Origin of the sequence: Enterobacter sp. CCUG 70166 (assembly GCF_020224095.1) — a bacterium.
GTDB lineage: Bacteria > Pseudomonadota > Gammaproteobacteria > Enterobacterales > Enterobacteriaceae > Enterobacter > Enterobacter intestinihominis.
This window is the reverse complement of the sequence record NZ_NRIQ01000026.1, coordinates 56918-114588: the sequence shown is the minus strand read 5'-3', so window position 1 is coordinate 114588 and position 57671 is coordinate 56918. Positions and strand designations below refer to the sequence as shown.

The following is a 57671-nucleotide window of genomic DNA, read 5'->3' as shown; positions in this document are numbered from 1 at the left end:
CCGCTACATCATTGATATGGCGACTTTGACGGGCGCAGTGGTGAAAGCGCTGGGGTATGAGCTGAGCGGGCTGATGACCCAGGATGAACCGCTGCGCGCCGCGTTGACGCAGGCAGGTAAACGGAGCGGTGACGAGGTGTGGTCTCTGCCGCTGGACGCACGGCTGAAAAAGCAGACCGACAGCGCGATTGCCGATCTGTGCAATACGCCGACTAACAATGCGGCGATAAGCGCCTCGGCGGCGTGGCTGCTGCATCACTTCTGTCCGCCGGCGATCCCATGGGCACATCTGGATATCAGCGGGACGGCGCTGTGGCGTGAGAACGGCAGAAGCATGGCGTCGGGAAGACCGATTCCGCTGCTGGTTGAGCACCTGATGGGGGATCTTTAGCCCGGTGGCGCTGCGCTTACCGGGCCTACGGGTGCCATATGTAGGCCGGGTAAGGCGCAGCCGCCACCCGGCATAACTACAGCTTAAGAATATCTTTCACAAACGGAATGGTCAGCTTGCGCTGGGCGGTGATGGAGGCACGATCGAGCTGATCGAGCGTATCAAAGAGCGTGCGCATCTCCCGATCCAGACGCTTGAGCAGGAAGCGCCCTACGTCTTCCGGCAGTTCAAATCCGCGCAGTCTGGCGCGCAACTGAAGTGCCTGGAGTTTGTCTTCATCCGACAGCGGTTGCAGCTTGTAGATTTGCCCCCAGTCCAGACGAGACGCCAGATCCGGCAGCCCCAGATTGAGCTGACGCGGCGGACGATCGCCGGTGATCAGCAGCCGGGTTTTGCCCGACTCCAGAATGCGGTTGTAGAGGTTAAAGATCGCCATTTCCCACGGCTCGTCTCCCGCCACGCATTCAATATTATCGATGCAGACCAGGGAGAGATGTTCCATGCCCTCCAGCACTTCAGGCACAAACCAGGTGCGTTTATCCAGCGGCACATAGCCTACCGCGTCACCGCGCGCCGAAAGTTCCGCACAGGCGGCATGCAGCAGGTGGCTGCGTCCCGCGCCTTCGCGTGACCAGATATAGATGTATCCGCTGTGTTCCTGGCGCAGCACGTTTTGCAGTGCAGCCAGTAAAGAGGGGTTATCACCCGGCCAGAAACTCGCGAAAGTTTCGTCGTCAGGGAGATAAAGTGGCAGAGAGAGCTGTGCCGGTCCGTTCAGAAATACCTCAACCAGAGATCTTACATAAAATCGGAATGGAGTTTAACACGGAACCAGCAAGGAGAGAACCGGGCGGATCGTCCGCCCGGTTAAAGGATCAATGTGGTGCTTTTTCGCTATCGTCAGCGTCCAGGATTTCTTCTTCCGGACGAATGACCGAGATCAGCTTGAAAATCAGGCTCAGGCCCACGCCGACGATGGTCGCCAGCGCCATACCCTTCAGCTCTGCCGCGCCGATGTGCACCTTCGCGCCGCTTACGCCGATGATCAGGATAACGGAGGTCAGGATCAGGTTCTGCGCCTTGCTGTAATCCACTTTGGATTCAATCAGCACGCGAATACCGGACGCACCGATCACCCCATAAAGCAGCAGGGAAACGCCGCCCATCACCGGAACCGGGATAATCTGGATCGCCGCCGCCAGTTTGCCGACGCAGGAGAGCAGAATAGCGATGATCGCCGCGCCGCCGATAACCCAGGTGCTGTAGACGCGGGTGATCGCCATTACGCCGATGTTCTCTCCGTAAGTGGTGTTAGGCGTGGAGCCGAAGAAACCGGAGATGATGGTGGAGAAACCGTTGGCAAACATGGAGCGATGCAGGCCCGGGTCGCGGATCAGGTCACGCTTCACGATGTTCGCCGTCACCACCAGGTGGCCAACGTGCTCAGCAATCACCACCAGTGCAGCAGGCAGAATGGTGAAGATAGCAAACCATTCGAAGCGTGGGGTGTAGAAGGTCGGCAGCGCGAACCAGTGTGCCTCGGCAATCGGTGTGGTATCCACAACGCCCATCACGAAGGAGAGCGCGTAACCCGCCAGCACGCCGATCAGGATCGGGATAATCGCCATAAAGCCGCGGAACAGGACGGAACCGAAAACCGTCACGCCCAGCGTCACCAGCGAAATAATAATGGTTTTAGAATCCGGTGACTGACCGTCCGCAGGCAGCAGGCCAGCCATGTTAGCCGCCACACCCGCCAGTTCCAGGCCGATGACGGCAACGATTGCCCCCATTGCCGCAGGCGGGAACATCACGTCCAGCCAGCCGGTACCCGCTTTCTTCACGATGAAGGAGACCAGGCAGAACAGCACGCCGCACATGATAAAGCCGCCCAGCGCGACCTCGTAACCCAGCGGCAGCAACAGCAGTACCGGGGAGATAAACGCGAAGCTCGACCCGAGATAGGCCGGGATTTTGCCTTTACAGATGAAGAGGTAAAGCAGCGTACCGATGCCGTTAAACAGCAGCACGGTAGCCGGGTTAATGTGAAACAGGATTGGCACCAGCACGGTTGCGCCAAACATGGCGAACAGGTGCTGCAAACTAAGCGGGATTGTCTGTAAAAGCGGCGGTCTTTCACTCACCCCGATAGCACGGCGCGTCATAGTGTTTTCCTCTGAGTGTCATTGTTGGTTTTTATTCAAAAAAAAGCCGACTATCAAAGTCGGCTTCTTTATCGTTATTCGATTATTTAGTCCCAAAAATCTTATCGCCGGCATCGCCGAGCCCCGGGATGATGTACCCGTGCTCGTTCAGTCCCTGGTCGACAGACGCGGTATAGAGTTCAACGTCCGGGTGCGCTTTTTCCAGCGCCGCGATACCTTCCGGCGCCGCGACCAGTACCAGCACTTTGATGCTGCTGCAGCCTGCTTGTTTCAGCAGGTCAATGGTGGCGATCATCGAACCACCGGTCGCCAGCATCGGGTCAACTACCAGCGCCATACGCTCATCAATGTTAGAGACCAGCTTCTGGAAGTATGGGACCGGCTCAAGCGTCTCTTCGTTACGGTAGATACCCACCACGCTGATACGCGCGCTTGGGACGTGCTCCAGCACGCCTTCCATCATGCCCAGACCCGCACGCAGGATTGGCACCACGGTAATTTTTTTACCTTTGATCTGCTCAACCTGTACCGGGCCGTTCCAGCCTTCGATGGTCACTTTTTCCGTTTCCAGATCAGAGGTCGCTTCGTAGGTCAGCAGGCTACCCACTTCAGAAGCCAGTTCGCGAAAACGCTTCGTGCTGATGTCATGCTCACGCATCAGGCCCAACTTGTGTTTAACGAGTGGGTGTTTCACTTCCACAATCTTCATTCTCTTTCTCCTCTGAGGTGGCATCCGCAAAAAAATCGCGGGATTATACCGCTTTTTTCGGATTGCGCCATACCCATGTTGCTTGATGTACATCAATCAAAAACAAAAAAGCCGGAGGCTGGGCTCCGGTTTGGGTGCGGGTTCTTGCCCGGTGGCGCTGCGCTTACGCGGGCCTACGTGTAGTGTAGGTCGGGTAAGCGTTAGCGCCACCCGACAATTACAGGTTATCGCCGTTGCTCGCAATCACCTGCTTATACCAGTCGAACGATTTCTTCTTGCTGCGGTTCAGCGTGCCGTTACCTTCGTTATCTTTATCGACAAAGATAAAACCGTAGCGTTTCTTCATCTCGCCAGTGCCGGCAGAGACCAGGTCGATACAGCCCCACGGGGTATAGCCCATCAGATCCACGCCGTCTTCCACCACCGCTTTTTTCATCTCGCGGATGTGGGCGGAAAGGTAGTCGATGCGGTACTGGTCGTTCACCGTGCCGTCGCTCTCCAGCACGTCGATCGCGCCAAAGCCGTTTTCCACAATAAACAGCGGCAGCTGATAGTGATCCCAGAACCAGTTCAGAGAGTAGCGCAGCCCGACAGGATCGATCTGCCAGCCCCAGTCCGATTTCTGCACGTACGGGTTAGAAACCAGGCTCTTGCTCTCGTCATAATCCAGCGTCGGATTATCCGCCGTCGCTTTGGTGGCGAACGACATGTAGTAGCTGAACCCGATGTAATCCACGCAGCCTTGCGTCAGCGCCACTTTATCTTCTTCGGTGATATCCAGCGCGAAGCCGCGACGTTCAAAGTAGTTGAGCAGATGCTGCGGATACTTGCCGCGCACGTGAACGTCGGTGAACCAGTAGCGGCGATGCATGGCGTTCATCGCCATCATCATGTCGTCCGGGGCACAGGTCAGCGGATAGATGGGGCACATGGCAATCATGCAGCCGATGTGCAGTGATGGGTTGATCTTGCGCCCCGCTTTCACCGCCAGGGCGCTGGCCACCAGCTCATAGTGCGCCGCCTGGAACATCACCGGCTCGCGATCTTCTCCCGGGGCATATTTCAGCCCGGAGTTGGTAAACGGCGCAAAGTCTTCATGAAAGTTGGCCTGGTTATTGATCTCGTTAAAGGTCATCCAGTACTTCACTTTATGCTGATAGCGCTCAAAAACGACCTTCGCGAAGCGGACAAAGAAGTCGATCAGCTTACGGTTACGCCAGCCGCCGTATTCCGTTACCAGGTGGAAAGGCATCTCGAAGTGGGAAAGCGTGATCACCGGCTCGATGCCGTGCTTCAGGCACTCGTCGAAAAGATCGTCATAGAATTTGAGTCCCGCTTCGTTCGGCTCCAGCTCGTCGCCTTTCGGGAAGATACGCGTCCAGGCAATGGAGGTGCGGAAGCATTTGAACCCCATCTCGGCAAAGAGTTTGATGTCTTCTTTATAGCGGTGGTAAAAGTCGATGGCTTCGTGGTTTGGGTAATTTTTCCCCTCCTGCACGCCGTTGGTGATTTCACGCGGTACCCCGTGGGCGCCTGCCGTCATGACATCGGCAACGCTCACGCCCTTGCCGCCCTCTTTCCAGCCGCCTTCAAGCTGGTGCGCCGCAACGGCCCCACCCCACAGAAAACCTGCTTTAAATCCTGACATTCGCTTTCCCTCATTCTGCGTTATTTTCTGCAAAAACAGTTACAGAAACCGGTTTCATTTTGATGATGTGCAAAGGGGATAGCCGTTGCAAGCAGATCGCCGAAACCGGTTTCATTTTCGTGAACGGAGTCAAGTTTGTTGCCCTGGACAGTCCGCATAGAAAAAAAGATCCCCGCGCGGAGAATAGGCTCGCAAACGTTTGCCTGGACTGTTAGAATTGCGCCGATTTTTCTTACTAGCTATGCAATCGCGTGGGGATTTAAGCCGTGACCAACAAAACTTCTCTCAGCTACAAAGATGCCGGTGTTGATATTGACGCAGGTAATGCGCTGGTTGACCGAATCAAAGGTGTGGTGAAAAAAACCCGCCGCCCGGAAGTGATGGGTGGCCTGGGTGGATTCGGCGCACTGTGCGCGCTGCCGCAAAAATATCGTGAACCTGTGCTGGTCTCGGGTACGGATGGTGTCGGTACAAAACTGCGCCTGGCGATGGATCTTAAGCGTCACGATACGATTGGTATTGATCTGGTGGCGATGTGCGTCAACGACCTGGTGGTACAGGGCGCTGAGCCGCTGTTCTTCCTGGATTACTACGCGACCGGCAAGCTGGATGTGGATACCGCAGCCAGCGTCATTAACGGTATCGCCGAAGGCTGTCTGCAATCCGGCTGTGCGCTGGTCGGCGGTGAAACCGCTGAAATGCCTGGCATGTATCACGGAGAAGATTATGACGTCGCAGGCTTCTGCGTCGGCGTGGTAGAAAAATCAGAAATTATCGACGGCAGCAAAGTGGCTGACGGCGATGTGCTGGTTGCGCTGGCCTCCAGCGGTCCGCACTCCAACGGCTACTCTCTGGTGCGTAAGATCCTCGAAGTGAGCGGTTGCGACCCGCTGACCACCGAGCTGGACGGCAAACCGCTGGCCGATCACCTGCTGGCCCCGACCCGCATCTACGTGAAAAACGTGCTGGAGCTGATTGAGAACGTTGACGTGCACGCCATCGCTCACCTTACCGGCGGCGGCTTCTGGGAAAACATTCCGCGCGTGCTGCCGGACAATACCCAGGCGGTGATCGACGCCTCCTCATGGCAGTGGCCGTCCGTCTTCAACTGGCTGCAAACCGCAGGCAACGTGAGCGAGCATGAAATGTACCGCACCTTTAACTGCGGCGTGGGCATGGTTATCGCCCTGCCCGCCAGCGAAGCGGATAAAGCGGTTAAGCTGCTGACAGAAAAAGGTGAAAACGCGTGGAAAATCGGTACGATTAAAGCTTCCGATTCCGAACAGCGTGTGGTCATTGAATGAAAAACATCGTGGTGCTCATTTCCGGCAACGGAAGCAATTTGCAGGCAATCATAGACGCCTGCAAACAGAAGAAAATCAATGGCACCATTCGGGCAGTATTCAGCAACAAGGCCGATGCGTTCGGCCTTGAGCGCGCGCGGGAAGCGAACATTCCTGCGCACGCGCTGGAAGCCAGCCAGTTCGCCGGGCGTGAAGCCTTTGACCGTGAGCTGGTGCAGGAGATTGACGCCTACGCGCCTGACGTGGTGGTGCTGGCAGGCTACATGCGTATCCTGAGCCCGGCCTTCGTCGCGCATTACAACGGACGTTTGCTGAATATCCACCCTTCTCTTCTGCCGAAATATCCTGGCCTGCATACCCATCGACAGGTGCTGGAGAACGGCGATGAGGAGCATGGTACCTCCGTGCATTTCGTTACCGACGAGCTGGACGGCGGTCCGGTCATTTTGCAGGCAAAAGTACCGGTCTTTGACGGTGACAACGAAGACGACGTGACGGAACGTGTACAGGCTCAGGAACACGCCATTTATCCGCTGGTGGTAAGCTGGTTTGTTGACGGCCGTCTTGAGATGCGCGACGGTGCCGCCTGGCTGGACGGCGTGAAGTTGCCCCCGCAGGGTCATGCGGCTGAAGAGTAGTTTGTTCTGTCGGGTGGCGCTGCGCTTACCCGACCTACATATTGCATTACCCGATATTCCCTTCTCCAACCCCCTAAAATCCCCAACAAAAAAAATAACTGTCATACTTTTCTGGCACTGTTGGACATATCGTGGAAATGCTCGCCATAATAAGGACGAGACGGATTTACCACGTCCTGTGATTGAACTGGAGTGTGAGCTGTAATGGGTCAGGAAAAGTTATATATCGAGAAAGAGCTAAGCTGGTTAGCATTCAACGAACGTGTACTTCAGGAAGCGGCCGATAAAAGCAACCCGCTGATTGAGCGTATGCGTTTTTTAGGCATCTATTCCAACAATCTGGATGAGTTCTACAAGGTTCGCTTCGCCGAACTGAAACGCCGAATCATCATCAGCGAAGAACAGGGCTTAAACTCCCACTCGCGGCATCTGCTTGGAAAAATCCAGTCTCGCGTCATGAAAGCCGATCAGGAATTTGATGGCCTCTATAACGAGCTGCTGCTGGAAATGGCACGCAACCAAATCTTCCTGATCAACGAACGCCAGCTCTCCGCGAATCAGCAAAACTGGCTGCGCCACTATTTCAAACACTATCTGCGCCAGCATATCACCCCGATTCTGATCAACCGTGAAACCGATCTGGTGCAGTTCCTGAAAGATGATTACACCTATCTGGCGGTAGAAATCATTCGTGGTGAGACCATTAACTACGCGCTGCTGGAAATACCGTCTGATAAAGTCCCGCGCTTTGTAAATCTGCCGCCGGAAACCCCGCGCCGACGTAAGCCGATGATCCTGCTGGATAACATTCTGCGCTACTGTCTGGACGATATCTTCAAAGGTTTCTTCGATTACGACGCGCTCAACGCCTACTCGATGAAGATGACCCGTGATGCCGAGTACGATCTGGTGCATGAGATGGAGGCCAGCCTGATGGAACTGATGTCTTCCAGCCTCAAGCAGCGCCTGACGGCAGAGCCGGTGCGTTTTGTCTATCAGCGCGATATGCCGGACGCGATGGTGGAGATGCTGCGCGATAAGCTGACCATCTCCCGCTACGACTCCATAATCCCCGGTGGGCGTTACCACAACTTTAAAGATTTCATTGGCTTCCCGAACGTCGGCAAAGCCAATCTGGTAAACAAACCGCTGCCGCGCCTGCGCCATATCTGGTTCGATAAATTCCGCAACGGGTTCGATGCCATCCGCGAGCGGGATGTGCTGCTCTACTATCCGTATCACACCTTTGAACACGTGCTGGAATTGCTGCGTCAGGCCTCGTTCGATCCGAACGTGCTGGCGATTAAGATCAACATTTATCGCGTGGCGAAAGATTCCCGCATCATCGATGCGATGATCCACGCAGCGCACAACGGCAAGAAAGTGACCGTGGTGGTTGAGCTCCAGGCTCGCTTCGACGAAGAGGCCAACATCCACTGGGCGCGCCGACTGACGGAAGCGGGCGTGCACGTCATCTTCTCCGCGCCGGGGCTGAAAATTCACGCCAAGTTGTTCCTGATCTCCCGTAAAGAGGGCGACGATGTGGTGCGCTACGCCCATATCGGTACCGGGAACTTTAACGAGAAAACCGCGCGTATTTACACCGACTATTCGCTGCTGACTGCCGATGCCCGCATCACCAACGAAGTGCGTCGGGTGTTCAACTTCATTGAGAACCCGTACCGCCCGGTGAGCTTCGATTATCTGCTGGTGTCACCGCAGAACTCACGGCGCCTGCTGTACGATATGATCGACAAAGAGATTGCCAATGCGCAGAACGGGTTGTCGTCCGGCATCACGCTGAAGCTCAACAATCTGGTGGACAAAGGCCTGGTGGATCGCCTGTATGCGGCCTCCAGCTCCGGCGTTCCGGTAAATCTGCTCATTCGCGGCATGTGCTCGCTCATTCCGGAACTGGAAGGCATCAGCGACAACATCCGCGTGATCAGCATTGTGGATCGCTATCTTGAACACGATCGCGTCTATATTTTCGATAACGCCGGTGATAAGCGCGTATACCTCTCGTCCGCCGACTGGATGACGCGTAACATTGATTACCGTATTGAAGTGGCGGCACCGCTGCTGGATCCTCGCCTGAAGCAGCGTATCCTGGACATTATCGAGATCCTGTTCAGCGATACGGTGAAAGCACGTTATATCGACAAAGAACTCAGTAATCGCTATGTACCGCGCGGCAATCGCCGTAAAGTGCGGTCGCAGCTGGCGATTTACGATTACATCAAATCACTTGAGCAACCCGATTAACCTATGCCAATAAACGATAATACCCCACGCCCGCAGGAGTTCGCTGCGGTCGATCTTGGCTCAAACAGTTTCCATATGGTCATCGCCCGCGAGGTGGATGGCGCGATGCAGATCATCGGTCGTCTGAAGCAGCGCGTGCATCTGGCCGATGGGCTCGACGCGCGTAACATGCTGAGCGAAGAGGCAATGGAGCGCGGGCTTAACTGCCTGTCGCTGTTCGCAGAACGTCTGCAAGGCTTTTCGCCGTCCAGCGTTTGCATCGTCGGGACGCATACGCTACGCCAGGCGCTGAACGCGCCGGAATTTCTTAAGCGCGCGGAAAAGGTTATCCCCTACCCGATTGAGATCATCTCTGGTAACGAAGAAGCGCGCCTGATTTTTATGGGCGTGGAGCATACGCAGCCGGAAAAAGGCCGCAAGCTGGTGATTGATATCGGCGGAGGCTCAACCGAACTGGTGATTGGCGAAGATTTCGAGCCGCGTCTGGTTGAAAGCCGCCGTATGGGCTGCGTCAGCTTCGCGCAAATGTATTTTCCGGGCGGCGTCATCACCCGCGAAAACTTCCAGCGCGCGCGCATGGCCGCCGTGCAAAAACTGGAAAATCTGGCCTGGCAGTATCGTATTCAGGGCTGGAACGTGGCGCTGGGCGCATCGGGGTCGATTAAAGCGGCCCATGAAGTGCTGCTGGCGATGGGTGAAAAGGACGGGTTTATTACGCCTGAGCGCCTGGTGAAACTCACCGAAGAGGTGCTTAAGCACAAGAGCTTCGACGCCCTGAGTCTGCCGGGCTTGTCCGACGAGCGTAAAGCGGTGTTCGTACCGGGGCTGGCGATCCTCTGCGGCGTGTTTGACGCGCTGGCGATCAAAGAGCTGCGCCTCTCTGACGGCGCCCTGCGCGAAGGTGTGCTGTATGAGATGGAAGGCCGTTTCCGTCATCAGGATATTCGCAGCCGCACCGCGCAGAGCCTTGCCAACCAGTACAATATCGACCGCGAACAGGCGAAACGGGTGCTGGAAACCACGGTTCAGATGTACGAGCAGTGGAAGGAGCAGAATCCAAAGCTGGCGCATCCGCAGCTGGCCGCGCTGTTAAAATGGGCCGCGATGCTGCATGAGGTGGGGCTGAACATTAACCACAGCGGAATGCATCGCCATTCAGCCTATATTCTGCAAAATAGCGATCTGCCTGGCTTCAACCAGGAGCAGCAAACCATGATGGCGACGCTGGTGCGCTATCACCGCAAAGCCATCAAGCTCGACGATCTGCCGCGCTTTACGCTATTTAAGAAAAAGCAGTTCCTGCCACTCATTCAGCTTCTGCGCCTGGGCGTGCTGCTCAATAATCAGCGACAGGCGACCACCACGCCGCCGACGTTGAAGCTTAAAACGGATGACTATCACTGGACGCTGAGCTTCCCGCACGACTGGTTTAGCCAGAACGCGCTGGTGCTGCTGGATCTGGAAAAAGAGCAGCAGTACTGGGAAGCGGTCACCGGCTGGCTGTTGAAGATTGAAGAAGAGAGTTCTGAGGCGGCAGCGTAACGGCTAAGGCGCTCTCCTGAGAAGGCTGTGTTTCGAGCAACGTATCAAGCTCAACTGGCAATCCAATCAAGTAGCCCTGCACATAATCGATACCTAGCGCGTGCACCGCGCTACGTATCTCTTCTGTTTCCACACATTCTGCCACCACCAGCATTTTCTTCATCCGGGCCAGATGGCAAATGGATGCCACGATCTGGTAATCCAGACTGTTGCTGACAATATTGCGAATAAAGCCGCCGTCGATTTTGAGAATGTCGGCGTCCACGCTTTTTAACCGCGCATAGCTGGCGTAGCCGGTGCCAAAATCATCAATGGCGATCCGTATTCCCATTTTTTGCAATTGCCTGAGGGTGGATGCCGCCAGATCCGCATGACCAAAGGCGCTACTTTCGGTCACTTCAAAGATCAGCTGCCATGCTTCAACGGCATATCTGGCTAACAGGCGGCTCACTTCAAGCGGGAACTGCGCCCGGTAGACGGTAGAAGGTGCGAGGTTGATGGCAAAGCGCTGGCCCGGCAAACGCTGGCGGTGCTGTGCCAGGAAACTCAACGTACGCTCCAGTACCCATAAATCGACACGCGACGATAAACCAAACTCCTGTGCTATGGGCAGGAACTGCTCGGGAAAGATCAGCGCCCCGTTATCATCACGCATTCGCAGCAGCACTTCGTGGTAATGATCGCCGCGCAGGCCGCGAACGGGCTGAACTAACAGGCTAAAAGCGTTCTGCTCCAGCGCTGTCTGCAAACGGCTCATCATCGCCACCTTATCTTTCAGGCTACGCTGCAAGTGAACAGCCCCGCGCTGCTGAAGATTTTCCGGGTGATTCGTTGAGAGGGAGAGGTCAGCCACGATGCCCAGTTCCCCCAGCACCAGATAGAGGTGATTGACGGGTGAGCGTACATAGCAGTAGCTCACGCCAACCTGAGGCTGCACCGGCATACCATCCCAGATAAAAACAAATTGCTTAATATGCTCGTCCAGCGTCTCAATGCGCTGTTGATGCGACTCCGCCTCCAGACGCACCGCCATGTCATATCCGGTGAGGTGATAGACTTGCTCTTTTGGCTGAAGGGTGCCATTTATCCATTGCGCCAGCTGCTGTTTATACTGGATCCGTAGCAGTACGCCGTAATTGCGTCCCAGTACCTCCAGCTCGGGCACGCGCAGTAAACAGAGCGCTGACCACGGATGACTGGCCAGCTCGCGCGACAGCGCCCGCAGGTTGGGCATATGCACCACCGGATCGAGAAAAGCCTGACTGCGGGAGCGAATATTGATGGTCCGCTGGCGTGTCGCCAGCATCGACATGTACGTCACAACGAAGGAAAAGACCAGATAGCTGGATGAGGTGATCGCCAGCTGAATGCCATAACCCCCCTGCACCGGAATGTAGTGATAAAAAAAGTGAATCGACACCAGCAGGACCGGCGTCCAGATGATTGACATCAGCTTGTAGCCAAAGCGCATCGCCCCCCAGAGCATCACGGGCATCAGCAGTGACAAAGTGTAGTTGGTGCTGAAAATGGAACTGTTTTCATTCATGGGCAGCAGCAGCATAGCCAGCAACCCTCCCAGAGCTAAAAACCACACCACAAACTCAACGGCCGTCACCTTTTTGTCTATTTGCGTGCGGAGCTGGGACATCAGTCCCTTGAAATAGCGCGGATGACGTATCAGGCGGATCAGCAGGTAGCTTAGCGGCACACCCGTCAGCCCGCTCACCAGCAGCCCCTGATAGTTAATAAGGGTCCGAATATTGAGGGGATTCAATCCTGCAAGGCTCTGGCGGCTCTCATAGACCCCGAGATAAACCGCAAACTGAAATAGCACCAGAAAAAGCGTTGCCGGGCAAAACACCTGCCAGAAGATACGTTGCCCCATCAGGCGTATGTCACCGTAAGCGGTCATATTGCGTCGGGGCGCAAACACGCGGTAACCGCCCCAGCTGAGCACCAGGGGGACGATAAAATGTAGAATGCCGGTCACGGTTTCAAACAGCCCAACGGACGGGTAATAACGTAAAAACAGCGACACCACCACTCCGGGAAGGGCTTCCAGGCCAAAGAACAACATCAGCGTCAGCAGAAAGGAGAGCGGGAGATAATAGAGCGCAACGATACCGTCGCCCAGCTGCGTTAAGGTATTAGCCACACTAAGCACCGGGAGTAACACGACGGGTAATATAAGAGGAAGTGCCCACCAGCGGTCTTTATTTTGCTTCAGGATGTGGTGAATATTCATAGATGCTCGTTTACAACCCTTGCGCTCCAGAGGGTAAATGAAGACAGGCATCCAACCTGACGTACACGATGCCCGGAAAATTCCTGGCAAGCACAGTGGAGGTGGGATTTTAAATATCAACGACGAGATGCCGTTGACCTAAATCAAATTAATTTATCTGAATAAACATTTCTTACGTTTTATTTGAATATTTTTCCTGTAATTATCAATGCGATAAATAAAAGCGTTGTTTTTAATAACATAAATTAATGTAAGCATTGACGGTATTTTACATTTCGCTGAATTGACCCCGACTTGCGGCTGTGCCTTAATAGCCGTATCGCCCAAAAGGGTATACTCAGGAAAAGAAAGTGAGTCAGGCTACGCGTATGCGAAAACGACATCGATTTAACACCCGGATGACCCGCATCATACTGCTCATCAGTTTCCTGTTTTTCTTTGGCCGCTTTGTTTATTCCTCCATTGGCGCCTGGTATCACCATCAGGACAAAATTCAGTCGCAGCAATCAGGCCTCGTAGTGGATTCGCCCGAGCGCTAAAGCGTGTTCGCTCCAGGCAGACAAACTGTATCGCACTGTATCCCGAGCGCTACGCTGACAAACCGGTACAAAACGCCCGCAAAAGCAAACATCCCCGATACATAAAAATGGTCTTCTGTGTCCCTCGCCATAATAAACTGATGAGGAGAGCCACAGATGATTCGTCGATATTTCCTGCTTCCTGTATTTGCGCTGACGTCCTTTGCTGGCGCACTGGCCGCACCGTTGGATGGCCTGAGCGCCGCTGATGTTAATGGCCCGGCCGCCGTAGCACCGCAGGAAAAACCCCAGCCGCCAGCAAAACTGATCGTCGACCCACCGCTGGCGGGACCGCTGAGTAAAGGTGCGGTCTTTATTCAGTACCGCGTCGAAAACCTGCGCATTGAACCTGTATTTGGACCCGACGCGCTGAAAGTCACTCCGCGTATCGGCCATATTCACGTAGTGGTGGATGACGCGCCCTGGCACTGGGCTGATACCAGCGGCGAGCCGGTGATCCTGGTCGGGCTGCCCGCCGGGAAACACAAAGTAACCATCATCGTTGCCGACCCGACGCATAAGCCCATCGACCATAAAACCGTTGAATTCACCGTACCGCCCCACGCGGCGGTTCATCACTTTTAAGGAGCCTGTTATGAAAGCATTGTCTGTATTAACAGCGGCGCTGCTGGCGGTTTCCACCAACGCGCTGGCAGAGACGAAAGCCAGCGTGGTGCTGGTGCACGGGGCGTTTGCCGACGGGAGCAGTTGGAATAAGGTGATCACCCGGCTGCAAAAACACCATACCGAGGTCATTGCGGTACAACTTCCGCTCACGTCTCTGAAAGATGATGTCGCCGCCACGCAGCGTGCTATTGCCCGGGCTCATGGGGATGTGGTGCTGGTCGGTCACTCCTGGGGCGGGACGGTAATCAGCGAGGCGGGAAACAATGCCCGCTGAAGTCACTGGTTTACGTTGCAGCTTTTGCGCCGGATTCCGGCCAGTCGACGGCAGAACTGGCAAATAGCTTCCCTGCTCCGCCAGGGAGCGCCAGCCTCGCTAAAACGGCAGAGGGGTATTTATATCTGCCGACAAAAGCGGTCAGCGAGAATTTTGCCCCTGACGTGAAGGACGTTGAGCGCAGCGTTATTGCCGCGACGCAGAGCCCCATTAAGGCCAATGCGTTTGGGGAGAAAGTCGCGCATGCCGCCTGGCATGACAAACCGAGCTGGTATGTGGTCAGCAAAAATGACCGGATGATCAATCCTGAGCTTGAGCGCGCAATGGCGAACAAAATCAACGCCAACACCACGGAGGTTGCGGCAAGCCATGTATCGATGGTCAGCCAGCCGGACGTTGTTACCCGTACGATTGAACAGGCGTTATCGGGTCAACAGTGATAAAAAAAGCCCGCATGATGAACGGTTCGACTTCGGGCCACGCCATCCTACGGGCTTTATGTACTTCCGGCTCCTGTAACGGGGTTATGTGCGGTTTTGTCACAAACGCGCCTTCGCCCTCACTGAACCATCAGAAGCTATACGTCACCTTCAAACTTCCCACAGGAGACGTTTTTCGCTGAACAATGGGGCTATCGCCCGCCTCTCCCGTCAGCTGCGTAACGCCAGCTGCGGCAAGCAGGCTCCAGCGGGAGGTGAGCTTATGGGTCCAGTCCAGGTTCAGCGAATAGGCGTATATGCCCGATCCGGCATCATGTCGGGCAAATCCCGATGCGGCCGACTGGGCGGCGCTGACCCCGTAGTACGTTTGCATGTACTTGCTGGATCCCCAGCTGCCGGTCAGCGCCAGCGTCACCGAGTTTTCAGGAGAGGTGTAGAGCGGGCTGGCAATGCCGAAGTGCACAGCCTCACCGTTGTCTCTTTCCGAAACCGGGACCTCAGCCTGCAGCTGCACGTTAAGCCAGTCAGTTACCCTGTACCCCAGCCCCGGCACAACGACGGCTGAGCCTTTGATGTCACCCATCCCCCGCAGGTAGTCGCTGCCGGAGGCGATTGAATCGCTGCTTACGTCGCGATCCTTACGTCCTGCGCGATAGCTCAGCGCAGCGCTGTAATCCAGGTTGCCAACGCGGTTGCCGTAGCCGAGCCCGCGGGTGGTACTGATAAAGAACCCATTTGCCATCGCGTAATCAACCACCTGAGCCGCAGTAACGCGGCTCTTATCCGAACCGGAATAGCGTGGCGCAACATCCACGCCGCCCCCCAGGGTTAACACGTTGTCCTGGCGCTGCCCGGCCGCCAGCGCCGGGGTAGCCAGTAACGCCAGGACGGCCCCCGACAGGATGCTTTTCACGCTGCGACCGATGAGTGAACGGGGGAACCTGTGACGCAGTTTGCAGTTTCTCATTAAAGAAGCCCTTTTGGATTCAGATGGTTACGATTCAGGCGGTGTTAAACGCCAGCGCGCTCATTCTGAATACCCTCCCTAAGGTTCTTATGAGCCGAAAATGAAGAAACGCTGAAGCACGTGCTGGTTCTGTAAAGCTGAATGATTTCCTGATACCGTTTTTTTCTTAAGCTGTTCTTCATCCACTGCTGATACCGTTACCTTTGTGAAAATTCTACTAATTGAAGACGACCTGGATCTCGGCAACGGCGTACGTTTCGCCCTTGCAGATCAAGGATTTGATGTCATATGGGTACGCCGGAAAGAGGATGCGCTGCATCAGCTTGAGCTCTGCGTGCCGGAGCTTATCCTGCTCGACCTGGGGCTGCCCGATGGCGATGGCATGAGCCTGATGACGCGTCTGCGTCAGCAGCTCCGGGGGATCCCCGTCATTATCCTGACGGCGCGAGGCACGCTGCAGGACCGCCTGTGCGGGCTGGACGCGGGCGCGGACGACTATCTGGTCAAACCTTTTGTTCTCGCCGAGCTGCTGGCACGCGTGAGAGCCCTTGCGCGACGCAGTTACGGTTTTGAAAATGAGGCAATAGCAATTCGCGGTTTGTCGCTTCATATTCCGACGCGTCGCGTAACGGTGAGCGCACGCCACGTTGAGCTGACGGCAAGCGAATATGCGCTGCTTGAAACGTTAATGCTGCGCGCCGATCGCGTGCTTACGCGGCGGTATCTGGAAGAGAGGATATTCGGCACGAAAGAAAATCTCAGCAACGCGCTCGACGTGCATATGGGTAACCTGCGGCGAAAAATTGGCGATGGCTTTGTGCGAACGGTGCGGGGCGTAGGGTACGTCATTGATACCGTACCGGTTCAGAAGGCGGCAGGTTGATGCGTAATTTTTGGTACCGCCTCAGGCTCCCTACGCTGGTCAGGCGAATGCTGGTCGCCCAGATGCTGCTGCTTACGTTGCTCTGGTGTTTCTTTTTAACCTTCATTTTGCTGGAGGACCTGCGCAGCCCTCCAATACTCACGGGCAGTGAGACTTACGAAACCCTCTTTTCCCTGGTTGAGAGCATGGAGGATAGGCCGCAGGCGCGTAATGAGGTGCTGGCCGCGTTCAGCAAGGCGCTGCGGGAGGGGTATGGCGGCGGTGAAGATCCGGAACTCGCTATCAACCTGATCGTTCGCAAGCATAATGAGATTATTTTTTCTTCGCGTGGCGCGCCAACGGAGGTGAAAAATAGCCGCCTGGGGGAAATGCAGCGCGTCCGGACCGGAGACCACACCTGGACGAGCCGCACGCTCAAATCTGCGCGCTCCGACGTGGAGGTCACCCTTTTCACCCCGGCCGGCAGCTGGAATTTCTTTATCTACCTGAACTCGCGCGGCTATTACGTCATGCCGCTGCTGGTATGCATCCCTTTTCTTCTGTTTCCCGCGTGGCTGTCAATCCGCATCGCGATGCGCCCCTGGAACAGGGTAGTGAATGAAATTTCATTGCGCACGCCAGACGATCTCTCTCCCTTAAAAGCCGTTCCCAGGCACAGGGAGCTGCGCCAGACGGTGGACGCGATTAATGACTTTCTCGCCAGGGTGCGGGAAAGCGCCGAAAGGGAAAGGGTGTTTATTGCCGATGCCGCGCACGAGCTGCGTACGCCGCTGGCCGCGATGCGAATCAACGTCGAGGCGCTTCAGTCCTCGGTCATCAGCGAAAGCCAGCAGGAGCTGCTTGCAGGCATTGTTCGCAGCAATAGCCGTGCTGCTCGTCTCGTCAATCAGCTTCTGCTGATGAAGCACAGCGAAGCGCACATCGACACGGAAATGGAGCCAGTGCCGCTGACAACGCTTATTCAGGAGCGAATGGCCGCACTGGAGCCGCTGGCATCGGCACGCGGGATTGAGTTTGAATTCTTCGCCGACGATGAAATCCATGTCGCAGGCATTCGGGAACGTCTGGTGTCGCTGATCGACAATTTAATTGAGAATGCCGTGAAGTACAGCCCTGAGGGTGGACGCATTGAGGTACAACTGCAATCGCGTGATACGTCCGCTCAGCTGCGCGTCTCAGACGCGGGCCCCGGTATCCCGGTTGAACTGCGGGAGCGCGTGTTCGACAGATTTTTCCGCGATCCTAATCAGACCCAAAGCGGGAGTGGACTGGGGCTTGCCATCGTCAAAGCCGTTACACAGCAACACAACGGCAGGGTCAATCTGAGTACGTCAGCCGAAGGTGGTCTTATGGTGACCGTTGATTTCCCGAATCCGGCGTTCGCATGAACGTAAACCCGGCGCTACACGTCCTGACATGTGTCAGCGCAGCGTTACTTCACGTATGCCGCAGATTGCTTCAATAAAATTACCGTATTTGTTATATTGTTACTTACTGATTATTCACCTCTGCGGTGCCAAAAAGAACAAGATTCACCGCAACCCAGGACAGAAAAATGTTAGATTACCGCTTCCCGACAGCTTTGCAGATGGTTCTCAGCGTAGCGATGGCGGAGCAATCGGGTGAACGTTCGACGAGTGCAATCCTGGCTTACGGCCTGGAAGCGAATCCGAGCTTTATCCGCAAATTAATGGTTCCTCTCGCCCGGGACGGCATTATCGTCTCCACGCTTGGCCGCAACGGCTCTATTCACCTTGGCCGCCCGGCTGAAGAGATCACCCTGCGTGATATCTACCTTTCCGTCACTGAAGATAAAAAGCTGTGGGCGTCCCGTCCTGACGTCCCGGCCCGCTGTGTGGTCAGCGCCAACGCCTGCTGGTACTTCAAATCAATCGCTGATGAAGCGGAGCAGGCTTCGTTAGCGGTTTTAGCGCGCCATACCGTCGCCAGCGCGCTGGAAGAGGTGAAAAAAGCCGATACCAGCGGGTGCGATCCGGTGCCGGAACTCTGTACGCAGCATAAAAAAGCGCCTTAATCCTGACGGATTGCGAAAAAAAAGCCGCCTTCACAATGAAGGCGGCTTTTTGTTATCTGCTACGTCCTACGCAGGCAACACCTCTCTTTCCGCTTTGCCGCGCGTCACGAACTTACGCAGCGTCACGTAAAAGACCGGCGTCAGGAACAGACCAAACAGCGTCACGCCCAGCATCCCGGAGAAGACGGTGATCCCGGTGACGCCGCGGACTTCTGCCCCTGCCCCGTGACCAAGGATCAGTGGAATGGTCCCGGCAATAAAGGCGATAGAGGTCATTACAATCGGGCGTAAACGCAGGCGGCACGCCTCCAGCGCAGCCTCCATGATGCCTTTGCCCTGAATTTCCAGCTCGCGGGCAAACTCCACGATAAGTATCGCGTTTTTACAGGCCAGCCCCATCAGCACGACCAGCCCCACCTGCACGAAGACGTTGTTATCGCCCCCGGTCAGCCAGACGCCGAACAGCGCGGAGAGCATCGTCATCGGCACGATAAGGATCACCGCCAGCGGCAGCGTCCAGCTTTCATACAGCGCCGCCAGCACCAGGAACGCCAGCAGCACCGCGACCGGGAAGACGATCAGCGCCGTATTGCCCTGGGTGGCCTGCTGGAAACTCAGGTCCGTCCATTCAATATTCATCCCGTTCGGCAGGATCTGCTTAGACATGGCGTCCAGCTGCGTCATCGCCTGCGCGGAAGAGAGCACGCGCGGGTCAGCATCACCAATAAGATCCGCCGCCGGGTAACCATTATAGCGGATCACCGGGTCCGGCCCGTAGGTGGTCGTGATTTTCACCATACTGCCAATCGGCACCATTTCGCCCTGGTCATTGCGTGTGCGTAAATTCGCGATATCTTCCACGCTGTCGCGGAACTGCCCGTCGGCCTGTGCCATTACGCGCCAGGTCCGTCCAAACTGGTTAAAGTCGTTTACATATGACGAGCCCAGATAGGTTTGCAGCGTGCCGAAAAGATCGGTAAGCGATACGCCCTGCGCTTTCGCTTTATCACGGTCAACCTGCACATCCAGCTGCGGAACGTTAGCCTGGTAGGTTGAGATGGGGAAATGCATACCCGGCGTCTGCATAATCGCCCCGGACATGGTGTTCACCGCGTTTTGCAGCGCGCCATAGCCCAGACCAGCACGATCCTGAATATACAGGGAATAACCGGACCCTTGACCCAGCCCTAAAATCGGCGGCGGCAGAATCGAGAAGCCAAAGCCCTGCTGGATTTGAGCGATTTTCGCATTGATCTCCGCGTTAATTTCCGCCGCAGTATGTTTACGCTGGTCGAACGGCTTCAGGCCAAAGAAGACCGTCCCGGTGTTAGGCGTATTGGTGAACTGGAGCGCGTTCAGGCCAGGAAACGCGACCGCATAATCCACGCCTTCGGTATTCATCCCGATTTCGCTCATTTTGCGGATCACCGCATCGGTACGCGCCAGCGACGAGCCTTCCGGCATTTTCACGCCGCCGATCAGGTACAGCTTATCCTGCGTCGGAATAAACCCGCCGGGTACGACTTTAAACATCACACCCGCGGCACAAAGCAGCAGCAAATAAACCGCAAACACTGCACCGCGTCGGCCAAGCGTTTTCCCTACCAGTCCCTGATAGCCGGTCGAGCTGCGATGGAAAAAGCGGTTAAACGGACGGAAAATCCAGCCGAACAGACGATCGATAAGCCGGGTCGGGAAATCTTTCGGGGCACCATGCGGCTTCAACAGCAGCGCGGCCAGCGCCGGAGAAAGCGTCAGCGAGTTGATCGCAGAGATCACCGTGGAAATGGCTATCGTTACCGCAAACTGTTTGTAGAACTGGCCGGTCACGCCAGAGAGGAACGCCATCGGCACAAACACTGCACACAGCACCAGCGCAATGGCGATAATCGGCCCGGACACTTCACGCATCGCCTGATGCGCCGCCGCAAGGGGGGCGAGCCCCTCTTCGATATTTCGCTCGACGTTCTCCACCACCACGATGGCATCATCCACCACGATACCGATGGCCAGCACCAGCCCGAACAGGCTCAGGGTATTCAGCGAGAAGCCCAGCAGGTAAAGAATGCTGAAGGTACCCACGACCGATACCGGCACCGCGATCAGCGGGATGATCGACGCGCGCCAGGTTTGCAGGAACAGGATCACCACCAGCACGACCAGCACCACCGCTTCCAGCAGCGTTTGTACAACCGCACGGATCGAGTCGCGCACAAATACCGTTGGGTCGTAAGGTGCCGCCCACTTCATATCGTCCGGGAATCGCGTGGACAGTTCGTCCATTTTGGCGCGCACCGCGTTAGACAGATCGATGGCGTTTGCCCCCGGCGACTGGAAGATACCAATCCCGACCGCGTCTTTATTGTTCAGCTGGGAGCGCAGCGCATAGCTGCCGGAACCCATCTCGATACGCGCCACGTCGCGCAGGCGGACGACCGTACCGTCCTGCGTTGTTTTCAGGACAATATTGCCAAACTCTTCTTCGGTATGCAGACGGCCCTGGGCGTTAATGGAGATCAGGAAATCGCTCTCTTTCGGCAGCGGCTCGGCGCCAAGCTGCCCGGCGGAGACCTGTACGTTTTGCTCCTGCATCGCCGTCACCACGTCCGAGGCCGTCAGTCCGCGCGCCGCCACCTTGTTTGGATCCAGCCAGACGCGCATCGCGTATTCACCCGAGCCGAAAATCTGGATCTGACCCACGCCGGGCAGACGCGCCAGCTCGTCCTTCACCTTCAGCGTGGCGTAGTTACGCATATACAGTGAATCGTACTTACCGCCAGGCGAAAAGAGATGCACCACCAGCGTCAGCGTTGGCGACTGTTTCTGAGTCGTAATGCCCAGACGCCGAACGTCTTCCGGCAGACGCGCCTCGGCCTGTGCGACGCGGTTTTGCACCTGTACCTGCGCCTGATCCGGGTCGGTACCCGGACGGAAGGTGACGGTAGTCACCAGCACGCCATCGGAGCCCGCGACGGATTTCATGTACATCATGTTTTCAACGCCGTTGATCGCCTCTTCCAGCGGCGTCGCCACGGTTTCGGCAATCACTTTCGGGTTAGCGCCCGGGTACTCGGCGCGCACCTGCACGCTTGGCGGCACGACATCAGGATATTCGCTCACCGGCAGCAGCGGGATGGCGATTAATCCTGTGATAAAAATCAGAATCGACAGTACGGCGGCAAAAATCGGCCTGTCGATGAAAAAACGGGAAAAGTCCATGGATTGGATTCTCAGGTAAGGGATCAGTTGAGGGCGGCGCTGGCGGTCATGGCAACGGTTTTCGCGTTAACCGGCATACCCGGCATAAACACTTTTTGTAAACCATCGACGATGACTTTATCCCCGGGATTCAGCCCCTGCTGTACAATACGTAAACCGTCGGCCAGACGCCCCGGCGTAATATCGCGGCGCTGCGCTTTCCCGTCTTTATCAACGACATAAACATACTTACGATCCTGATCGGTCAGCACCGCCTTATCGTCAACAAGCGTGGCTTTAAATTCCGCACTGCCCGGCAGGCGCACGCGTGCGAAGAGTCCCGGCGTGAACTGACGCTGTGAGTTATCCAGCAGCGCGCGCATGCGGATTGTACCGGTACTCGGCGTGAGCTGGTTATCCAGGAAATCCACTTTGCCCTGATGGGGATAGCCCTCCTCACCCGTCAGACCAATCTCCACCGGCAGCGCCGTGTGGTGACTGGACGCCCCCTGCCCGCTGCGGGCCAGGTTCTGATAGTGAAGATAGGTGGACTCGTCCACGTCGAAGTAGACGTAAACCGTCTTCTGTGAGACCAGGGTGGTGAGCACGCTGGCGCTGTCACCCGCAGTCACCAGATTACCGCTGGTGATCAGCGCCCGGCTGGCGCGACCGTCGATAGGCGCGGTCACTTTGGTGAAGTCGAGGTTGAGCTGCGCGGCATCAACCGCCGCCTGCGCCGCGCGAATATCGGCCTGTGCCTGGGTAGCAGCGGAACGGCGCTGCTCCCACTCTTCACGGGATACCACGTTGGTATTGACTAATTTATCGGTACGGTTAGCCTCGCTTCGCGCCAGGCTGGCCTGCGTTTTGGCTCTCGCCAGGTTCGCCTGCGCCTGTTCCAGCGCCGCGCGATAGGTTCGGTCATCAATCGTGAACAGCACCTCGCCCTTTTTCACCTCCTGACCGTCGGTGTAATTCACTTTATCAATGTAGCCGGAGACGCGTGGGCGCAGCTGAACGCTTTCCACCGCTTCAATGCGACCGTTAAAGCTGTCCCACTGGCTAATGGATTTCACCACCACGTCAGCTGCGCTGACGACGGGCGCTTGCGGTGCAGCATTTTGCGCGACACTGTCATCGCACCCGACGAGAAGCGCGGAGAGTAAAACCACCCCCGTCGCGCTCAGATGAAAGTAACCCCAGGTTTTTTGCAGGCTCATTATTTTTATTCCGGTTATTGTAGCCGCCGGGCAAGACGCAGCGGGAGGCGCCGCGCCACTTCCTTTGTCCGGTCTGGCTTAAGGCCATTTGTGTCGTTCATCGCCACAAAACTGTAACAGTTGCGAATACACTATCGCGGCGATTGTAGGAAGGCGCTTAATTAAGTGCAAGAATAATTGTTGCACTTTATGTGCTATTTGCGGCGAAGGTAAATCACGGGTTTTGAGAAGGGATTTAAATGTAACAATAAAACTTGCAATTAATATCAAAACGGGCCACCTTTAAGTGCAACAAACAAAGATGCTTTTAATGCGTGGCGTAGGGGGAAGCAAGATGAACACGGGTGCATTCATTCACGATTTGCTCGACTGGATCGACAACAACCTTGATAGCCGCCTGGACATTGAAACCGTCTCCAGGCGAGCCGGCTATTCGAAATGGCATCTCCAGCGGATCTTCAAAGAACATACCGGCTCCCCTCTCGCCGAATATATTCGCGCGCAAAAGCTGCAAAAATCGGTTGAGCGCTTAGCCCAAAGCGATGAACCGATTCTGAACGTGGCGATCGCGCTGGGCTTTGACTCTCAGCAGTCCTTCAACCGCAGCTTTAAGCGTCAGTATGGTCAGGCTCCAGGGGCATGGCGACGCAGTATCGGCTGCCGTGGATCCCGGCAGATGAGCCAGTAATTCACGTCCCGTTCGGATATCAGTTACAAAAGAAAAACCCTCTGTAAACAGAGGGTTTTATCAGTCTTACCTGCTTATAACTTCGCAGGAAAGGTTATGGGCTTACTCCCACTCGATCGTCGCCGGTGGCTTGCCGCTGATGTCATACACCACGCGGGAAATGCCGTTCACTTCGTTGATGATGCGGTTAGACACGCGGCCTAAGAAGTCATACGGCAGGTGCGCCCAGTGCGCGGTCATGAAGTCGATGGTTTCCACAGCACGCAGGGAGACAACCCAGTCGTACTTGCGGCCATCGCCCATCACGCCGACGGAGCGAACCGGCAGGAACACGGTGAACGCCTGGCTAACCTTGTTGTACAGGTCAGCCTTGTGCAGCTCTTCAATGAAGATCGCGTCCGCGCGACGCAGCAGGTCGCAGTACTCTTTCTTCACTTCGCCCAGCACGCGTACGCCGAGGCCCGGGCCCGGGAATGGGTGACGGTAGAGCATGTCGTACGGCAGCCCCAGCTCCAGACCGATCTTACGCACTTCGTCTTTGAATAGCTCACGCAGTGGTTCAACCAGGCCCATCTTCATCTCTTTCGGCAGGCCGCCCACGTTGTGGTGAGATTTGATAACGTGCGCTTTACCGGTCACGGAGGCCGCAGACTCGATCACGTCAGGGTAGATAGTGCCCTGCGCCAGCCATTTCACGTCTTCCAGCTTCAGCGCTTCTTCGTCGAACACTTCCACGAATACGCGGCCGATGATTTTACGTTTCGCTTCCGGATCGTTCTCGCCTTTCAGCGCGTCCAGGAAGCGCTGCTCGCCTTCCACGTGAACGATGTTCAGACCGAAGTGGTCGCCGAACATGTCCATGACCTGCTGGGCTTCGTTCAGACGCAGCAGGCCGTTGTCCACGAAGACGCAGGTCAGGTTTTTGCCGATGGCGCGGTGCAGCAGCATCGCGGTCACGGAGGAGTCCACGCCGCCGGAGAGGCCGAGGATCACTTTGTCATCACCAACCTGCTGGCGGATACGCTCCACGGCGTCGTCGATGATTTTTGCCGGGGTCCACAGGGCTTCACACTGGCAGATATCACGCACGAAGCGCTCCAGCATGCGCATACCCTGACGGGTGTGAGTCACTTCCGGGTGGAACTGCACGCCGTAGAAGCGTTTTTCTTCGTTCGCCATAATCGCGAACGGGCAGCTTTCGGTGCTGGCTACGGTCACGAAGTCCGACGGGATAGCGGTGACTTTGTCGCCGTGGCTCATCCATACGTCCAGCAGCGGTTTGCCGTCTGCGGTCAGGGAGTCTTCGATACCGCGCACCAGCGCGCTGTCGGTGACGACTTCAACCTGCGCGTAGCCGAACTCACGCTCGTTAGAGCCTTCAACGTGACCGCCCAGCTGCATCGCCATAGTCTGCATGCCGTAGCACACGCCGAACACCGGTACGCCCGCTTCGAATACGTACTGCGGCGCGCGCGGGCTGTTCGCTTCGGTGGTGCTCTCCGGGCCGCCGGACAGGATGATGCCGCTTGGATTGAACTCGCGAATCTGTGCTTCCGTGACATCCCACGCCCACAGCTCACAGTATACGCCCAGCTCACGCACGCGACGCGCCACCAGTTGAGTGTACTGAGAACCAAAATCGAGGATGAGGATGCGATGTTTATGAATGTTTTCCGTCATTGACGCTAATTCCGAGGCAAGTGAAACAGATTAAATAAATCGCCCGACACGAGGTCGGGCGAAGAAAATCATGATCCCAGACGGTAGTTCGGGGACTCTTTGGTGATCGTCACGTCGTGCACGTGGCTCTCCTGGATACCCGCACCGCTGATGCGTACGAATTCCGCTTTGGTACGCAGCAGGTCAATGGTACCACAGCCGGTAAGACCCATACAGGAACGCAGGCCGCCCATCTGCTGGTGGATGATCTCTTTCAGACGGCCTTTATAGGCCACGCGGCCTTCGATGCCTTCCGGTACCAGTTTGTCAGCGGCGTTATCGGTCTGGAAGTAACGGTCGGAGGAACCTTTGGACATCGCGCCCAGGGAGCCCATACCGCGGTAGGATTTGTAAGAACGGCCCTGATAGAGTTCGATTTCGCCCGGGGATTCTTCGGTACCGGCCAGCATGGAGCCCACCATCACGGCTGCGGCACCTGCGGCGATCGCTTTGGCGATGTCGCCAGAGAAGCGGATACCGCCGTCCGCGATAACCGGAATACCGGTGCCTTCCAGCGCTTCAACCGCGTCAGACACCGCGGTGATCTGCGGAACGCCCACGCCGGTGACGATACGGGTAGTACAGATAGAGCCTGGACCGATACCTACTTTCACCGCGCTGCAACCGGCTTCCGCCAGCGCGCGAGCACCTGCGCCCGTAGCCACGTTACCGCCGATGATCTGGAGATCCGGGTATTTAGCACGGGTTTCACGAATACGTTGCAGAACGCCTTCGGAGTGGCCATGTGAGGAGTCAATCAGCAACACGTCAACGCCCGCGGCAACCAGCGCGTCAACGCGCTCTTCGTTACCTGCGCCCGCGCCAACCGCAGCGCCGACGCGCAGACGGCCATGCTCGTCTTTACAGGCGTTCGGTTTACGTTCTGCTTTCTGGAAATCTTTAACGGTGATCATGCCACGCAGGTGGAAGTTCGCATCCACAACCAGCGCTTTCTCAACGCGTTTTTCGTGCATTTTCGCCAGCACCACGTCGCGGGTTTCGCCTTCGCGAACGGTCACCAGGCGCTCTTTTGGCGTCATATAGACGCTGACAGGCTGGTTCAGGTCAGTCACGAAACGCACATCACGACCGGTGATGATGCCCACCAGCTCGTTGTCTTCGGTCACAACCGGGTAACCTGCAAAGCCGTTACGCTCGGTTAGCGCTTTCACTTCGTGCAGGGTGGTGGTTGGCAGAACGGTCTGAGGATCGGACACGATACCGGATTCATGTTTCTTCACGCGGCGAACTTCTTCCGCCTGACGCTCGATAGACATGTTTTTGTGGATAAAGCCAATGCCGCCTTCCTGTGCCAAAGCGATAGCCAGACGCGCTTCAGTCACGGTGTCCATTGCTGCGGAGAGCATAGGAATGTTCAGACGAATGGTTTTCGTCAACTGCGTGCTGAGGTCGGCAGTATTCGGCAGAACGGTGGAATGAGCGGGAACGAGGAGGACGTCGTCAAACGTCAGTGCTTCTTTAGCGATACGTAGCATGGGCAATATCTCTGACCTGGGTGGTTAAATATTGCCGTGGCATTATACAGAGCGTAACCGATTGCATCTACACTTTTTTGAAAAAAATGCTTGCGATCGCCTCTCAGCAGGTTACTATCGACTGAATAACTTGCTGATTTAGAATTTGATCCCGCTCACATGTTATCCTCTCAATCCCCCTCAATTTATACTGTCAGCCGCCTTAATCAGACGGTGCGTTTGCTGCTTGAGCAGGAAATGGGACAGGTCTGGATCAGCGGTGAAATCTCTAACTTCACGCAGCCTGCTTCCGGTCACTGGTACTTTACGCTAAAAGACGACACCGCTCAGGTGCGCTGCGCGATGTTCCGCAACAGCAATCGTCGCGTGACGTTCCGCCCTCAGCATGGCCAGCAGGTTCTGGTTCGAGCCAACATTACCCTGTATGAGCCGCGCGGCGATTATCAGATTATCGTCGAGAGCATGCAGCCCGCCGGTGAAGGCTTGTTGCAGCAGAAGTACGAGCAGTTAAAAGCCATGCTTTCGGCTGAGGGATTGTTTGACCAGCAGTTTAAAAAGCCCCTGCCCTCACCTGCCCACTGTGTTGGAGTTATCACCTCGAAAACCGGCGCGGCGCTGCACGATATTTTGCACGTCCTGAAGCGCCGTGACCCTTCCCTGCCCGTCATTATCTACCCAACTGCCGTTCAGGGTGACGATGCGCCGGGGCAGATCGTGCGAGCGATTGAGCTGGCGAATGCGCGTCAGGAGTGCGATGTCCTGATCGTCGGGCGCGGCGGCGGCTCGCTGGAAGACCTGTGGAGCTTTAACGACGAGCGCGTGGCGCGGGCAATCTTTGCCAGCCTTATCCCTGTGGTGAGCGCCGTCGGCCATGAAACGGATGTGACGATAGCCGATTTTGTCGCGGATTTACGCGCGCCCACGCCGTCCGCGGCGGCAGAGGTGGTCAGCCGTAATCAGCAGGAGCTGCTGCGCCAGATCCAGAACGGGCAGCAGCGCCTGGAGATGGCGATGGACTACTTCCTCGCCAACCGTACCCGCCGCTTTACCCAGCTTCATCATCGTCTGCAACAGCAGCATCCGCAATTGCGTCTGGCGCGTCAGCAAACCGTACTGGAGCGTCTGCGTCAGCGGATGAACTTCGCGCTGGATAACCAGCTTAAGAAAGCGATATCGCGCCAGCAGCGCACGACTCAGCGTCTGAACCAGCAGAATCCGCAGCCAAAGATTTATCGCGCACAAACGCGGATCCAGCAGCTTGAGTTCCGCCTCGCGGAAAATATCCGCTCACGCCTGAGCGCCACCCGCGAGCGTTTTGGCAATGCGGTCACCCATCTGGAAGCCGTCAGCCCACTCTCCACGCTGGCCCGCGGCTATAGCGTGACCACCGCGACGGACGGCAAAGTGCTGAAGCAGACGAAGCAGGTTAAAGCAGGGGATGTGCTCACCACCCGTCTTTCTGACGGCTGGGTCGAGAGTGAAGTGAAAGAGATCAAACCGGTGAAAAAAACGCGTCAGCGTAAAAGCGGATAAATCTTCGCCGGTTACAAACTATACTGCTGCTATTGCCTTTTTTAATAAGGAGAGCAGCATGCCCCATCTACATAGCGTCATCCCTCCGTATATTCTTCGCCGTATTATCGAAAGCGGTTCTGAGCCGCAGCAGCGCTGCGCCCGTCAGACCTTAACCCACGTCCAGACGCTGATGGCCCATATGCCGGGCAAACCCGCCGCGCCGCATGTGAATAAAGCCGGTCAGCTTGAACGTGACATCTACGATGCGAAACAGACCCAGGAGCTGCCGGGTACGCAGGTACGCTATGAAGGCCAGCCCTCCAACGGAGATGTGGCGGTGGATGAAGCGTACGATTATCTGGGTATTACCCATGATTTCTTCTGGAAGGAATATCAGCGCGATTCGCTCGATAACAAAGGGCTGATCCTCACCGGCACCGTGCACTATGGCCGTGAGTATCAAAACGCCTTCTGGAACGGCCAGCAGATGGTCTTTGGCGATGGCGACGGGGAAATCTTCAACCGCTTTACCATTGCCATCGACGTGGTAGCGCATGAGCTTAGCCACGGCGTGACGGAGACCGAAGCCGGACTCATCTACTTTGAACAATCGGGCGCGCTGAACGAGTCGTTATCCGACGTGTTCGGTTCGCTGGTGAAGCAATACCATCTTAAGCAAACCGCCGATAAAGCAGATTGGCTGATTGGTGAAGGGCTGCTGGCGGAGGGCATCAACGGGAAAGGGCTTCGCTCCATGTCTGAACCCGGCACGGCCTATAACGATCCGCTGCTCGGTAAAGATCCGCAGCCCGGGCATATGAAAGATTTCATCAAAACGCGCGAGGATAACGGCGGCGTACACCTTAACTCCGGTATCCCCAACCGCGCGTTTTACCTGGCCGCAACGGCGATCGGTGGCTACGCCTGGGAAAAAGCGGGTTATGCCTGGTACGACACGGTTTGCGATCGCAACCTGGCGCAGGATGCGGATTTTGATGCCTTTGCAAAACTGACGATAGCGCACGGCGAGAAACGCTCCGGTAGCGACGTTGGGGCGGCTATAAAACAAGCCTGGGAACAGGTAGGAGTGCTGTAATGCAGGTTCCGGAACTGACGGATGACGCCGTGGTTGAGCTGGCCCGGGAAGGCGGCGTCGCTTTTATCCCTAAGCTGAGCGGCCAGCGCACCATTGCGCTCTCCTCGCTTAATGAGGCCCAGCGCCAGCGCCTGGTGAGCATTCTGGAGCAGGCTTTCCCGCGCGGCCAGCCGCCCGGGCAAGCCTCTTCCCCCGGCAGCGGTGACCAGCGCTATTTCCGCATCCAGATTATCTGGACCGGCCAAAATCAGGCGCACTACGCCGATATCATCGTGCTGGTACCCGAGCAGGAAGCACCCGAGTCGCTGGTGGAACTGTGGCAGAAAGGTGAAGGCTGCGTGTGCGATTAAGCCTCAGCTCTGACGAACTCCACGCGTTTTTTAGAGATAAGACCGTGGCCGTTCTGGCAAAAGTAATCCACCGCACCGCAGGCCTTGAGTACCTGAAGCGGTTGATGGCAGTCAGGGCAGCGCGCTTCGAGGGGAATATCGTTATTGCAGCTGTCGCAGTGCGCGATACCGTTTTGCGGCTCGAGCGCTGCGTGGCAATCCGGACAGGTTATCGACATGCTCTCTCCTGTTGAGGTGGGCCGGGGCTGGATAACTGCCCCGGCAGGCTGAATAGTATCAGGCTTCGGTAGCCGGTTTTGTCTGCACATTTTCCAGCATGCGACGCACCGGAACAATGAGGACGATCAGCACCGCAGCACAAATCAACAGCGCGATGGAGCAACGGGCAAAGAGGTCCGGCAGCATATCCAGCTGGTCGGCCTTCACGTGACCACCAATCAGGCCCGCAGCCAGGTTACCCAGCGCACTGGCGCAGAACCACAGGCCCATCATCTGACCGCGCATTCTTTCCGGCGCCAGCAGGGTCATGGTTGCCAGACCAATCGGACTCAGGCACAGTTCCCCGAGCGTCAGCATCAGGATACTGCCTACCAGCCAGAACGGAGAAACCCCTGCTCCACCGTTGCTCAGCACGTTCTGTGCCGCCAGCATCATCAGGCCGAAGCCCGCCGCCGCGCACAAAATACCGATCACGAACTTGGTGATACTGCTCGGGCGAATATTATTGCTCGCCAGCTTCGGCCATGCCCAGCTAAATACCGGTGCCAGCAGAATGATGAACAGGGCATTAATCGACTGGAACCACACCGCCGGGATCTCAAAATCACCGATCATGCGGTTAGTGTAGTCGTTGGCGAACAGGTTGAAGGAGGTTGGCTTCTGCTCGAACGCGGACCAGAAGAACGCGGCGGAGACCAGCAGAATAAAGCATACCAGCAGCCTTGCGCGCTCTTTGCGATTCAGCCCGGCGAAGATGAACAGGTAGATGAAGTAGAGCGCGACGGAGGCGGCAATCACATATACCAGCACGCTGGCCACCGCGACCGGATTAATCACAATCACGCCCTGGGCAATCAACGTGACGATGATCGCAACACCCACAGCCAGCGCCAGCAGCCAGGCACCCACGCCGTTACGTTTCACTACTGGACTGTTCCAGGTGGAGTCCAGACCGACTTCGCTGTCGTAGCGCTTCATGGCCGGAACGGCAAACACGCGGAAGATAATCAGGGCGACCAGCATCCCGATACCGCCGATACCAAAGCCCCAGTGCCAGCCGTGGGTTTTAATCAGCCAGCCGGAAATCAGAGGGGCAATGAACGAGCCCATGTTGATGCCCATATAGAACAGCGAGAAACCGCCGTCACGACGCGCATCGCCCTTTTTGTAGAGGGTACCGACCATGACCGAGATACAGGTCTTGAACAGGCCGGAGCCGAGCACGATGAACATCAGGCCGATGAAGAACAGGTTGTCGCCCATAATGGCCGACAGGGCAATCGACAGGTGCCCGAGCGCAATCAAAATCGAACCGTACCAGACGGCCCGCTGCTGGCCGAGCCAGTTATCCGCCAGCCAGCCGCCCGGCAGTGCGGCGAGGTACATGGTGCCCGCGAAGATGCCGACAATCGCCGAGGCGTTTTCACGCGCCAGGCCCATCCCCCCGTCGTACACGGTGGCGGCCATAAACAGGATCAATAGCGGGCGAATACCGTAAAACGAGAAACGCTCCCACATCTCGGTGAAGAACAGCGAACCGAGCGGATAAGGATGGCCGAAGAAGGTTCGGCTCTCTTTTTGATTAACAGAGGATTGCATAATTCTCCCGAAAGGTATGTGTCGTGCTTGTAAACACCAGCATGTACGCCGAACGGTTACGTATCCGATCGATTTTTTACATGCGGCGAAATATTGGTTAACCATTTGATAACCAGGCGCTAGTTTTGTCTAGTACCGAACCCTGGACTTTAAGATGAAAATTCGACGATTGTCTACTTTCTTAGATATAAACATGGTTAAAAGCGAATAGTGATTGACATCACAAAGGGAAGGCAGGCCTTTTGAATGAGCGAAAAAAACCCGCGACAGGCGCGGGTTTTAGTGAGTTCGGTAAGAATTATTTGCTTTTCTTAATGTGCTTAATCAAACGCTTACGCTTACGCATCTGGTTCGGCGTCAGGGTATTACGTTTATTCGCAAACGGGTTTTCCCCTTCCTTGAACTGAATACGGATAGGCGTACCCATCACGTCCAGCGACTTACGGAAGTAGTTCATCAGGTAGCGTTTGTAGGAGTCCGGCAGGTCTTTCACCTGGTTACCGTGGATCACCACGATAGGCGGGTTATACCCCCCGGCGTGGGCATATTTCAGCTTCACGCGACGGCCACGCACCAGCGGCGGCTGGTGATCTTCTGCTGCCATGTTCATGATACGGGTCAGCATCGCCGTGCTCTGGCGGCGGGTAGAGCTGTCATAGGCTTCACGAACGGATTCGAACAGGTTGCCTACGCCGCTGCCGTGCAGGGCAGAGATGAAGTGAACGCGGGCAAAGTCGATAAAGCCCAGACGGAAGTCCAGCGTCTCTTTCACCTGTTCGCGTACTTCATTGCTCAGGCCATCCCACTTGTTGACGACGATAACCAGTGAGCGCCCACTATTAAGGATAAAGCCGAGCAGAGAGAGATCCTGATCGGAGATACCTTCACGTGCGTCAATAACCAGCAGCACCACGTTGGCGTCTTCAATCGCCTGAAGGGTTTTGATCACCGAGAATTTTTCCACTACATCGGTGATTTTCCCGCGCTTACGCACCCCTGCAGTGTCGATAAGTACGTACTCACGTTCATCGCGCTGCATTGGAATGTAAATGCTGTCGCGCGTTGTGCCTGGCATGTCGTAAACCACCACGCGCTCTTCGCCCAGAATACGGTTAGTAAGGGTAGACTTACCTACGTTTGGGCGACCAACGATAGCCAGCTTAATCGGCAGATCCTGCGGGTTGAAGTCATCTTCCGGCTCTTCCTCGCCTTCCTCTCCGGCTTCAAACTGTGCCCAGTATTCGGCGTCTTCGTCCACCTCTTCCGGCGGGTTTACTTCATCAACCCACGGCAGCAGAACGGTTTCCAGCAGGCTGGTGACGCCACGGCCATGCGAGGCCGCGATAGGATAAATATCACCCAGACCTAAAGACCAGAAATCCGCAACGGCCTGATCGGCATCGATACCGTCAGTTTTGTTCGCCACCAGGAAGGTTGGCTTTTCGCGTGAACGCAGATGTTTAGCGATAGCGGAGTCCGCGGGCATCAGGCCAGCGCGCGCATCCACCATAAACAGAACCACATCCGCTTCTTCGATAGCCAGCAGAGATTGCTCTGCCATGCGGGTTTCTACGCCGTCTTCCGTACCGTCAATACCCCCGGTATCGATACAGATGAACTCGCGTCCTTCCACCTCTGCACGACCGTACTTACGGTCACGCGTCAGCCCCGGGAAATCCGCAACCAGCGCATCACGGGTGCGTGTTAAACGGTTAAAAAGAGTGGATTTTCCAACGTTAGGGCGCCCGACAAGCGCGACCACAGGTACCATGTTTGAAGCCTCATAAAATTCAAAATAACGTCGCTTTCGCAGCGTTTTTAAAAATGTCAAAACGGCTCCTGAGTGAACAGGAGCCGTTTAGTATACTACAACCGCCGTGTAATTAACGCGTGATCGCGTACAGCGTGCCGTCTTTTGCCTGAATCAGCAGTTTGCCGTCAGCCACAACCGGGTCGGTCAGGAAGCCTGAGCCGTCCACTTTCTGCTGCGCCACGAAGCGGCCATTCTCTGGATCGATCCAGTGCATATAGCCTTCGCTGTCGCCCACCACCAGGCTGCCGTTATACAGTGCCGGTGCGGTCAGCAGACGGTGCAGCAGATCGCTCTGCGTCCACAGCGTCACGCCACCTTCGGTGCTCAGCGCCAGCAGACGGTCGTTCTGATCCACCATATAAATACGGTTGCCGTCGACAATGAAATCGTTCACGGAACCCAGCTCACGTTTCCACATGATCTGGCCGCTACGCAGGTCCAGCGCCGTCAGGTTGCCGTTATACGCCAGCGCGTAAACCACACCGTCAACGATGACCGGCGTGGTGTCCACGTCACTCAGACGGTCGATTTCAGTTGAACCGGTCGCCTGGGAAATACGCTGCTGCCAGATCATCTGGCCCTGCTGCATCAGTACTGCGCTGACACGACCGTTGTCACCACCCACAATGGCGGCGCCAAATGCAGTCGCCGGAGCAGATTCACCACGCAGAGACAGCGCTGGCATATCCAGGTTAACCGTCCATTTTACCAGACCATCGGCTTCGTTCAGCGCCTGCAACTGGCCGTTGCTGGTATGGATCAACACCAGGCCGTCGCTGACAACCGGACGTGACAAGGATTCACCGGCAACGCTGGTCTGCCATGCAACCGAACCGTCGCTGGCATTCAGCGCGTAAACCTGCGCTTTTTCGCTGCCCACATACACGTGACCGCCAGCAACGGTCAGGCCGCCAGAAAGCAGCGCAGGTTTACGGGAGAACCAGCCGTCTTTTTCCGCCAGGTTAATGGACCACACTTCTTTTCCGTCATCAGCGTTCAGCGCTTTAACGGTGCCTTTGCGATCGGCCGCATAGACCACACCGTCAGCAAATGCCGGGTGCAGGTTGGAATAAAAATCGCCAATACCATCACCCACGGAGGTGTCCCAGGCGGTGGACGGAGTGAACTGGTTTTCAACCGTCGGCAGCGGGGACATTTTGACAACGTCTTCTTCGCCACTGAACAGTGAACAACCACTCAATAACGTAACAGAAAGCAGTCCTGGCAGAAGTAATTTACGCAATTGCATTGGGTCCCTCTCAGACGGACAAATTATTTATTTTCATCTGCATCATTTCGCTCAGCGCAGGTGAAGCTTTACTATCCACGCCAGCTTGCCACGCTTTACGCGCGCCCGCTTTATCACCCTTACTCAGCAGTGCTTCACCGCGAAGATCGGCGACAATAGCGGCAAAGCCATCACCTTTGATGGTATCAAGCGTTTTCAGCGCGTCGTCGGCTTTTTTCTGCTGAACCTGAATACGTGCCAGGCGCAGATTGATCACCGCTTTCAGATTTTCGTCACTGGCAGCAGCAAGCCCCTGAGACAGTTGCGCAGCGGCTTTATCCAGTTCGTTTTTATCAACATACTGCTGAGCCACTTCCAGCGCAGCCAGCGCACCGTAGGTGTTTTTGTTGTCAGCGGCAAATTTCTCCGCAGCCGTCAGCGTTTGCGGCTGATCGGCACGGATTGCGCTAACGGTGTTTTCGTAGTTCAGGGATGAACCGCGAGCAGAGTCAGCCTGATGATTGTTCCAGTAACGCCAGCCAACCAGCGCACCAACACCTAAAATAACCCCTACAACCAGTGCCTTGCCGTTTTCAGCAAAGAAGCGTTTAACCGCATCAACCTGGTCGTGTTCGTTCTCGTACATTTCCACGCAGTCCTTCTCCTTAGCCCAATAGAGTGCGCAAGTGCGCCGCAACGCCATCCTGCGTTACCGTAGTTTGCTCACCAGAGCGCAGGTCTTTAACCACCACTTCGCCGTTGGCCACTTCGGACTCACCCAGCACCAGTGCAATACTTGCGCCCCACTTATCGGCACGAGCAAACTGTTTTTTAAAGTTGCCGCCGCCGTGGTTGGTCATCAGCTTTACGTCCGGCAGCGCATCGCGCACGCGTTCGGCAAGCTGCATCGCCGCAGACTGCGTATCCGCACCTGAGGCCACCAGGTATATATCGACAACAGGATCGGCTTTAAATTCCGGATTAACTGCCTGAACCAGCAAAACAAGTCGCTCAAGGCCCATCGCGAAGCCTACAGCCGGTGCTGCGCGACCACCCAGTTGCTCGACCAGTCCGTCATAACGACCGCCAGCACAGACGGTGCCCTGCGAACCGAGGCTGGTGGTGACCCACTCAAATACGGTGCGGTTGTAGTAGTCCAGACCGCGCACCAGACGCTGGTTAACGGTATAAGCAATGCCCGCCGCTTCAAGCAGCTTGCACAGGCCAGCAAAGTGTTCGCGGGAATCCTCATCCAGGTAGTCACCCAGCGCTGGCGCATCGTTCAGCAGCGCCTGTACGTCAGGATTTTTGGAATCGAGTACGCGCAGCGGGTTGCTGTACATACGACGTTTACAGTCTTCGTCGAGCTTCTCTTTGTGTTGTTCCAGGAACGCCACCAGCGCATCGCGATAGTTCGCACGCGCTTCCAGAGAACCGATAGAGTTCAGCTCCAGGGATACGTGCTCAGAAATACCGAGCGCACGCCACCAGCGGGCAGTCAGCATAATCAGTTCGGCATCGATATCTGGTCCTTGCAGACCAAACACTTCCACGCCAAGCTGGTTGAACTGACGGTAGCGGCCTTTTTGCGGACGTTCGTGGCGGAACATCGGGCCGATATACCACAGGCGCTGCTCCTGATTGTACAGGAGACCATGTTCGATGCCGGCGCGTACGCAACCCGCCGTCCCCTCAGGACGCAGGGTCAGGCTGTCGCCGTTGCGGTCCTCAAAGGTATACATCTCTTTTTCAACCACGTCGGTCACTTCGCCGATCGCGCGTTTGAATAACGGGGTCTGCTCTACAATCGGCAAACGAATTTCGCTGTAACCGTAGCTGCCGAGCACCTGCTTCAGTGTGCCTTCAATGCGCTGCCAGATGGCGGTTTCGCCAGGCAGATAATCGTTCATGCCGCGGATGGCTTGAATGTTTTTTGCCACGTTTATTCTCTTTCTATATACAAAAAAGAACCCAAAGAATGGGTTCAATCATACATGGGAAGCAGCCTGCTTCCCATCACGTTATTTTTCAACCTGCTGAACGCTGATGCGCTGCGCTTCGTCCATCATCGTCGCTTTTGCGCGAATGCGGGCTTCAAGCTGGTCGATCATATCACTATTATCCAGACGATCTTTACGAACGCCATCTTCATAGAGACCACTTTTCTTGTTACCGCCGGTAACGCCCAGCGTGGACACCAGCGCTTCACCCGGACCGTTCACCACGCAGCCGATGATGGAAACGTCCATCGGGGTGATAATGTCTTCCAAACGCTCCTCCAGGGCATTGACGGTGCCGATCACGTCAAACTCCTGACGTGAACAGGTTGGGCAGGCGATGAAGTTGATCCCACGCGCGCGGATACGCAGTGATTTCAGGATGTCGAAACCGACTTTGATCTCTTCCACCGGATCGGCGGCCAGGGAGACGCGTAACGTGTCACCGATGCCTTCAGAGAGCAGCAGGCCGAGACCAATTGCCGATTTTACTGAGCCGCTGCGCAGCCCACCCGCCTCGGTGATGCCAAGGTGTAGCGGCTGATCGATCTGTTTTGCCAGTAGACGATACGATTCAACGGCCAGGAAAACGTCAGACGCTTTCACGCTCACTTTGAACTGATCGAAGTTAAGGCGATCCAGATGATCGACGTGACGCATGGCGGATTCGAGCAGCGCCTGCGGCGTCGGCTCACCGTACTTTTCCTGGAGATCTTTTTCCAGAGAGCCAGCGTTTACGCCGATACGGATTGGAATGTTTTTGTCGCGGGCGCAGTCAACAACCATGCGAATGCGTTCTTCGTTACCGATGTTGCCTGGGTTAATACGCAGGCAATCGACACCGTATTCAGCGACTTTCAGCGCGATACGGTAATCGAAGTGAATATCGGCAACCAGCGGAACGCTCACCTGCTGCTTGATCAGTTTGAACGCCTCAGCGGCGTCCATGGTCGGCACTGAGACGCGAACAATGTCCGCGCCGACGCGTTCTAATGCTTTGATTTGATTAACCGTCGCTTCTACATCCGTAGTACGCGTATTGGTCATCGACTGGACGGCGATAGGCGCCCCATCGCCGATTGGCACGTTCCCAACGTAAATCCGTTTCGATTTTCTACGTTGAATAGGAGCCTGGTTATGCATGTAAAATCTCCCGCATTGCCCGTCTGTTACTGTGCTGCTGATTGTTCGGCATTAACGGTAAGACGCGCAACCTGGTTAGTTCTGATAAAGCGGCTCAGATCGACAGGTTTTCCTTGATACTGGATCTGTACCGCTGCCGGTGCGCCGATTTTAAGCTTGTATGGTGCCTGGCCCGTTAGATTTAACGTGCCATCTTTACGTTGCAGGCCGCTGAACAGCTTTTTACCTGTCGCGTCAGTCACTTCCAGCCAGCAATCAGCCGTGAAATTCATCACCAGCGCATTCGGGTCAACGGCAGGTGCCGCCGTACCCGCCGGGTCAGTTGGCAGTGACGCCGCGGTGTTATCTGCCGGTGCCGTTGCCGCAGGGGCGGTATCAACATTGGCCTGAGAAGGTGATACGACCGCGTTCTGAGCCTGGGCCTGGGTAGCCGGTGCGGTATTCGCCGTCGATTCTGGCGTCGCCGCTGGATCGGTTGCAGGCGTGCTGGTTGCTGTCGCCTGAGGTTCGCTGGAGGTCGCAGCCCCTTCGGTGCTCAGCGGCACGCTTTGCGCGCCGTTAGTACCAGACTGATTAAGCTCAGCGGAGGACTGATCGGCCATGGTGGTGATCTCTTCCTGTTGCGCTTTGTGGTTTTGCCACCACCATGCGCCCGTCAGGCCGACAACCACGAACAGGACCAGCCAGGTAAAGCTCATCAGCCAGCCATCGCGTTTTTTACGACGTTTGCCCAGAGAGAAGCTCTGCATCGGCGCAACTTTTGCCGCACGCACAGGCGCCTGCTTCTCCATCATCGGCAGTAATTCGTCTTCAGGAATATGAACCAGTTTGGCGTAAGAACGGATATAACCGCGCAGAAACGTTGAAGCCAGATCGGCGGGCGCCTTATCTTCTTCAATGTCGCGAACGGTGGAAACCTTCAGGCACAGGCGTTCTGCAACGGCTTGCTGGCTGAGTCCGAGTTGTTCACGGGCGTTGCGAAGACGAACGCCAGTGGAGAGTGCTGCATTTTGATCGTGAGTGGCTTCAGTATTCATTCGCTACAACTACTGGTACGTGAAAATAAGGGTTCAGGTGCCGGTGAGTCACAATGCCACCCGCACCGCGAAACTTTAGGTCAGTTAACCTGGAACAAACAGTATAAGACTGTCGGGCCGCAGATGACAGCGCTGGCAGGCCTTCACGCTAAACTGTTGTTACGTCGTTACATACTGCCCGAAAGTCGTATGAAACGCACCGTAATTATTAATCAGTCGTGATGATTGTGGCTGGTTATTCAGTAAATTAATGCTTCACGGCGCAAAAAATGCGCCGTGTCTGCATAATAATCAAACGGTTTTAACCGCGATTGACTCACCCTGCATACGCTTACGCAGCGTACGTTTGGTACGGTCAATAACGTCACCCGCCAGCTGACCACAGGCTGCGTCGATATCGTCGCCACGCGTTTTACGTACGATGGTGGTGAAACCATACTCCATCAGCACTTTTGAGAAGCGATCGATACGGCTGTTCGAGCTACGGCCATACGGCGCGCCCGGGAACGGGTTCCATGGGATCAGGTTGATCTTACATGGCGTATCTTTCAGCAGTTCAGCCAGCTCATGTGCATGCTCGGTCCCGTCGTTAACATGATCCAGCATCACGTATTCAATGGTCACGCGGCCCTGGTTAGCATTCGATTTCTCCAGGTAACGGCGCACGCCAGCCAGGAAAGTTTCGATATTGTACTTTTTGTTGATCGGCACAATTTCGTCACGGATGGCGTCGTTTGGCGCGTGAAGGGAGATGGCCAGCGCAACGTCAATCATGTCACCCAGTTTGTCCAGCGCAGGCACAACGCCGGAAGTAGAGAGCGTAACGCGGCGCTTGGAAAGACCAAAACCGAAATCGTCGAGCATGATTTCCATCGCCGGAACGACGTTGGTCAGGTTGAGCAGCGGTTCACCCATCCCCATCATCACCACGTTGGTGATTGGACGTGTACCGGTGACTTTCGCTGCACCCACGATTTTCGCAGCACGCCAGACCTGGCCGATAATTTCCGATACGCGCAGGTTACGGTTAAAGCCCTGCTGCGCCGTAGAGCAGAATTTGCACTCCAGCGCACAGCCCACCTGAGAAGAGACGCACAGCGTGGCGCGATCGTCTTCCGGGATATACACGGTTTCAACACGCTGATCGCCAACGGCAATGGCCCACTTGATAGTGCCATCTGAAGAGCGCTGCTCTTCCACCACTTCCGGTGCGCGGATTTCCGCCACTTCTTTAAGCTTATTGCGCAGCACTTTGTTGATGTCCGTCATGTCATCAAAGTTGTCACTGCAATAGTGGTACATCCATTTCATGACCTGATCGGCACGAAACGGCTTCTCGCCCATCTCTTTAAAGAACTCGCGCATCTGCTGACGGTTCAGGTCCAGCAGGTTAATTTTTCCATTTTTATTGGGAACCGCAGGAATGGCGACTTCGGAGGTATTCACTAATTCAGACATAATTTTTTCCGGCCTCGTTGTTACACGTTGTGGCCCTTGGTGGGTTGAAAAGAAACGCCCCGGTAAGCAGTCTGCTCGTCCGGGGCGTTGCATTGTACAAAGTCTGGCGCAGGGATGCCACGTTTGCACGCGGCATTTACGAAATTATTAGCGAGTGCGCGGGCACACTTCGCCTTCTGCAAAGAAGAACGCGATTTCGCGCGCAGCAGATTCAACAGAGTCGGAACCGTGGGTGCCGTTCTCGGTGAAGCTGTCTGCGTAGTCAGCGCGCAGAGTACCTGCCAGCGCGTTGTCCGGGTTGGTTGCACCCAGCAGATCGCGGTGACGCTGTACCGCGTTTTCGCCTTCCAGTACGGATACCACGATTGGGCCAGAAGTCATGAACTCGACCAGACCGTCAAAGAATGGGCGACCTTCGTGCTCAGCGTAGAAACCGCGAGCCTGTTCAACGGTCAGGTGCAGCATTTTGGTGCCAACGATCTTAAACCCTGCTGATTCAAAGCGAGCGAAGATGCTGCCAATAACGTTTTTTGCCACCGCGTTTGGTTTGATGATGGAAAAAGTACGTTCAATAGCCATTGATAACCTCTGTAAAATGTTCTGTTGTTTTTGCATACCTGAGTATGGTGTGGCGCGGATTATAAAGAGCAATAGCGCCATTGCCTATGGTTATGCATAACATTTTTTTAAAATGAGACGAAGATTAGCAACAGCTCGTATTTCGCATGCCGTACTGATGGTGAAAACAGAGCGGACACTGCTTTTCATCAGAACTAAATGACCAGAAATGACGGTGGCACGTCAAACAAACGGCTTCATATGCCGGTATGGTCACGCTTTTCGCTGTCCCGTCTGTTTGCGTCACGTTTATCGCCGCATGCTGGCATACCGCTTCGCAGCCGCCACACCCCGTACAGCGTCCGGTTTCCACGACCAGTTCAGCGTTCTCAAACCGAATCGCGTTTTCCGTACAACTCCGCCAGCACGCGCCGCAGAGTACGCAGGATTCGGTATCGAGAGTTATCTCTGCCTCGCTAAATGCAGAAAACGCCCTGCGCAGCTCACGCTGACCGGGCACGACGCAACAGGCCCGGACATCCTCACGGGGAACGTGCATCAGCGCACGCCGGGCGGTATTTACCTCGTTGACGGGTATATGTTTAAACGCCCACGCTGCTTCACCACGTCGACGAAGCGCAAGATTCAGCCGGGCAATCGCCAGCAACCAGTCAGGATACTGCTCCGCGTCGATACTGATAAAACGAACGTGGTGCTGCGCGTGCCACAGCAGAAGCTCATTCACCCCTGGCGCACGGCCAGTAAAAGGCCCAACAAGCGTATCGCCACACAGAAAACGTTTTCGCGGCGTGATGCCGGTGATGGCTTCAGCGGGGCAGACAAACAGGCAGTCACTGCATTCAATACAGCGGCTGTCATCAACCGAGACGCCGGTGTCGGTAAAAGAAAAAGCCTGTACGGGACAGACGTCCGCGCAGGCGCAGCAGGAAGAGTGGCGAAAACGGCGACGGACGCACGCATGCGTCACGTCCATCGCCGGGGCAAAGGTTAATCCGCCCATCAGCCAATACTGAAGAAAACAAAGCGCAGCATCAGCTCACCCACAATCAGCAAGGCGCTGCCCAACAGCATTGTGCCTCGCGCCGCTTTTAAGCCGCCCGCAGCAAAGCACAGCATACCCGCAACGGAAACGCACCAGCTCAGCAGATGCACGGTTCGCAGTTGCTCCAGCATTTGTAACGGTGCGTGTGGGAACGTCACAACGGTGTTGTCCATAGCCGTAATATCTGCCAGCCAGACGGGCTGCATCACCAGACGTGCAATCACCAGCAGCGTGATAATGACAATCGCCGTTCGCACGCGAGTCTGGGAACGTGCCCCAACGGCCATGCAGGCTGAACCGATAATTCCCACCGAACCGATAAACAGCACCAGGGTATTAATGTGATGCCACGTCACCACGGACGCATGCATGTAGATCTGCGCCATGCAGAACACATCCACCAGCCCGACAAGACCTGCCACAACCAACAGCGGCTTCCAGCCTAGTTTTTTGACAAACATCAGCAGCGTTGCGAGGCCAAGTGCCGCAAGATAAAGACTGGCAAAGATAATCTCACGGCTCAGCCAGGAGCTGGATACGTGACGCAGCGCGTTGAACGCATTAAGTGGATAACCCATGTGCAACGCGGAGGCGAGCAGACCGAGGCTGGCCAGCACAAACGCTCCGGCAGCCGGCAGCAGCGCGCTGCGTTGCGTGCTTCCGAAGGCCAGCCACAGCGTAACGCCAACCGATCCTTGCAGGAACAGCGTAAAAATCAGCAGCGGTAACTCATGCATGACGTTTCCCCTCTTTCTCTGCGCCCTGATGCGCTTTGATCACCAGGTTCGGTTTGGTGATGGAGGAATCAGGCAAGCCTTTCACATCACAGACCGCACCATACTTCGCCCGCAGTTCATCAATCGGCCCGAATTTAATCGCTTCGAGAGGACAGGTTGCCACACAGACAGGCTGTTCCCCCTTCGCCTGTAGATCCACGCAGAAATCACATTTGGACATCTGCCCGGTCTGCTCGTTGAGCTGTGGCGCGCCGTAAGGGCATGACCACGCGCAGTAGCCGCAGCCGACGCACTTATCAGTATCTACGCGCACAATACCGTCCCCCGGACGCTTATGCATCGCAGTGGTCGGACAGTTTTTGGTGCAGATTGGGTCGGCACAGTGGTTACAGGAGATAGAGAGCGTGTAGGCAAAAACGTTATTGCTGACGCCACCCTGCCCGGTCGGGATAAAGCTCCCGCCATTAACTTCGTACACGCGACGGAAACGACGTCCGACCTCAAGGTTGTTTTTATCTTTGCACGCTACCTGACATGCTTTGCAGCCCGAGCAGCGAGAAGAGTCGATATAAAAACCCAGCTGTTTGTCGCTTACCGGTGCGTAATGTTTAAACTGACTCATGCTTTAGCTACCTCCACCAGCATGGTTTGATGGGAATTCCCTTTCGCAAGCGCGGTAATACGTGCGGAACTGAGCACGTTCGCGCAGCCGCCCTTATCAATACCCTGCTCGTCCGGCTGCCACCAGGCACCTGCCTGCATGGCCACAACGCCTGGAATGATGCGCGGCGTGACCTCCGCCGGGATCTCGCAAATGCCGCGCGCGTTATGAATACGCACGGTATCTCCCTGCGCAATGCCGCGATTTTGCGCATCCTGCGGGTTGATCCACAGCTTTTGCTGCTGCGCCTCAATTAACCACGGGTTGGCGTACTGGGTGGAGTTAGCGCGGTTTTTTCCTTTCCAGGTAATCAGCTGGAGCGGGAAGCGTTTCGCCAGCGCGTCTTCCGGCCCTTCATGGGCAGGCACGTAGTGCGACAGCGCCGGAATTTCCGGGTGATGCATGTCGTACAGACGCTTCGAGAAGATCTCAATTTTTCCGGACGGCGTCGGGAACGGATGATTCTGCGGATCGCGAATGTTGTCTTCAAAGGCGACGAACGGCGCGCTTTTGAAAAGGTGCTGACGCGTCTTCTGTAGCGTCGCGAAGTCCGGCAGGTTTTCGTCAGGCATGGAAAGACGCGTCTGCTCCCAGATGTGCTCAATCCACGCTTTTTCGTCACGCCCTTCACTGAACGCGGGTTCGACGCCAAGCTTAGCGGCGACCTCCCGCAGCCAGTCGTAGTCTGAACGGCGTTCAAATTCAGGTTCAATGAGCTTTTCTGACAGGATCAGATAGCTTGCCGTGCCCCAGGTTTCGCCGATATTCCAGCGTTCCATAAAGCTGGTTTCCGGCAAAAGAAGGTCGGCGTATCGGGCGCTCGGCGTCATAAACAGATCGCTTGCGACGATAAACTCGATTTTCGACTCGTCTTCCAGGACACGGGTTGCCTGATGAAGATCCGGGTTCTGGTTAGCCAGATAATTTCCCGCCAGCGAGAACAGGATGCGGATATTGCTGTCCAGCTTTTCGGCATCCTTCAGGCCGACGTCCGCGGTGACCTGAGAGGCATCGTCGGCGGCCTGCACCCAGTTCATCACCGATATTTTGGCTTTGACCGGGTTGTCCGGCATCTCTGGCCCGGCGGCAAATTTCCGGTTTGCGCAGCCGCCATAGCCTGCTGCCCAACCGCCTTTCACCCCGACGTTACCCGTGAGCGTAGCCAGCAACGTCGAGCCGCGCGCGGTGCGCTCGCCGCAGTTATGACGCTGCGGTCCCCAGCCCTGGATCAGCGCAGCGGGTTTGGTGGTTGCGTAGTCGCGCGCCAGTTGCCGAATTGTTTGTGCAGGCACGTGGGTGATTTTCTCTGCCCACTCGGGCGTTTTCGCCACGCCATCTTTTGCGCCGCTCAGGTAAGCCATCAGGGATTCATTGGCCGGAACGCCTTCTGGCATAGTGTCTTCGTCAAAGCCCAGGGTGTAGCGCTGAATAAAGTCGCGATCGTGCAGGTTCTCCGTGACGATCACATACATCATCGCGTCCATCAGGGCGTTGTCCGTGGTGGGAAGCAGCGGGATCCACTGATCGGCCAGGGAGGAAACCGTATCGGAATAGCGAGGGTCGACAACAATAAAGCGAGTGCCGTTTTGCTTCATCTTCTGGTAGAAGTGGTTGCTGTGACCAAAGATCGTTTCCGTCGGGTTATGTCCCCAGAGGATGACCAGTTTGGTGTCCAGCAGCGTGTCCAGAGAACTGCCGCTGGCAGCGGTGCCATAGGTATACGGCGTTGCTGCCGCCGTGTTACCCATACTGACCGAGTGATAGCTTTCGAGATAGCCGCCGGTTAAGTTGAGCAGACGACGAACCATTTTATCGCCGGAAAAAGTCCCGCCAGACACAGCGGTGCCCACATGAACATAGCGTGAAGCCGCACCGTATTTTTGCGTAATAGTTTTTAATTGATTCGCAATAAGGGTGGTGGCTTCATCCCAGGTAATACGCTCGAATTTTCCTTCGCCACGTTTCCCTACACGTTTCATTGGGTATTTCAGCCGATCGGGATGGTAAACAAATTTCCGATAAGCCCGGCCACGCACGCAGGCGCGCATTACGGGCATTTGCGGATCCAACGCGTTATCCGGACGCGTAGAAATTCGGGTCACAACGCCCTCACTGACGTGAGCACGAATATCACACTTGCCGCCGCAGTCAAACGTACTACAGGTTTGCACCACTTTTTCTTCAGGCGTAGTGTCTGAAACCGCCGCGCCCTGTGCCTGTACTTTGCCGGTTTTGACGACAAAAGGCAGAGCGGCGAGCGCCGATCCTGCCTGAATAAACTGACGCCGGGATATGGCGGGAATAGTCCCCTCTCCCTGATGTTTATTTTTTTCCATTGCTCGTTCCTTAAAATAAAAACGCATTCTCGTTTTTTTTCAGGAACGGATATTGATAATTATCAAGCTAACTCTTGAGGAGTAACACTTAGCGATCTAACTCAAAATTGACCGTCGCCGTTTGTCCTGTTTCATCTAATACAACTAACTGATATTTACCCGACAAATATAATTGCAGTGAATAATTCTTCTGATGTCCGTCCAGCGGTTCGCCATTCAAAAACCACCATCGTTGCCCCTCCCCGCCGCTGGTTGAAACGAACAGGGTCATGTTTTTCTCACCCGGAAGACGTTTAATTACCGCCCCTTCTCTGACGCCTGACAACATCAGCGGCGCCGCATTATGGTTATCCAGCGGAGGGCAAATCGCTGAACGGGCGGGGAGACGAGCAGCCCGTTTTTCGGCAGCAGGCAGCCAGGGCTCCAGCGGCAGCGGCCAGACATCCAGCACTTTTTCTGTCGCATCAGGACAATCCGCTGCGACGCGTTTGCCTTCTTTATCCAGCCAGACCGGGAAACGGATCCCGCGAATACCCTCTTGTTCCGGCAGCAGCAGCGTAGGCGGTTCACTGCCTTCCAGCAGCCAGGTTGACAGCCGACGCCGACAGTTTTCGTTCCCTTCAGGCAGGGACTGGCCCCCCGGCCAGCAAATCACGCCCCGTCCTACGCTTGCAGGACGCGGATCGCGCGGCAGACGGGCTTCATCTACCATCGAGCGGGACTGAAGCATGTTATTGACCTGATTCAGGAGCGGAACCGCGCTGGCGAAACCAAACTGCCCGGCAACGGGCGTGCCGTCCGGACGTCCGGTCCAGATTCCAATGACATACCGGGCGTTCAGCCCGATGGCCCAGGCATCCCGGTAGCCGTAACTGGTGCCCGTTTTCCTCGCCAGCGGCGCAACCTGGGGCAGCGCACTGTCCGGCAGGGGCTGTGCTTCACTGGCGAGAATGCGACGAATGATCCACGCCGCCCCCTGCGACAGCAGCGGACGTTCGATCAGCGGATCGCCCGGCTGTAAACGCAACCGGCCCGCCTGCCCCTGCCGCGCAAAGGCACTGTAGGCGGCAGCGATATCAGCCAGGCGTGCCCCAGCGCCACCCAGGATCAGGGAGAGGTTGGGCTGCGCACCCGCGGGGAGTATGAGCGGTAATCCCGCGTTGCTCAGCATGCCTGCAAAACGTTTTGGGCCGTACGCTTCCAGTACCTGCACCGCAGGCAGGTTGAGGGAACGCACCAGGGCTTCGCTCATGCTGACCGGCCCATGGAAACCGCTGTCAAAGTTGCCGGGGCGATAATCCCCCGTTTTTCTTGGAACATCCTGTAATAACGAAGCGGGATGGATCAGGCCATCGTCCAGCGCCATGCCATAGATGAATGGCTTGAGGACCGATCCCGGTGATCGGATCGCATTGACCATATCCACGTGACTAAAGCGACTGTCATCATTGATATCTACCGAGCCTACCCAGCCACGCACTTTCATGGATGTATGATCCACGACGATCATCGCCAGTGAACTGCGGGCAGGCAGGCGCGATTTCCAGTTCATTGCCAGCTCTTCAAGCTGTCGTTGCAAAGCTGCATCCAGCGTGGTGACTATTTTTGTGTCGCGGCTTTTACTCAACATCATGCGGGAAAAGAGCGGCGCCAGCTGCGGCATCTGCCGGGGGGCCAGCCAGACCGGCTCTTCACGGGACTCTTTCACCTGCTTCTCAGACCAGACGCCCTGAGTCAGCATGCGGTCGAGCACTTTGTTCCGCGCCGCTTCGGCACGTTCCGGCCAGCGGTCGGGGCGCAGACGGCTGGGTGCCTGTGGCAGTACAGCCAGCAGCGCCGCGTCGGAATAGCTCAGCTGAGACGGCGGTTTGCCAAGATAAGTCCAGCTTGCCGCGCCCACGCCCTGCAACGTGCCGCCAAACGGGGCACGGTTGAGATACAGCGTCAGGATTTCACGCTTGGAGAGATGCCACTCCAGCTGCATCGCCCGCCACAGCTGACGAATTTTACCACCAAAGGTACGCGGATGCGGATCCAGCAGGCGTGCCACCTGCATGGTAAGCGTGCTCCCGCCAGAAACCACTCTCCCGGCGGTGAGATCCTGCCAGGCGGCACGCAGTACAGAAAGCGGATTGACGCCAGGGTGATCCCAGAACCAGCGATCTTCATACTGGATCAGCGCCTCAAGATAGCGTGGGGAAACCTCTTCAATGGTAACCGGATAGCGCCAGATGCCTTCGCTGTCGGCAAAACGCCACAACGGAACACCCTGCTCATCCACCACCACTCGCGCAGGGTTGACCTCTTTCAGGGGCAACGGCCACACGCGGTCAGCGGCGACAATCAGCCCCCCTGAAAAGAGAAGCGCTCCCGCAAGCCACAGCCAGCGGGAGCGAATCAGGCGTGCTATCTGCATCTTACGGAACAACGATCAGCGGGCCACTGGCCGACCCCGTTGCCCGCCACTGCGGAACGTACATGGACTCGACCATCGGAACAGGCACCTGATAGGTTCCCGGCGTAACGGCACGGGCCAGGTAAACCAGCGTGACCGGCTGACCTTCATTGACCGGCACGGCGGCCACAAAGCGATCGTCGCGGAATTCCATGTGCTGAATATCAGACTGTTGCATCTGATTCAGCAGGTTTTGCACTTCACTGCCGCTGTCCTGCAAGCTGGCGCTGCTGCTCGCCAGATTCTGGTTTTCCAGCTCCAGACCTGCCGGGAGCAGATCCACCACCAGCGCATCCGGTACGTTCTGGCTGGCCTTCACTTCCAGCCACACCAGAACCAGCTCACCGCTCTTAAGTGAAGAGAGCGACTTGCTGCTGCCGTCTGTCGCCAGGATATGACGTTCAATCTGCAAGACGTGAGAAGATGGCTGGGGCGCATACTCCGGATAGCCAGTAGTGTCCAGTCGTACCCACAGCGGCGTCGTGCCGGTATTCGTCACCTGCAAGGCACCAGGCTGGTCGCCGTTCAGGTTTTCTACCTGCGCTTTATCACTGCTCTGGGTCTGTTCAGAGAGGGTGGTCGTTGCCTGCCACGCGCCTGACAAGGTTTGCAGTGAACGTCCAGCCAGGAACAGCGCATTGCTCTCCTGGGTTGACAGCCAGCGCTGGCTGAACGCGTCTTCAGATAACGCGTTCAACAGCCTGTTTTGCGCATCCGGCAGCAGCTTGTACTCTTCCAGCAGGGAGAGCATCAGGGCATTATCACGCAGCTGGCTGCCGTAATCCGCCATCCAGTTTCGGCTGTCGTTACGGGGTGTTTTGAGAGCCAGATCCAGCGCCTGCTGGCTGCGCGGTGTATCCCCCATCAGTTTGAGTGCCATGCCCAGCTGCATCAACGGAAGCCCGGAAGCGGCCTGAGCGTGACGCTCCCAGATTTCACGCAGTGCACCGAGCGGCGCTTTTTGCTGACGAGCCAGCACCAGCGAAGCATACGCCTGGACAGCAAATTTGCTGGCCTGGGTGTCGTCGCTGTAGCGGATGGACATCATCCCCGGATCCTGTAAATAGCGCAGCAGTCGGCTGTTGGCGTTATTCACCGCCTCGGCAGGCACGCTGTAACCCTGCTCCCCTGCCCGCACCAGGAAGTCCGTAACATAGGCGGTCAGCCAGTACTCTTCCGGGCCGTTTTTATCCCACAAGGCAAAACCGCCATCGTCACGCTGCATTTGCAGCAGACGGGAGATGCCGATATCAATGGCCGCACGGCGTTTATCGTCGGTGTCGCCTTTAATGCCCAACGCCGTAAGCTGTGCCGCGTTGGTGTAGAGGGACGGGAACAGGCCGCTGGTGGTCTGCTCAAGACATCCGTATGGATAGGCCTGAAGTTCACGAATGTAGCGCGCCAGGTTCAAAGGTGGTTTACCGCTGAGCAACAGCTGTCCCTGTAGCGTGGCAGGCGAGAAACCGTAGATATGCTGTGCTGGCGCGCTCCAGGATTCGCCAGGGTTCAGCATCGTGCCCGTATTCACCGTTTGCGCCGGGAATGCGGGGCGTACACCAATTTTCCAGCTCTTCTGCTGCGGCGCAAACGTCTCACCAGGGAGCTGAAGCCCCGTCACCTGAGCAGTTACTTCACCATCGCCATAGCCTTCCAGCGCGCGCACCGGAATAAACAGAGTGCTACGAGCGCCAGGCGGCAGCTTAACCGGCTCTGGCTGAGCACCTTCGAGCGACACCTTACCGGTTGCGGTTAACGCAATGTTCAGCGTTTGCGACTGGTCAGTAAGGTTGGTCAGGTCCAGCGTCAGGCGAGAGGTATCGCCACTTGCGAGGAATCGCGGCGTGTTAAGCTCGGTGATAATCGGAGCCGCCACAATGATTTTGCTTTCGCTGCTGCCGAAATCGTCTTCCGTCCAGGCCTGCGCCATCAGACGCAGTTCGCCGTTAAAATCGCCAATCGGCAGCGTGATGGTGCCTTCACCGTTGGCATCAAGCGTAACCGGCTGCGCCTGCTGAGCAATAATGGTGACATGGTTCACCGGTGGCTTACCGCCGCGTTTCAGTTCATCGCCGTCTCCGCCAAAGCGCAGTGCGGCCAAACGTCCCTGACCTTCAATCACCTGGCCGTAAACATCATAGATGTCCGCGCCATAGCGCTTCTGACCGAAGAAAGCTTCCCACGGATCCGGCGTGACGTAGTCGGTAATGTTCAGCACGCCGCTATCAACAGCCGAGACCAGCACGTTCACCTTCTGTGGCACAGCCCCCTCTTTTACGCTGGCTTTCACTTTCACAGAAAGCGTCTGGTTCGGACGCATTTTTTGTGGGTTATCAAGTGCGATGCTCAGGCGACGATTTTCGTCCCCCATTGGCAGATGCAGCAGACCAACCGCGCGTTTTGGCGTGGCGGATTTAGATTTATCGCCAGGACGAACCACCAGCGTGCTGAGGTAGAGATCGTGACGTTTCCAGGCCTTATCCACCGGAATGGCGAGATCCAGACCGTTAACCGGTACGTCGATCTCTTTCCACCACAGTGGCCCTTCGCTGGATTCGATCATTGCATAGCCCTTGCCTGCGGCCGGCGCTGCAATATGCAGGTTGATGGTATCGCCTGGCTGATAGGATGGCTTGTCCAGTTTCAGCGTCACACGATCCGGGCGTGCAGCACCCGTGCCATCGCTGTTATCCTGCCAGCTGTACCCCGCCCAGAAGCGCACGCTGCTGACCATGCTATCAGGGGCCTTCACTTCCAGACGGTATGAGCCCCACTCCACCGGGAAGGTGACTTTACCGGTTTCATCGGCCTTGAGGTTAAGTTCCTGCTCGCCCTCAACGAGATCTTTTTGATCAAACTGAGACTGCCAGCCCTCGCTCTCGGACCAGTTCCAGAAGTAGTCGCGACGCTCACGGACCAGACGCACCTGCAGACCAGATACCGCTTTTTTCGCCCCGCTGGCATCGGCATAGACGATGTCAAAGCTGGCGTTGCCGTTCTCGTCGACAATCGGCTGGTTGACGGTGGTATCGGTGCGGTAGTCGTACACGGCCTTGCTGGCGAACTGTGGGCGGATCCCCGGAAGTTCAGCCGCAGGCCAGATAGCCTGCTCGGCGCGTCGCGTTACCGGACGCCCGCCTGATTCCAGCAGGCTGGCCTGCAAAATCAGTTGCAGCGGCGAGTGCACCTCTTTCCACTGGCTTTCGGTGGTAACCTGTCCGCGCCCCTGTTCGTCCAGCGTAAGCTGCACTTCATCCAGGCTGCGGCTCAGGTTCTCCTCGGCAATATCACCGAACTGGAAGCCAGGCAGTGCAGGCACCGCGTCACGTAGCGGACGCAGGAAAAGCAGGCCTTGCAGAGAATTACCGTTAGCCGGCGCGCCATACAGATAATAGCCCACAACGTTAAAGTCCACATCCTCCTGCGGGGAAACCGGCGTTTTTTGCCCGGTCAGATTCAGCGCCATACGCTCAGGCATAAAATCTTCGACGTGGAAATCCCACATGCGCTGCTGGTTATCCCCCGTATTCGCGCGAATATGCCACATGCCGGTCTGGGCGCTGCTATCAAGCGGATAGTTGAAGCGATAGAGACCGTTCTCAGGTTGCACAACGACCGTACGCGCTACCTGGCCGTCCGGACGCAGCACGTCAAGTTTTACAGGCTGCTCGGGAAGCGGTTTGCCATCGCTGTCGCGAAGCAGGCCGTTAAGGATCACCGTTTCACCCGGACGATAGAGATCGCGCGGGCCAAACATAAAGAACTGTTTGCTGTAACCCGGGTTACCGGCGATATCAAACTCCGCCAGATCCAGCGCCGGAAGTTTGAGGTCAAGAAGCGTGGTCTGGCCATCTTTACTGGCCAGGATCAGCGCGGCTTCTTTATCGGTTTCCAGTTTCGCATGACCATCGGCGTCGCTGTTCGCCTCGGCCAGGGTCTGTCCTTTATCGTTCAGAAGGGTAATGGTCACGCCTGACTGCGCCGCACCGTTTTCAAGACTCTGGGTGAAGATGTCCAGGCGGTTATGATAACGGTGAGCGGACAGCCCAATATCAGTTAAGGTAAAGAGCGTCGCGGCGTTACTGTAGTTATAGTGACCAGCCTGATTCATCACGGCGATATAGACGCCAGACTGCTGGAGCGGCTTAATATCTTTGAGCGGCAGGAGTAGTTTTTCACGCGTGTTGCGCGCCGGGTTGAGGTCGAAACGGCCGGTGTAGACCAGTTCCGCCATCTTCAGCAGGTTGTCAGATTCCCAGTTGGTCAGCGAGTTACGGTACTCCCACTGGCTGACAAACGAGGCCAACGACTCCGGCTTAACGCGGTAGAAGTTCACGTCCACATTGTTGACGTTGAGCGCCATCACCGGCAACCCTTCCACCACTTTACCCGGCAGCAGCGATCCGCGGCTGGCGAATCCGACCGTCGGTTCAACATCCCGGGTGGTGATCGCTTTTTCATAGTCAATGCCGAATGTCGCTTTGTTCAGCGCCAGCAAATTACGCTCGACGGTGACGACCAGATTACGATTCGGCTCCAGATGGCGCAGGCGCAGCTCTTTCAGATTGGGGGCCAGTTCCCAGGCGCCGTCCACTTTGCCACTTTTTTTATCCACCACATGCACCGTTTTCGCAAAATCCTGGCTGGGATCCAGCGGGACAGAGAAGGTCAGAACCAGTGTCGCAGCGCCGTCGAGTTGCACTTCAGAGGCATCCAGCAGCGTCAACGCCTTACCCTGACTCTGCGCGGCCAGCTTAGCCAGCTTTTCAGGATCCGGTTTTGCCGGGGTTTTCTGTGCTGATGTAGTAGACGCTGCGGGGGCTGCGGCCTGAGGTTTGTCATCACTGTTATCACAGCCGGCAAGCGTAAAGGTGGTGAGCAGCGCGAGAGAGATCGCAGCTAAGCGAAACGGTTTCATCCTATGTCCCTGGCCTGAGGGGCCTGTTGGTCGTCGTCCGGATAAGTATTATCCGCAAGTTTCGTTAATACAAAAAGTCCAATTTTATAATCTGGAAAGCGCCTCGCAGAATGGCATCGTACTCGCATGCGAGGGTGGAACCGCGATCACACAGCGTAACGTAACATGTTACCTTTCGCGTCATTTGTTTTTAAAACAAGAAGATAGCTGGATAAGCTCGCATCATGCCTGCTAGTTTTATGACCATGACGCACCCCGAGTGCGCGGTTCAATAAGAGAGAAAGCCATGAAACGAGCCGTGAACGCCCTACAAAATTTCGGAAAATCACTTTACGGACCTGTACTTATCTTACCTATCGTCGGTCTGTTTATCGCCTTTGGGAATGTGCTGGGTAACGGCAATCTGGCCGAGTACCTGCCGTTTCTCGGCCATCCGCTGATCCAAAGTGTCGGCCAGCTGATCGCCAAATCTGCCGTGTCGGTGCTGGTCAACCTGGCGCTGGTGTTTGCCGTCGGGATCCCCATTGGCCTGGCAACCCGAGACAAAGGCTACGCGGCGCTGATTGGGCTGGTGACTTTTATCGTGTTTATCAATGCCATGAACGTGACGTTACAGCTTCAGGGAGAACTGGCCCCTGCAGAGCAGATGAAAGCCGCCGGACAAAGCATGGTTCTGGGCGTCCAGGTGCTGGAGATGGGCGTTTTCGCCGGGATCCTGACCGGGGCGCTCTCCGGTTATCTGTACAACAAATATTCCGGTGTCCAGTTTAACGGCGCGATGGCGATATACTCCGGCCACTGCTTTGTCGCGATTGTGATGTTGCCAGTCTCTATGCTGCTCGGCGTGGTCATGAGCGAACTCTGGCCGTACGCACAGCATGGAATAAGCGCCCTGGCGCTGGCGATCAAAGGGTCCGGTCCGTTTGGGGTGGCGATCTACGGTTTCCTTGAACGCATTCTGGTGCCGACGGGCCTGCATCATCTGGTCTATACGCCGTTCCTGTATACCGAACTGGGCGGTACGCAGGAGGTGTGCGGTACGGCTTACCAGGGCGCGCGCAATATCTACTTCGCCGAGATGGCCTGCCCGGACGTGAAGCAGCTCAGCAGCACCGTGGTGTGGGATGCTCGCGGCATCAGCAAGATGTTCGGCCTTCCCGCCGCCGCGCTGGCGATGTACATGACCGCGAAGCCAGAGCGTAAAGCGATTGCGAAAGCCATTCTGATCCCGGCGGCGCTGACCTCGCTGCTGGTCGGCGTAACCGAGCCGATCGAGTTCTCTTTCCTGTTTGTCGCCCCGCTGTTGTTCGTGGTGCATGCGGTGCTGACCGGCATTGGCATGATGCTGTTCACCCTGTTTGGCGTTCACGCCATCGGCGCCAACGGAATTATCGATTTTATTCTCTACAACCTGCCGCTCGGCACGGAAAAGTCCAACTGGCCCATGTACATCGTGGTCGGGCTGATCATGTTCGCCCTTTATTTCGTGGTGTTCCGCTTCCTGATCCTGCGTTTCAACATGAAAACGCCCGGTCGTGAAGATGACGATCGGGAGACGCGCCTCTACAGCAAACAGGAATACCAGGCGAAGGGAAATAACGACGGGCTGGGCGAATCGATCGTCGTCGGTCTGGGCGGTCGGGAAAACATTCAGGTGGTTGATAACTGCTACACCCGCTTACGCGTCACGGTGAAGGACATCGCCATCATCGACGAACCGCGCCTGAAAGCGACCGGCGCGAAAGGGATTATCAAACAAGGTATCAACGTTCAGGTGGTCTACGGGCTGCATGTCAAAAAAATGCGAGAAGCCGTTGAGACGTTTCTCTGAAAGGAGCTAAAGATGTTAACACCCCCATTCATTCTGTCGATTGCTGGCGGCGGCAGCACCTACACGCCAGGTATAGTGAAAAGCCTGATGGTACGCCTGCACGATTTCCCCCTGGCAGAGATTCGCCTGTATGACATCGACGAGGCGCGCCAGAACACCATTGCGCCCGTAGTGGAAAAGGTCATTCGCGACCACAGCCAGAGCATCAAATTCACGGTCACCAGCGATCCGGAGGTGGCCTTCAGCGGCGCGCATTTTGTTTTTGCTCAGATGCGCGTCGGACAGTACAAAATGCGCGAGCAGGATGAAAAAATTCCGCTGCGCCACGGGGTGGTCGGCCAGGAAACCTGCGGACCCGGCGGGCTGGCATATGGCCTGCGTACGATCCTGCCGATGGTAGAGCTGATCGATAGGGTGGAACGCTACGCGCACGAAAAGGCGTGGATCGTGAACTACTCCAACCCGGCGGCGATCGTCGCTGAGGGCGTGCGTCGCCTGCGCCCCAACGCACGCGTGCTGAACATCTGCGATATGCCTGTCGCCGCGATGCGCAATATGGGCGCCATTCTGGGCGTGGACCGTCATAAACTGGAGATGGACTATTTTGGCCTCAACCACTTCGGCTGGTTTACCCGCGTGCTGGTGGACGGCGAGGACAAGCTGCCGGAGCTGCGTAAACATATCGCGAAGTTTGGCCTGCTGACGGAAGACGCGGCCAAAACCGACCCGCAGCACTCGGATCCGTCATGGGTGAAAACCTGGCGCAACATCAAGCCGATTATGGATAACTTCCCGGAGTACCTGCCGAACCCGTATCTACAGTACTACCTGATGCCGAACCAGATTGTGGAGCATCAGAACCCGGACTATACCCGTGCCAACGAAGTGATGAACGGACGTGAGAAAAAGCTGTTTGCCGCCGCCGAAGAGTACCAGCGCAGCGGGATCTTACCGGACGCCTTCCACGTAGGTGTTCACGGCGAATTTATCGTCGATGTCGCCTGCTCACTGGCATTCAACCTGCGCCAACGTCATCTGGTGATGGTGGAAAACCGCGGGGCGATTACCAATCTGCCGTACGATGCGGTGGTGGAAGTACCTGCCTATATCACCTCCGAAGGGCCGGAGCCTGTCCGCGTGGGTCAGGTGCCGTTGTTCCACCAGACGCTCCTGCAACAGCAGCTCGCTTCTGAACAGCTGCTGGTGGAGGCAACCATCGAAGGCAGCTACGAGAAAGCGTTGCAGGCGTTTACCCTGAACCGCACCGTGCCGACCATGGAGCACGCGAAAGCGATTCTGGATGAGATGATCGAAGCCAACCGCGACTACTGGCCTGCGCTGCAAAAGGCATGGCAGGACGGTGAAGCGGTGAAAAAATAGGGGCTTGCTCGCGAGTTGAACGTGGTTAACTTGTCGGTGTCAGAAAAAACACCGACAATCCTTTTTTACGGAAAAGAATGGAGGCAACCATGTCCACCTCATATTTTGTCGCCGCCGACTGGCTGATTGAGCACGGCGACGACCCGGAAGTTCAGATTATCGACGCGCGCATGGCCCCTCCGGGCCAGGAGCATCGTGACGTTCCCGCTGAATATCGCGCAGGGCACCTGCCTGGCGCGGTTTTTTTCGATATCGAAGCCCTCTCCGATCACACCTCTCCCCTGCCGCACATGCTGCCTCGTCCGGAAGCGTTTTCCGTGGCGATGCGCGAGCTCGGCATCAGCAAAGACAAACATCTTGTTGTTTATGATGAAGGTAATCTGTTTTCCGCGCCGCGGGCGTGGTGGATGCTGAAAAACTTCGGCGTGGAAAAAGTGTCGATTCTGGCGGGCGGGCTTGCGGGCTGGAAGCGCGACGAGCTGCCGCTTCAGCAGGGCGACGTGACGCTGCCGGAAGGCGAATTCGATGCCACGTTCGACGCACACGTGGTCAAGCGCCTGACCGACGTTCTGGTCGTGAGCCACGAAAACACGGCCCAAATCGTCGATGCGCGTCCCGCTCCACGCTTCAACGCTGAAGCGGATGAGCCGCGTCCGGGACTGAAACGAGGACATATCCCGGGGGCGCTGAACGTGCCGTGGGGCGATCTGGTGTTTGAAGGCGAGCTGAAAACCACCGATGAATTGCGTGCCATTTTTGAACGTCAGGGCGTGGATTTGCATCGTCCGGTTATTGCCAGCTGCGGCTCCGGCGTGACGGCCTGCGTGGTGATCCTGGCGCTGGCAACCCTTGGCGCGAATGACGTGACGCTGTATGACGGCGCCTGGAGTGAATGGGGTGCACGGGACGATCTGCCGGTAGAACCGGCGAAATAATGGATAACCGCCTGGCAACGCTGTTAACACGCGGGTCGTCACTGACCCGCGCGGAGTATCGCGTCCTCGCCCACCTCACTGAGCATCCGCTGCTGGTGGGCAATATCACGGTGCGCGAGCTGGCGCTGGCGACATTTGTTTCCACCGCGACGATTATGCGGCTGTGCCAGAAGCTGGGCTTCAGCGGATTTAGTGAGTTTATCTGGCACTGCAAGCAGCTGCTTTCTGACACGCCGCATATCACCGTACAGTCTGCGCAACATGCAGAAATGCCCGCGCTTTTTGCCCGGTTTATTGCCAACTATCAGCAGAC

The 57671-nt window shown here is 56.3% G+C and carries 44 protein-coding genes and 1 pseudogene (2 of these 45 running past the window's edge); 19 read left to right on the top strand and 26 right to left on the bottom strand.

The window, feature by feature from the left end; genetic code table 11:
- Positions 1–391, top strand: partial view of a leucyl aminopeptidase family protein gene (locus CKK19_RS11290; RefSeq protein WP_045308565.1) — the 3' portion only. The gene continues 1028 nt to the left of window position 1, outside the view; only the last 391 of its 1419 coding nucleotides appear in the window; its start codon lies beyond the left edge, outside the window; its stop codon occupies positions 389–391.
- 76 nt (positions 392–467) lie between these two features.
- Here the strand turns inward: CKK19_RS11290 and CKK19_RS11285 are convergent, their stop codons facing one another.
- The 4 genes from CKK19_RS11285 to CKK19_RS11270 all read right to left on the bottom strand — a co-directional run bounded on the left by CKK19_RS11285 (position 468) and on the right by CKK19_RS11270 (position 4913).
- Positions 468–1169 carry a DnaA inactivator Hda gene (locus CKK19_RS11285; protein WP_211482948.1) on the bottom strand — a complete coding sequence of 234 codons (702 nt, stop codon included), beginning with the start codon at positions 1167–1169 and terminating at the stop codon, positions 468–470.
- A 97-nt stretch (positions 1170–1266) separates the two neighbouring features.
- Positions 1267–2556, bottom strand: coding sequence for a uracil permease (uraA, locus tag CKK19_RS11280; protein ID WP_022648978.1), 1290 nt, complete (start codon positions 2554–2556; stop codon positions 1267–1269).
- A gap of 82 nt (positions 2557–2638) precedes the next feature.
- Positions 2639–3265, bottom strand: coding sequence for a uracil phosphoribosyltransferase (gene upp / locus CKK19_RS11275; RefSeq protein WP_022648979.1), 627 nt, complete (start codon positions 3263–3265; stop codon positions 2639–2641).
- Between the two features lie 217 nt (positions 3266–3482).
- Entirely contained in the window at positions 3483–4913 is a 1431-nt protein-coding gene (locus CKK19_RS11270) for a 6-phospho-beta-glucosidase (protein WP_063853394.1), read from the bottom strand.
- 266 nt (positions 4914–5179) lie between these two features.
- Between CKK19_RS11270 and purM the strand changes: the two genes are divergently transcribed.
- The 4 genes from purM (at position 5180) to ppx (ending at position 10662) form a co-directional block, all read left to right on the top strand.
- A complete protein-coding gene (gene purM / locus CKK19_RS11265; RefSeq protein WP_023300680.1) occupies positions 5180–6217 on the top strand; it encodes a phosphoribosylformylglycinamidine cyclo-ligase in 1038 nt (345 codons plus the stop codon).
- Positions 6214–6855, top strand: a complete 642-nt coding sequence (gene purN / locus CKK19_RS11260; protein WP_023300681.1) for a phosphoribosylglycinamide formyltransferase — start codon at positions 6214–6216, stop codon at positions 6853–6855. Before purM ends, purN begins: the two co-directional genes overlap by 4 nt.
- Positions 6856–7059: 204 nt before the next feature.
- Positions 7060–9120 carry a polyphosphate kinase 1 gene (ppk1, locus tag CKK19_RS11255; RefSeq protein WP_006811494.1) on the top strand — a complete coding sequence of 687 codons (2061 nt, stop codon included), beginning with the start codon at positions 7060–7062 and terminating at the stop codon, positions 9118–9120.
- A gap of 3 nt (positions 9121–9123) precedes the next feature.
- Positions 9124–10662, top strand: a complete 1539-nt coding sequence (ppx, locus tag CKK19_RS11250; RefSeq protein WP_063853393.1) for an exopolyphosphatase — start codon at positions 9124–9126, stop codon at positions 10660–10662.
- Here ppx and CKK19_RS11245 read toward each other — a convergent pair.
- On the bottom strand, positions 10610–12907 hold the full coding sequence (locus CKK19_RS11245) for an EAL domain-containing protein (RefSeq protein ID WP_051979833.1): 2298 nt from the start codon (positions 12905–12907) through the stop codon (positions 10610–10612). The genes ppx and CKK19_RS11245 overlap by 53 nt on opposite strands.
- Before the next feature lie 368 nt (positions 12908–13275).
- Between CKK19_RS11245 and CKK19_RS11240 the strand changes: the two genes are divergently transcribed.
- The 3 genes and pseudogenes from CKK19_RS11240 (at position 13276) to CKK19_RS11230 (ending at position 14826) form a co-directional block, all read left to right on the top strand.
- The gene (locus tag CKK19_RS11240; protein ID WP_017383512.1) at positions 13276–13446 is read left to right on the top strand and encodes a YfgG family protein; all 171 of its coding nucleotides are present in this window, start codon (positions 13276–13278) and stop codon (positions 13444–13446) included.
- Positions 13447–13602: 156 nt separating this feature from the next.
- Positions 13603–14070, top strand: coding sequence for a DUF6130 family protein (locus CKK19_RS11235; protein ID WP_003860582.1), 468 nt, complete (start codon positions 13603–13605; stop codon positions 14068–14070).
- A 10-nt stretch (positions 14071–14080) separates the two neighbouring features.
- Positions 14081–14826, top strand: a pseudogene (locus CKK19_RS11230) (alpha/beta fold hydrolase).
- Positions 14827–14956: 130 nt separating this feature from the next.
- On the opposite strand, the gene CKK19_RS11225 reads toward CKK19_RS11230, so the two are convergent.
- Positions 14957–15793, bottom strand: a complete 837-nt coding sequence (locus tag CKK19_RS11225; RefSeq protein WP_063853392.1) for a MipA/OmpV family protein — start codon at positions 15791–15793, stop codon at positions 14957–14959.
- A gap of 205 nt (positions 15794–15998) precedes the next feature.
- Here CKK19_RS11225 and CKK19_RS11220 point away from each other — a divergent pair, with 205 nt between their 5' ends.
- The 3 genes from CKK19_RS11220 (at position 15999) to CKK19_RS11210 (ending at position 18711) form a co-directional block, all read left to right on the top strand.
- A complete protein-coding gene (locus CKK19_RS11220) occupies positions 15999–16676 on the top strand; it encodes a response regulator (protein WP_063853391.1) in 678 nt (225 codons plus the stop codon).
- Positions 16676–18064, top strand: coding sequence for a sensor histidine kinase (locus CKK19_RS11215; protein WP_063853390.1), 1389 nt, complete (start codon positions 16676–16678; stop codon positions 18062–18064). Before CKK19_RS11220 ends, CKK19_RS11215 begins: the two co-directional genes overlap by 1 nt.
- A gap of 167 nt (positions 18065–18231) precedes the next feature.
- Positions 18232–18711, top strand: a complete 480-nt coding sequence (locus CKK19_RS11210) for an RrF2 family transcriptional regulator (protein ID WP_003860591.1) — start codon at positions 18232–18234, stop codon at positions 18709–18711.
- A 66-nt stretch (positions 18712–18777) separates the two neighbouring features.
- Here CKK19_RS11210 and oqxB read toward each other — a convergent pair whose 3' ends face one another.
- Positions 18778–21930: a multidrug efflux RND transporter permease subunit OqxB gene (oqxB, locus tag CKK19_RS11205; RefSeq protein ID WP_023300700.1), complete on the bottom strand. Its 3153-nt coding sequence runs from the start codon at positions 21928–21930 to the stop codon at positions 18778–18780.
- A 23-nt stretch (positions 21931–21953) separates the two neighbouring features.
- Positions 21954–23129, bottom strand: a complete 1176-nt coding sequence (locus tag CKK19_RS11200) for an efflux RND transporter periplasmic adaptor subunit (RefSeq protein WP_022648992.1) — start codon at positions 23127–23129, stop codon at positions 21954–21956.
- A gap of 334 nt (positions 23130–23463) precedes the next feature.
- Here CKK19_RS11200 and CKK19_RS11195 point away from each other — a divergent pair, with 334 nt between their 5' ends.
- Positions 23464–23817 carry a helix-turn-helix domain-containing protein gene (locus tag CKK19_RS11195; RefSeq protein ID WP_006811509.1) on the top strand — a complete coding sequence of 118 codons (354 nt, stop codon included), beginning with the start codon at positions 23464–23466 and terminating at the stop codon, positions 23815–23817.
- A 102-nt stretch (positions 23818–23919) separates the two neighbouring features.
- Here the strand turns inward: CKK19_RS11195 and guaA are convergent, their stop codons facing one another.
- Both guaA and guaB read right to left on the bottom strand, forming a co-directional pair.
- A complete protein-coding gene (gene guaA, locus CKK19_RS11190; RefSeq protein WP_225455140.1) occupies positions 23920–25497 on the bottom strand; it encodes a glutamine-hydrolyzing GMP synthase in 1578 nt (525 codons plus the stop codon).
- A gap of 68 nt (positions 25498–25565) precedes the next feature.
- Positions 25566–27032: an IMP dehydrogenase gene (guaB, locus tag CKK19_RS11185; protein ID WP_003860601.1), complete on the bottom strand. Its 1467-nt coding sequence runs from the start codon at positions 27030–27032 to the stop codon at positions 25566–25568.
- A gap of 159 nt (positions 27033–27191) precedes the next feature.
- Between guaB and xseA the strand changes: the two genes are divergently transcribed.
- From xseA to CKK19_RS11170, 3 genes are read left to right on the top strand one after another with little or no spacing between them, the layout of a single operon-like run.
- Positions 27192–28565: an exodeoxyribonuclease VII large subunit gene (gene xseA / locus CKK19_RS11180; protein WP_045621484.1), complete on the top strand. Its 1374-nt coding sequence runs from the start codon at positions 27192–27194 to the stop codon at positions 28563–28565.
- Positions 28566–28623: 58 nt separating this feature from the next.
- Positions 28624–29643: a M4 family metallopeptidase gene (locus CKK19_RS11175; protein ID WP_023306696.1), complete on the top strand. Its 1020-nt coding sequence runs from the start codon at positions 28624–28626 to the stop codon at positions 29641–29643.
- Complete coding sequence (locus CKK19_RS11170) at positions 29643–29993, top strand: protealysin inhibitor emfourin (RefSeq protein WP_006811517.1); 351 nt, start codon at positions 29643–29645, stop codon at positions 29991–29993. Before CKK19_RS11175 ends, CKK19_RS11170 begins: the two co-directional genes overlap by 1 nt.
- On the opposite strand, the gene CKK19_RS11165 is transcribed toward CKK19_RS11170, so the two are convergent.
- The 16 genes from CKK19_RS11165 to CKK19_RS11090 form a co-directional block, all read right to left on the bottom strand.
- Entirely contained in the window at positions 29990–30211 is a 222-nt protein-coding gene (locus CKK19_RS11165; RefSeq protein ID WP_022648996.1) for a zinc ribbon domain-containing protein, read from the bottom strand. The genes CKK19_RS11170 and CKK19_RS11165 overlap by 4 nt on opposite strands.
- 58 nt (positions 30212–30269) lie before the next feature.
- Positions 30270–31811, bottom strand: a complete 1542-nt coding sequence (locus CKK19_RS11160; RefSeq protein WP_023306697.1) for a peptide MFS transporter — start codon at positions 31809–31811, stop codon at positions 30270–30272.
- Positions 31812–32109: 298 nt separating this feature from the next.
- Positions 32110–33582 (bottom strand): ribosome biogenesis GTPase Der, encoded by a 1473-nt coding sequence (gene der / locus CKK19_RS11155; protein WP_022648998.1) that lies wholly within the window; start codon positions 33580–33582, stop codon positions 32110–32112.
- A gap of 112 nt (positions 33583–33694) precedes the next feature.
- The gene (gene bamB, locus CKK19_RS11150; RefSeq protein WP_022648999.1) at positions 33695–34873 is read right to left on the bottom strand and encodes an outer membrane protein assembly factor BamB; all 1179 of its coding nucleotides are present in this window, start codon (positions 34871–34873) and stop codon (positions 33695–33697) included.
- A gap of 10 nt (positions 34874–34883) precedes the next feature.
- The gene (locus CKK19_RS11145; protein ID WP_032622338.1) at positions 34884–35504 is read right to left on the bottom strand and encodes a YfgM family protein; all 621 of its coding nucleotides are present in this window, start codon (positions 35502–35504) and stop codon (positions 34884–34886) included.
- A 13-nt stretch (positions 35505–35517) separates the two neighbouring features.
- A complete protein-coding gene (gene hisS / locus CKK19_RS11140; RefSeq protein ID WP_022649001.1) occupies positions 35518–36792 on the bottom strand; it encodes a histidine--tRNA ligase in 1275 nt (424 codons plus the stop codon).
- Between the two features lie 81 nt (positions 36793–36873).
- On the bottom strand, positions 36874–37992 hold the full coding sequence (gene ispG / locus CKK19_RS11135) for a flavodoxin-dependent (E)-4-hydroxy-3-methylbut-2-enyl-diphosphate synthase (RefSeq protein WP_038416503.1): 1119 nt from the start codon (positions 37990–37992) through the stop codon (positions 36874–36876).
- Positions 37993–38018: 26 nt separating this feature from the next.
- On the bottom strand, positions 38019–39029 hold the full coding sequence (gene rodZ, locus CKK19_RS11130; protein WP_063853388.1) for a cytoskeleton protein RodZ: 1011 nt from the start codon (positions 39027–39029) through the stop codon (positions 38019–38021).
- A 291-nt stretch (positions 39030–39320) separates the two neighbouring features.
- The gene (locus CKK19_RS11125) at positions 39321–40487 is read right to left on the bottom strand and encodes a bifunctional tRNA (adenosine(37)-C2)-methyltransferase TrmG/ribosomal RNA large subunit methyltransferase RlmN (protein ID WP_003860623.1); all 1167 of its coding nucleotides are present in this window, start codon (positions 40485–40487) and stop codon (positions 39321–39323) included.
- A gap of 147 nt (positions 40488–40634) precedes the next feature.
- On the bottom strand, positions 40635–41066 hold the full coding sequence (gene ndk, locus CKK19_RS11120; protein ID WP_003860625.1) for a nucleoside-diphosphate kinase: 432 nt from the start codon (positions 41064–41066) through the stop codon (positions 40635–40637).
- 124 nt (positions 41067–41190) lie between these two features.
- Positions 41191–42066, bottom strand: coding sequence for a 4Fe-4S binding protein (locus tag CKK19_RS11115; protein WP_063853387.1), 876 nt, complete (start codon positions 42064–42066; stop codon positions 41191–41193).
- Positions 42066–42845, bottom strand: coding sequence for a dimethyl sulfoxide reductase anchor subunit family protein (locus CKK19_RS11110; protein ID WP_063853386.1), 780 nt, complete (start codon positions 42843–42845; stop codon positions 42066–42068). The genes CKK19_RS11115 and CKK19_RS11110 overlap by 1 nt, the downstream gene beginning before the upstream one ends.
- Positions 42838–43467 (bottom strand): DMSO/selenate family reductase complex B subunit, encoded by a 630-nt coding sequence (locus CKK19_RS11105; protein WP_022649006.1) that lies wholly within the window; start codon positions 43465–43467, stop codon positions 42838–42840. The genes CKK19_RS11110 and CKK19_RS11105 overlap by 8 nt, the downstream gene beginning before the upstream one ends.
- Entirely contained in the window at positions 43464–45842 is a 2379-nt protein-coding gene (locus tag CKK19_RS11100) for a DMSO/selenate family reductase complex A subunit (RefSeq protein ID WP_023306701.1), read from the bottom strand. The genes CKK19_RS11105 and CKK19_RS11100 overlap by 4 nt, the downstream gene beginning before the upstream one ends.
- Positions 45843–45930: 88 nt before the next feature.
- Positions 45931–48258, bottom strand: coding sequence for a peptidoglycan glycosyltransferase PbpC (gene pbpC, locus CKK19_RS11095; protein WP_063853385.1), 2328 nt, complete (start codon positions 48256–48258; stop codon positions 45931–45933).
- Between the two features lies 1 nt (position 48259).
- Positions 48260–53212 (bottom strand): alpha-2-macroglobulin family protein, encoded by a 4953-nt coding sequence (locus CKK19_RS11090; protein WP_063853384.1) that lies wholly within the window; start codon positions 53210–53212, stop codon positions 48260–48262.
- Positions 53213–53498: 286 nt separating this feature from the next.
- On the opposite strand from CKK19_RS11090, the gene CKK19_RS11085 reads away from it, so the two are divergent.
- The 4 genes from CKK19_RS11085 to CKK19_RS11070 form a co-directional block, all read left to right on the top strand.
- Positions 53499–55043, top strand: coding sequence for a PTS transporter subunit EIIC (locus CKK19_RS11085; protein WP_063853383.1), 1545 nt, complete (start codon positions 53499–53501; stop codon positions 55041–55043).
- Positions 55044–55055: 12 nt separating this feature from the next.
- The gene (locus CKK19_RS11080; protein ID WP_063853382.1) at positions 55056–56423 is read left to right on the top strand and encodes a 6-phospho-alpha-glucosidase; all 1368 of its coding nucleotides are present in this window, start codon (positions 55056–55058) and stop codon (positions 56421–56423) included.
- A gap of 89 nt (positions 56424–56512) precedes the next feature.
- Positions 56513–57358, top strand: coding sequence for a 3-mercaptopyruvate sulfurtransferase (sseA, locus tag CKK19_RS11075; protein ID WP_023300716.1), 846 nt, complete (start codon positions 56513–56515; stop codon positions 57356–57358).
- A protein-coding gene (locus CKK19_RS11070) for a MurR/RpiR family transcriptional regulator (protein ID WP_063853381.1) crosses the window boundary here: on the top strand, positions 57358–57671 show its 5' end (the start). Its footprint extends 457 nt past the window's final position; 314 of the gene's 771 nt are visible here — the first part of the coding sequence; its start codon is at positions 57358–57360; the stop codon falls past the right edge of the window. The genes sseA and CKK19_RS11070 overlap by 1 nt, the downstream gene beginning before the upstream one ends.

Coding starts and splice junctions, on each gene's coding strand:
- uraA (WP_022648978.1), bottom strand. CDS start 2,556: ATGACGCGCCGTGCTATCGGGGTGAGTGAAAGACCGCCGCTTTTACAG.
- upp (WP_022648979.1), bottom strand. CDS start 3,265: ATGAAGATTGTGGAAGTGAAACACCCACTCGTTAAACACAAGTTGGGC.
- CKK19_RS11270 (WP_063853394.1), bottom strand. CDS start 4,913: ATGTCAGGATTTAAAGCAGGTTTTCTGTGGGGTGGGGCCGTTGCGGCG.
- purN (WP_023300681.1), top strand. CDS start 6,214: ATGAAAAACATCGTGGTGCTCATTTCCGGCAACGGAAGCAATTTGCAG.
- ppk1 (WP_006811494.1), top strand. CDS start 7,060: ATGGGTCAGGAAAAGTTATATATCGAGAAAGAGCTAAGCTGGTTAGCA.
- ppx (WP_063853393.1), top strand. CDS start 9,124: ATGCCAATAAACGATAATACCCCACGCCCGCAGGAGTTCGCTGCGGTC.
- CKK19_RS11245 (WP_051979833.1), bottom strand. CDS start 12,907: ATGAATATTCACCACATCCTGAAGCAAAATAAAGACCGCTGGTGGGCA.
- CKK19_RS11240 (WP_017383512.1), top strand. CDS start 13,276: ATGCGAAAACGACATCGATTTAACACCCGGATGACCCGCATCATACTG.
- CKK19_RS11235 (WP_003860582.1), top strand. CDS start 13,603: ATGATTCGTCGATATTTCCTGCTTCCTGTATTTGCGCTGACGTCCTTT.
- CKK19_RS11225 (WP_063853392.1), bottom strand. CDS start 15,793: ATGAGAAACTGCAAACTGCGTCACAGGTTCCCCCGTTCACTCATCGGT.
- CKK19_RS11215 (WP_063853390.1), top strand. CDS start 16,676: ATGCGTAATTTTTGGTACCGCCTCAGGCTCCCTACGCTGGTCAGGCGA.
- CKK19_RS11210 (WP_003860591.1), top strand. CDS start 18,232: ATGTTAGATTACCGCTTCCCGACAGCTTTGCAGATGGTTCTCAGCGTA.
- oqxB (WP_023300700.1), bottom strand. CDS start 21,930: ATGGACTTTTCCCGTTTTTTCATCGACAGGCCGATTTTTGCCGCCGTA.
- CKK19_RS11200 (WP_022648992.1), bottom strand. CDS start 23,129: ATGAGCCTGCAAAAAACCTGGGGTTACTTTCATCTGAGCGCGACGGGG.
- CKK19_RS11195 (WP_006811509.1), top strand. CDS start 23,464: ATGAACACGGGTGCATTCATTCACGATTTGCTCGACTGGATCGACAAC.
- guaA (WP_225455140.1), bottom strand. CDS start 25,497: ATGACGGAAAACATTCATAAACATCGCATCCTCATCCTCGATTTTGGT.
- guaB (WP_003860601.1), bottom strand. CDS start 27,032: ATGCTACGTATCGCTAAAGAAGCACTGACGTTTGACGACGTCCTCCTC.
- xseA (WP_045621484.1), top strand. CDS start 27,192: ATGTTATCCTCTCAATCCCCCTCAATTTATACTGTCAGCCGCCTTAAT.
- CKK19_RS11175 (WP_023306696.1), top strand. CDS start 28,624: ATGCCCCATCTACATAGCGTCATCCCTCCGTATATTCTTCGCCGTATT.
- CKK19_RS11170 (WP_006811517.1), top strand. CDS start 29,643: ATGCAGGTTCCGGAACTGACGGATGACGCCGTGGTTGAGCTGGCCCGG.
- CKK19_RS11165 (WP_022648996.1), bottom strand. CDS start 30,211: ATGTCGATAACCTGTCCGGATTGCCACGCAGCGCTCGAGCCGCAAAAC.
- CKK19_RS11160 (WP_023306697.1), bottom strand. CDS start 31,811: ATGCAATCCTCTGTTAATCAAAAAGAGAGCCGAACCTTCTTCGGCCAT.
- der (WP_022648998.1), bottom strand. CDS start 33,582: ATGGTACCTGTGGTCGCGCTTGTCGGGCGCCCTAACGTTGGAAAATCC.
- bamB (WP_022648999.1), bottom strand. CDS start 34,873: ATGCAATTGCGTAAATTACTTCTGCCAGGACTGCTTTCTGTTACGTTA.
- ispG (WP_038416503.1), bottom strand. CDS start 37,992: ATGCATAACCAGGCTCCTATTCAACGTAGAAAATCGAAACGGATTTAC.
- rodZ (WP_063853388.1), bottom strand. CDS start 39,029: ATGAATACTGAAGCCACTCACGATCAAAATGCAGCACTCTCCACTGGC.
- CKK19_RS11125 (WP_003860623.1), bottom strand. CDS start 40,487: ATGTCTGAATTAGTGAATACCTCCGAAGTCGCCATTCCTGCGGTTCCC.
- ndk (WP_003860625.1), bottom strand. CDS start 41,066: ATGGCTATTGAACGTACTTTTTCCATCATCAAACCAAACGCGGTGGCA.
- CKK19_RS11115 (WP_063853387.1), bottom strand. CDS start 42,066: ATGGGCGGATTAACCTTTGCCCCGGCGATGGACGTGACGCATGCGTGC.
- CKK19_RS11110 (WP_063853386.1), bottom strand. CDS start 42,845: ATGCATGAGTTACCGCTGCTGATTTTTACGCTGTTCCTGCAAGGATCG.
- CKK19_RS11105 (WP_022649006.1), bottom strand. CDS start 43,467: ATGAGTCAGTTTAAACATTACGCACCGGTAAGCGACAAACAGCTGGGT.
- CKK19_RS11100 (WP_023306701.1), bottom strand. CDS start 45,842: ATGGAAAAAAATAAACATCAGGGAGAGGGGACTATTCCCGCCATATCC.
- pbpC (WP_063853385.1), bottom strand. CDS start 48,258: ATGCAGATAGCACGCCTGATTCGCTCCCGCTGGCTGTGGCTTGCGGGA.
- CKK19_RS11090 (WP_063853384.1), bottom strand. CDS start 53,212: ATGAAACCGTTTCGCTTAGCTGCGATCTCTCTCGCGCTGCTCACCACC.
- CKK19_RS11085 (WP_063853383.1), top strand. CDS start 53,499: ATGAAACGAGCCGTGAACGCCCTACAAAATTTCGGAAAATCACTTTAC.
- CKK19_RS11080 (WP_063853382.1), top strand. CDS start 55,056: ATGTTAACACCCCCATTCATTCTGTCGATTGCTGGCGGCGGCAGCACC.
- sseA (WP_023300716.1), top strand. CDS start 56,513: ATGTCCACCTCATATTTTGTCGCCGCCGACTGGCTGATTGAGCACGGC.